Raw genomic sequence first — 55,555 nt, 5'->3', positions numbered from 1 at the left:
AAGGCCGGCTGCCTCTATCCCAACAATGGCCGCGCCATCCTCGAGGCCAAGATGCGCGGCTTCGACAATGCGCTTGTGCTCGACATGCTGGGCAATGTCGCGGAGACCGGAAGCTCGAACATCTTCCTTGTGAAGGACGGCCATGTGCTGACGCCGGCGCCCAACGGAACCTTCCTGTCCGGCATTACCCGCTCGCGCACGATGACGCTGCTCGGCGACTATGGGTTCAGGACGACCGAAAAGACGCTATCGGTGCGGGATTTCCTCGAAGCGGACGAAATCTTCTCGACAGGCAACCACTCCAAAGTGGTGCCGATCACCCGCATCGAGAGCCGCGACCTGCAACCCGGCCCGGTGGCCAAGAAGGCACGCGAACTCTATTGGGATTGGGCGCATTCGACCTCGGCTGGCTGAGATGCCTGTCCGGCCTTTTTGCCGCTGCGCGGTCGGTCGCAGGAAAAGCGTGTGACAGTTCTCGGGAACCCGCTTAGAAAAGGAACCGGCGCTTCACTTCCGGAGTTGCTCCAGCTCAATCCCGACCTATCTTACTTCGGTATCCACACCGGATTTTCCACGAGGGAGTACTACCCATGGCTTTCGAATTGCCCGCTCTGCCCTACGACTATGAGGCCCTGCAGCCCTATATGTCGAAAGAGACGCTGGAGTATCACCACGACAAGCATCACAAGGCCTATGTCGACAACGGCAACAAGCTGGCCGCGGAAGCCGGCCTTGGCGATCTTTCGGTCGAAGAGGTGGTCAAGCAGTCGTTCGGCAAGAATGCCGGTCTCTTCAACAATGCCGCCCAGCACTACAATCACATCCATTTCTGGAAATGGATGAAGAAGGGCGGCGGCGGCAACAAGCTGCCTGGCGCATTGCAGAAGGCTTTCGACAGCGATCTCGGCGGCTACGACAAGTTCAAGGCTGATTTCATCGCCGCCGGCACGACGCAGTTCGGTTCGGGCTGGGCCTGGGTTTCGGTCAAGGACGGCAAGCTGGCGATCTCGAAGACGCCGAACGGCGAAAACCCGCTGGTTCACGGCGCATCGCCGATCCTCGGCGTCGACGTCTGGGAGCACTCCTACTACATCGACTATCGCAACGCCCGGCCGAAATACCTCGAGGCCTTCGTCGACAGCCTGATCAACTGGGACCACGTTCTCGAACTCTACGAAAAAGCCTGACAGGCCTTCAGAAAAGCCCCGGCATGTGAACTGACCTCCGAAGGTTGTGTCCAACTTTACGGGGTCAGTTCAATGCCGGGGCTTTTCTTTTTCTGTACCGAGGTGCCGCGGAAAGGTCACACAAAATTCATGCGGGCAGAAGGGAATATTCCTTTCTCCACGTCCGTTAACGTCCTGTCCTGAAATGCCCTCATCACGGAGCCCAATAAATGAGAAAGCTTGTCGTCGCCATCTCTATGCTCGCACTCGCCGCGTCGGCGGCCTTTGCCGATCCGATCCTCGATCGGCAGGCTCTGATGAAGGAACGCGGAAAGATCGTCGGCGGCCTGTCGAAAGTGGCCAAGGGCGAGGAACCCTTTGATGCCGCCGCGGTGCTGACGCAGCTGCAGGCAGTGCAGGCAAATGCCGAGAAATTCGACGTAGAGGCCTTGTTCCCAAAGGGCAGCGATACCGGCGACACCACGGCGGCACCAAAGATCTGGGAAGACATGGCCGGCTTCAAGGCGGCCGAGGATAAGTATCTCGCCGACGTCAAGGCGGCCGTCGCGGCGGCTCCTGCCGATGTCGATGCGCTCAAAGCGCAAGTCGGCGTTCTTGGGTCGAATTGCGGCGCCTGCCATCAGAGCTACAGGGTCAAGAAGGGCTGATTGCCAGCCATGGCATGGCTGAAGAAGCTCGTCGGCGCGGCCCTCGTCCTGGGCGTCGCCGGCGCGGCCGCCGGGTGGCTGCTGTCGGCACCGGTCAGGCTCGATGCTGCAACCCTGGCGCAACTCGGGCCGGGTGACGCTGCCCGAGGCAAGCGCATTTTCTATGCCGGCGGCTGCACCTCCTGCCATGCGAAGCCTGGGTCGCAGGGCGATGCACGGCTTCAACTCGTGGGTGGCCTCGAACTCAAGACCCCGTTCGGCACTTTCGTGCCTCCCAACATTTCGCAAGATCCCAAGGACGGCATCGGCGCCTGGTCGATCGAGGATCTCGCCAATGCCATGCTGAAGGGTGTTTCGCCCACGGGCCAGCATTTCTATCCGGCATTCCCCTATGCCTCTTACGCGCGCATGAAACCTTCTGATGTCGCCGACCTCTACGCTTTCTTGAAGACGCTCCCCGCCGCCGCCGGCAAGCCGCCGGGCAATTCGCTGGCATTCCCATTCAACATCAGGCGTGGCATCGGCCTGTGGAAGCGCCTCTATCTCAGCGACCAGCCTGTCATTCCCCTGCCTGATGGCGCGCCGGAACCTGTTATGGCAGGCCGCTACCTTGTCGAAGGGCCGGGTCATTGCGGCGAATGCCATACGCCGCGCGACTTGGCTGGCGGCACCAAGAAAAGCGAATGGCTGGCCGGTGCCGTGGCCGCCGTGGGCCCGGGCGTCGTGCCGAACCTCACTTCGGGCGAGGGGGGCATCGGCGACTGGTCCGCGTCCGATATCGCAAACTACCTCGAAACCGGGTTCACACCGAATTTCGATTCCGTCGGCGGCGCCATGGTCGACGTGCAGCGCAACATGGCCGAGCTGACGGCGGATGACCGTGCGGCGATTGCCGCCTATCTCAAGGCGGTACCGCCGCATCCCAACGGCTATCCGGCGCGCAAGAAAAGCACGAACTAGTCCTCGGATTGCAGGTGGCGATCGCCGAGGAAATCGAAGCCCGTTTCGAAGAAATGGTTGTAGTTGCAGGTCATCTCCTCGCCCGGGGCGATGTCGCGCAGGGCGTAGGTTTCCTCAGGCGATGAGACATCGCAATTCGGCTCGTCGTCATGGTTCATGTAGCGGGCGTCGTCAGCCTCAAAGACGATATAGGCCGGATCGCGCCGGTCGGGGTAGGAATAGCGGTCGAGATAGTTCTTCACCGGCCCGGTCTCGCCCTCATAGGTCTCGACGTCGATGATCCGGTCGAACCGGGGGTCGAGCTTCCAGACGAGCGTGCCCTTGGCAATGTGGTTCTTGGCAAACACACCGATGCCCTGGATCGGCGATTTGTCGAGATAGACGTCGACGAGCAACATAATGGACCCTTGTGCGAGTGTGGGCTTCGTTGACCGGAAAAGTCGTGCTTTGGGTAGCGCGCGAGCGTCGCAATTGCGAGCGGAAATGAGCAGCGCGGAATTCAAAAAGTCATGATCATCATGCCTGCCGGCACGATGCTGAACAGCATCGCCGATGTGGCGATGACCGCCGAGATGCCGATCATCGCCATGACAGTATAAGACACATGGCCGGACGCGATCCCGTAAGCTATGCCTTGTCCGTCACCTTCAGCGTGAAGGCACAGGTATAGGCGATCTCCTCCAGGCGCGAAAACCGGCCGGAGGCACCGGCATGGCCGGAATCCATGTTGATTTTGAACAGCACCGGATTGTCGCCGCTCTTGCGGTCACGCAGCCGCGCCACCCACTTGGCCGGCTCCCAATAGGTGACGCGCGGATCGGTAAGACCGGCGAGCGCCAGGATCGGCGGGTAGTCGAGATCAGCGACATTGTCGTAGGGCGAATAGGCGGCGATCGTCCGGTAATCGTCGGCCGACGCAATCGGATTGCCCCATTCCGGCCATTCAGGCGGGGTCAGCGGCAGCGTCGCGTCGAGCATGGTGGTGAGCACATCGACGAACGGAACCTCGGCCACGATGCCGCCGAAGCAATCCGGCGCCATGTTGGCGACGGCGCCCATCAGCATGCCGCCGGCCGAGCCGCCCTGCGCGACGATGCGGTCATGCGCGGTATAGCGCTCGGCAACGAGGTGGCGGGCGCAGGCGATGAAATCGGTGAAGGTGTTCATCTTGCGCGCCCGCTTGCCGTCATCATACCAGCCGTAACCCTTGTCCTTGCCGCCGCGGACATGGGCAATGGCGAAGATCAGGCCGCGGTCGACCAGCGAGAACCAGTTGGTATTGAAGGCGGCCGGCACGGCGATGCCGTAGGAGCCGTAACCGTAGAGCAGGCAAGGCGCGGACCCGTCCAGCGGCGTGTCGCGGTGATGCAGAAGCGAGATCGGCACCAGTTCGCCATCGGCCGCGGGCGCCATCAGCCGCCTCGTGACGTAACGATGGGGGTCGTGGCCGGATGGAACTTCCTGGGTCTTGAGCAGCACGCGCTCACGGGTGCGCATGTTGTAGTCGAACACCTGCGACGGCGTCGTCATCGACGAGTAGGAAAAGCGCATTATTTCGGTGTCGTATTCCAGGGAACCTGAAAGGCCGAGCGAGAAGGCCTCCTCATCGAAGAAAATCAGGTGCTCCTCGCCATTGGTGCGATCGCGCACGACGATGCGCGGCAGGCCTTCCTTGCGCTCGAGCCGGACCATGTGGTCCTTGAAGCCGATCACCGACAGGATCAGCCGGCCAGGTTCATGCGGCACCAGTTCCTGCCAGTTGGCGCGAACCGGATCGCTCGCCGGCGCCGTCATGATCTTGAAGTCCTTGGCACCGTCCGCATTGGTCAGGACGAAGAAGATATCGCCGCCTTCCTCCAGCTCATATTGAAGGCCGGTCTCGCGCGCCGAAACCAGCTTCGGTTCGGCAAATGGATCGCTGGCGCTCAGCAGGCGATATTCCGAGGTCTCGTGATCGTTGATGCCGATCATGATCCATTCATTGTTGCGGGTTCCGTCGACGTTCATGAAGAAGCCGGGGTCGGTTTCCTCATAGATCAGGCGGTCGTTTTCGGGGTTCTCCCCCAGGGCGTGGAACAGCACCTTCGACGGCCGGTGGTTGGGGTCGAGGCGCGTATAGAAGAACCCGTCATTGCCCGCGTCCCACACGCCCGAACCGCCGGTGGCGGGAATCTGATCCGCCAGCTCCTTGCCATCGCCAAGGTCGCGCACGCGCAGCGTGTAGAATTCGGAACCCTTGTCGTCGAAGGCCCACAAGAGCTTGCGATGATCGGCCGAATGGTCGACACCGCCAAGCCGGAAATAGGCCTTGCCCTCGGCCTCGGCATCGCCGTCGAGCAGGATCTGCTCGGGGCCGCCATCGCGCGGCATGCGGAAATAGCGCGGCTGCTCGCCGCCAAGCCTGAAGGAAGAGCCGTAGGCATAAGGCCCATCCTTCATGGGGACGGAAGAATCATCTTCCTTGATGCGGCCCTTCATTTCCTTGAAAAGCTGCTTTTGCAGATCTGTTGTGTCGGCCATCAGCTTCGACTGGTAGGCATTCTCGGCTTCGAGTTCGGCGCGGATGCTCACATCGAGCAAGGAAGGATCCCTGAACATCTCCTGCCAGTTATCCGCCCGCAGCCAGGCATATTCGTCGGTTCGCGTAATGCCGTGATGCGTGTCGAAAACCGGCCGCTTCTCGGGTGCTGGTGGGCTGACGATTGGAAATCGGGAAGTCCTGGTCATTGCGTCTCGCTCTGGAAATTTCTTGGACGACGAATGAACACGCGATCGGGGCGGGTTCAAGAGCTGTGGCGTAGAGGTGGTATTGGCCTATGAGATGGCCGGAGGAGAGAAGATGACCATTCAGTCCCGTATTGCTGCGGCCTTCGCCGTTGTTTTGCTAACTCTGGTCTTTGCCGGCCAGTCTCATGCGACCGTATTCGTGGCTTGGCAAGTGGCCAGTGCGCAAGGGGTTGGCAACCTGTGGTTTTGTGGACAGATGTGAACAACCAAGCTTGTCGGCTTGGCCGCCAAGCAAACCGGAGCATCGAAACTTGCTTTGTGAGTTATCGCGAATGTAACGGCTAGCTGACCCGACGTCAGCCTTTGTCGGTTTGGCGACCGAAATATCGAAAAATTACATGGTGCACGAAAGATTGAAGCTGATCCCGCAATAGTTGATCAACATTCCTAAATATAATGCGCGGAGCGAATTGACTTACTTGACGCGTGGTCGCATTGATGTCCCCGTGACACGATTCGTCGCAGCTCTATCTGCGCAAAATTCGTGCAATGCCCTGCTTGTAAAAAGGGGCACAGACCGACGTAACTCTTGTTGGGGCCTGAAGACCATGGATATTGTCGAAACACCTTCTAGAAACAATGATGCGCTGATCGAGCTCACCGCCGATGTGGTGGCTGCCTATGTCAGCAACAATCCCGTGCCGGTCGGCGAACTGCCGAACCTGATATCCGATGTCCACGCCGCTCTCGGGCGTGTGGGCGGAACTGTCGAACAGCCGCCTGCCGACAAGCAGAAGCCGGCTGTCAACCCGAAGCGCTCGGTTCATGACGACTACATTGTCTGTCTCGAAGACGGCAAGAAGTTCAAGTCACTCAAGCGTCACCTGATGACCCACTATGATCTGACGCCCGATCAGTATCGCGAAAAGTGGAACCTTGACCCAAGCTATCCGATGGTTGCCCCGAACTACGCGGCGGCGCGCTCGCAGCTTGCCAAGAAGATGGGCCTTGGCCGCAAGCGTAAGGCGCGGTAGTCGCGGCTTGCCAGATTGGAACCGAATCAAACGGCGCCTTCGGGCGCCGTTTGATTTTGCGAGGGTGGAAAATCGAAAGCTGAAACCCGTCAGGCGGTCTGCGCGAGCGCCATCTCGGCGTCGCGTTTGATGCGCTTGACCATTGAGCGAAGGCCGTTGGCGCGCTGGGGTGACAGGTGCTCGTCGAGGCCGAGTGCCTTCAGCGTGGCTTCAGCGTCGGTTTTCTGGATTTCGCTTGCCGTCTTTCCGGAAAACAGCGCCAGCATGATCGCGACCAGTCCGCGCACGATATGAGCATCCGAATCGCCCGTGAAGGTGATGACGGGATCGGCGCCCGGACCCCGTTCGGTGGTCAGCCAGACCTGGCTGACGCAACCCGGCACCTTGTTGGCGGCGTTGCGCTCCGCATCGGGGAAGGGAGGCAAAGCTTCGCCAAGCTCGATCACATAACGATAGCGATCCTCCCATTCGTCGAGGAACGAGAAATCGTCGCGGATCGTCTGGATCGTGGTCGTCATGACCCGGATATAGTCACGCGGCGGCGCCGCGTCACGGAAAAAACAAGGACACCGCGGGCGTCGAGAGGGCAGACAGCCCGCGGTGCGCCGTCGAGACGGCCTAATTCTTTATCGGCAGGTTGACCGTTTCGGGCAGGACCACTTCTTGAACGCTGCCCGTCATTGTCGAGGTGTCGGGGCCGGCGGACTTGTCGTCCAGCATGGCGGCCGCGATCTTGGCGGTCTCCTTGGCGCGTGCGGTGATGGTGTGCATCGCCGATTTGCCCGTCTCACAGACATCGGGCTTGCGTTCGCAGATCCCGGCGATGTCACCGACGGCGTCGCGCGCCGCGAACAGGGCCTGGATCGGACCGACGCTTTCCTGGCCCGTTTCATCGGAACCGACACCCAGTGGCAGCGCCAGCAGTACCAGTGAAAACCAGAAAGCCATTCTTATCAGGAAGAACATGCCTTGCCTCTCGTCGTGACCGGATCATGCGTCATATGGCATGACCTCTTTTATGGGCAGGATGTTGGCACACAGGCACGAAAGACGGCTTGCATGATCACCGAGAATTTTCCTCAAATTTTAGGCAAATTCGAAACGAAGCATTTTGCTGTCGATTTGTTTCACATCGGGACGATTTTCGTTACCATCCGATGACCATCTATCTAGTTGTTTATACGATATTTTTTGCAAATGCAGGCAATCTCGTCCCTGTCTCTGGCCAGCTGACGGCGGGCGTTCGCGAATAACCCTCCGTTTACTATGGCTGCATTTGCCCGGGTTTTCGGCGGCCGTCATCCCGATATTTGCCGCAGGGGCGGCCTTGGTCGGCCCTGCCTTATCCATTCCTTAAACGCTGGATGCGAGTTTCAAAGCCAACCAAGACAATCTGCAAAAGCAGAGCTGTTCACGACGAGTGCGAGTGCGTTGAGTTGATGCCGATCGAGGCCAGATACGCTGAATTGCCTGGCGCAATGGCGGCCGGTTGTGAACGCATGGTTCATCCCAGCGTTCTCCAGCGGAGCGACCGCGAGCGCCAGCGCCGTTTCATCGGCGTGATGCTGGCCGCGCCGTTGTTTGCAGCGGGTGCTGCGGTCACGCTGGTTACATCGGGCATGGGGGCCGCCGTGACCATGGCCGCCATTTTCGCGGCCTTCGGCCTGTGCTGGTTCGTCGCCTTGCTGGTAGCAGCGACCGGCAAGATGGCCGCCGCGGGACCGATCGCCCTGGCGATGGCGGCGATTGCCCTTGGCGGTCTCATCGGTGCCGCCGGCGGATTGAGTTCACCTGTCGCCATGCTTGCCTTGGCGCTGCCATTCGAAGCCTGGTGGATCGGTGCGTCGCGGCGTGCGGCATTGTGGGGGGGCGCATCGGCCGTCGTCGCCATCGCTCTTCAGTCCCTGTCGGTCGCCTTCCTTCCATTCGCGGACGCGCACATCGCCGCCTGGCACTGGCTGGTGCCCTTGGCGTGGGCGTTGACCCTCATCCCACGCATATCGGCTTTTCGCGGCACCGCCGGCGCGGCCGATGCGGTCGATGCCGGTGACCGATTGGAAGACGTAATCGATGCGGTGGTCCTGCGGGTCGCCCGCCACGGCGAAGTCCTTGATGCATCCGCCAAGGCGCGCACGCTTCTGAAATTGCCGCCTGAATTGCTGTCCGGAACGGGTCTCTTCGACCGCGTCCACCTGTCGGACCGTGTCTCCTATCTCAGCGCCCTGGCCGACATGCGTGATGGCGCACTGTCGCGCCGTCTCGAATTGCGCATCAGGCTGCCCCAGAGCGGCAACGGCACCCAGAACGGAAATGGTTTGGTGGCCGACAATTATCAGCCATTCGCGCTCGAACTGGTGCGCGGCGAGGAACAAAGCGACGTCTTTACACTTGTCCTGCGCGAGAATGACGAGACTGCGCGGCTGCGCGAAGAACTGGCGCAAGCCAATGAGACGGCGGCCGCAGCCGAAGTGGCCAAAGGCCGCTTCCTGGCAGTGGTGAGCCATGAACTGCGCACGCCGTTGAACGCCATCATCGGCTTCTCCGACATGCTGCTGCACGAGATGTTCGGCGCCTTCAAGGACCCGCGCCAGAAGGAGTATGTCGGCCTCGTGCGGGATTCGGGCCAGCATTTGCTGGCAGTCGTGACATCCATACTCGACGTGTCGAGGATCGAATCGGGCGCCTACGCCACCGAGCCGGAGCCGTTCCGGTTCATCGAAGCTGTCGACATGTGCCAGTCGATGATGCGGCTGCAGGCGCAGGCCAAGAATATAGACCTGCAGGCGCAGATCGCCCCAGACGCAGGCGATATCAATGCCGATCGCCGCGCCGTACAGCAGATGCTCATCAACCTCGTTTCCAACGCAATCAAGTTCACGCCCGACGGCGGCGATGTCGTCGTCGGCGCCAAGCGGATCGGCTCACGTCTGCATTTCTGGGTCAGAGACACCGGCATCGGCATTGCCGAGGAGGATTTCGCCAATCTCGGCAAACCCTTCATGCAGATCCAGAACGACTATACCCGCCGTTTCGAGGGGACGGGTCTTGGCCTTTCCCTGGTGAAGGGGTTGGTGGCCTTGCACGAAGGGACCATGTCGATCGAGAGCATGCCGGGCGAGGGCACCACGGTGACCATCAGCCTGCCGGTCAGCGGGCCGAAGGGACGCCCCGCCAACGCGACCGGCGTGCTGACGATGCCGGTGACGAGGGCGAAAGGGGACGGAAATGGCTCGCTCCGCAAAACAGGCTAAGGCGGTCAAACGCCGCAGCAACGCCTTTCAGGACGGCGCCATCGCCGTTGGCGGCATGATTTCGCGCAATCCCGTCCTGGTGGGAGGATCGACCGCATTCCTGGTGACGCTGTTCTACGTCTCGGCCAACGCGCTGTGGTATCAGCCTTTCCCGCACACTGGGGCGTTTTTCGCCACGCGTCATTTCCAGGGCTTTCCGCACGCCGCCGATGAGCCGGAGACAACAATCAACATCGTGCGCCCCAATGCTGCGCCCGCCCCGATCAAGGGCGATCCGGTAGTCGAGCAGGTGCAAGGCATTTTGAAGGACCTCGATTTCTATTCCGGCACCGTCGACGGCATTTCCGGCCCCAACACGCGCAAGGCCATACAGGCCTATCAGCAGAAGGTCGGGCTGAACGCCTCGGGCGAGATCGACGCGCTACTGCTGGATCAGCTGGGTGCAACCCCGAAGACCGCCGCCGTGCCCAAGCCGCGGCCTCGTCCCGACGTGGCGCCGGCCGCCATGCCCGTGTCACTGCAGACGAGTGCCGCTTTGCAGGGGCCCGATCCCCGCATTGTCAAAATCCAAGCCGGACTCAAGGCCTTCGGCAATGACGACATGCAACTGGATGGCGTCGTCGGTGCGCGCACCAAGGCGGCGATCAAGGAATTCCAGTCGCTGTTCGGGTTGCCGCAGACCGGCGAGCCCGACGAGATCGTCTATGTCAAGATGCGCGAGATCGGCCTGACCAACTGACGGCCGAAACGACGGCTCGCTCTGCTTACGAAATTTCGGTAGAGAGCCCGCATGTCGTCGGGAGTCTTCCATGCGCGTAACCGCTGATCTGTGGGTGTCGGCCCTGTTGCGCCGGGTTTTCGGCGCTGGCGGATTTGCCGCAGTGGTCAAGCGCGGTGCGACCGAGGCCGGGGCTGTGTTCATCCTGGCGCGGGGCAGGATGGGTGAGACGGCTCTCTACGGGCCGGCACCGCAGACAAGCTACGATTCGGCCAAGCCCGAAGACCGTTTTTTCAGCCTTCTCGCCACCGGCGATGATGCCGCCGTGCTGGATGCGAGACTTGAGCGCGAGAAAAGATTCGATTCCGACATCTGGGTGGTCGAGATCGAGGCCGGGAGCGTTCCCGTCGAGGAGCTTATTTCCGTGAAGACACCCTGAGGCCGGGGGCGTCTTCGTCGCTGTTGGAGGCCTTGCGGCTGTCGCCGGTTGCCGGCGAAGCGTCGCGAGCCGCCTTGGACAGGATTTCGGCTTTCCATCCCCGCACTTTCTCCAGGGCCGTATCGCGATACAACAGGCGGTAGCGGTCGAGATAGGTGCGGATGGCCTGCGGATGCGGGAACAGGCCGGGATAGACGGCGACCGTGATCAGGAATGCCCGGTCCTCGCTGAAGTCGAGCGAACGCAGCGCCGCAAGCAGCGGCGCATAATTCTGGTTGGCGGTCAGCGATTGCGCGACCGAAAAATCAATGTCGAGGGCGTCCGCTAGCGCGGTCTGGAAGAACGCGGCGTTTCCCGTCAGTGCCGTCTCGCGCAGTTTGACATAGGTATCCGCACCTGGGAACGCATCGACCTTCGCCGCCAAGGCTTCGTTGCCGGTGTGCATCATGGAGCGCAGCCTGCGCCGTGCGTTCTCGGCGGCAAGGCCGGGCGTCTGCTGGCCGGGCATTTGCTGGCCAGGCATTTGCTGGTTTGTCTCGCTGTCCGCGGTCGCTTGCGTCTTCACGATAAGGCTTTGCGCCGGGGCTGCTTCCGGATCCCGCGTCCGTACCAAGGTCGGTCTTTCGAGCGCCCTGATCAGATCGGCGATGGTCGGGTTCAAATCCTTGCGACGCGCTATGGCGCGCGCATGCGGCAGCCCATGCCGGCCAATCAGCGCGATCAGGTCGATATCGCTGACGGCGCGCGAGCGGATGAGCAGCGGAGCGGCAATGTCGACCGGTTCCTCGCAGAGGCGCCGGACCAGGGCTGCGGGTGCATATTCGCATTCGGAAAGGGCGGCTGCCACATAGCGTCGCGATTCGACGGACACATTGTCGAACAGCGGCAGCGTCAGGTCTTCGAGCTGGCCGATCTCGCGGCGCGACGGGCGGGTCAGCGAGCAGAACGCCGACACGGCGGCGCGGAACAGCCTTTCGGCTTTTCCCGATTCCGTCCTTATCGCGATTTGCCTGAAATCCGAAGATGACACGAAGGATACGCCTGACAACAGATACACACTTGGCCTCGCGCCACCGGGACTGTGCCGGTTTCGCGATTGGCTCGGTCAGAAATTTCTGACCTGGGAACAAAGATCAAATTAGCGGCGATCCGTTAGCGCTCCGTTAACCCTCTGCCGGCCTTAATGATATTTGGAGGCGTTGCGTTGTGCTCCGGGGAAACCGAGAGGAATGCGCGAACCATGGGCATGGTACTGTCTTTCGTGCCGCGTGCGGCACCGACCAATCGAGCCAAGCAAACCACCGAAATACCGGCGGCCGTGATCATATTTCCCGGCATCCGCTATGAGCGGTCAAATACCGGCGAAGCGCGGCCGGCCGGACCAGACAAACCGGGATCGCCGCGGACGCCCGTGCCGCATCACTGAGCCTTGCTGAAGCCATGGCTTGGTCCGTCAGGCTTTCGGCTCTGGACCTATGGTCGGCCTAGAAATCCTGCAGCTCGCAGGAACTCTGATCGAGAAAGCGCGACACGATCGGTTTCCAGCTCTCGTCCGGCACGAAGCTGCGGATGACGAAGATGCCTTCGTCGATGGGCGCCTCGACGAAAATCGCTCCCTGCAGATTTTCGGGCAGGTCCTTGCGCACGTCGATCATCTGCGCCGGCGTCAGCACGACGGCATCCAGCTTACCGTCGGTCGCCGTATGGTCGTTGAAGGAATAGACATTGTGGCCGTTGCGGTCATAGACCGACACCGACCAGAAGGGCACGTTCCCCGGCGCCTTGATCCGGACCATTCCTTCCTCGAGGTCGAAGCGGCAGGCGGTGGCGTAGAACAGCGGGTCGACCGATTTCACCACCGGCGCGCCGCCGGCCTCGGCATCGAGCCGGTTCATCCTGTAGAGATCCGAAGCCATGGAGAGACGCGACCAGGCGTCACGTTCCGAAAATTCCGGCACCAGAAGCAGGACGATAATGTGGACGATGCCAGCGCCGACGAGGCCGAGCAGAACGGCATGCAGAAGCCTGCGCAGGGCGGCATGCAAACTACGCATCGCAGCCCGCCCTCACGATCCTGGGCAGCGAAACATCCGACAGGCCGGTGCTGCTGGCGATCGGCGTGTCGTAGAAGGTCAGGACGAAATACATCCTTCCAGAACCGTCGGTCAGGAGCCAGTTGCCCGGCATTGGGTGATGGCCGACGGAAATGATCACCGAATTGTCGGGTTGGCGCAGCACCTCGTAGGACTGAAGTGCCGCAAGCCGCGACTTGCCGGTCTCGACGACGCCGAGCGATTGATCGGCGGCATAAAGTGTCCAGAACCTAGCTGTCGGAAATCCACCCTCGATCCTGTAGGTGCATTCCCGCTTGAGCTGGTCGCCGGCGGCGTCATTTTCCGCCACGAAGGACAGACCTTCGGCGCGGCCGAGCGCCAGCACGCCCTCGCGCGCCACGCGCGCCTTGGAATAGGGGTCCGCGGCCGGTGTGCCGATGTCGGGGAAGGCTGTCCATTGGCCGATCCTGATCGCGCCGACGCCGTCCTGGATCTTCAGCGCATACCAGACGCTGGCGCCGCCGCCGCCAATGGCTATGGCAAGCGAAAGCAGCATCAGGAAGGCGTTCTTGAGCATGAAGGGGCCGGGCACGCGAAGGATTGCAGTTCGGGGATATCGCGGCGCAGGGCCTTGTGGCAAGCCGCGTGGTGGATTTGCCTGTCGGTCTTGTCTTACCGGGCGGATATCACAGGGCCGAAAGCGTCTCGGGTGGAGTGGGGGCGTCGAGTTTCGGCGCCATCTGGAACAGCTGGCTCATGTCCCGCAGCGTCTGCGTGGTTCGGCTGGACAACACCGGCGGCCGTTCGGCAGCGGCATCGGCCGCTGCCTGTTCCTCGCCCTTCTTCTGCGCCTCGGCGGCCTTGGCCGCGATCTCCTCGTCGACGAAGGGCTTGTCGATGCCGGGGATCGGCTTCAGGTCGATGTTCTGGTGCGCGTAGACCATCAACCGCTGCCACACCATTGCCGGCAGCGAGCCGCCGGTCATGTTCTTGGTCGGCGTGAAGTCGTCATTGCCTAGCCACACCGCCGCCGTGTAGTTGCCGGTAAAGCCGACGAACCAGGCATCGCGGTAGGATTGTGTCGTGCCGGTCTTGCCGGCGACGACGATGTTGGGAATTTGCGCCCGCCGCGCCGTGCCCATCACCGGCACGGCCGTCAGCATGGTGTTCATGGATTTCAGGGCCTGCTCGGACAGCACGCGGTGCGGTGGTGGCGCATCCTTGGTCCAGTCATAGACCACGTCGCCGGTGCGGGTGACGAGCTGGGTGATGCCGTGCCGGGAGCCGACGAAGCCGTTCTGGGCGAACACGCTGTAGCCCGTCGCCTGGTCCATCACAGTCATGCCAGAGGTGCCGAGCACCATCGTCTTGTGCCCCTCGAGCGGCGATTCCACTCCGAACGATTCCGCCAAAGCCTTGATCGGCGCGATGCCGAGATGGTCCTTGGCCAGCCGCACCGGCACGGTGTTGATCGACTTGGCCATCGCCATGATCAGCGTGATGTTGCCCGCCGACTCGCCGCCGTAATTGTGCGGGGACCAGTTGCCCCAACTGATCGGCCCGCCTGAAATGATCGAGTTCGGCGTGAAGCCATGTTCCATTGCCGTGGCGTAGACATACGGCTTGAACGACGAGCCGGTCTGCCGCAACGCCTTGGTGGCGCGGTTGAACTGGCTGGCGCCGTAGTCGCGGCCGCCAACGATCGCCCGCACCGCGCCGTTGGTCTCGATGACCACAACGGCACCTTCGGTGACGTTGTACTCCTTGCCGAACTGGCGCAGGTGGAACTCGACCGACTCCTCCGCTGCCTTCTGGATGTTGGCGTCGAAGGTGGTGTGGGCAACCAGCGAGTGCTGGCCGGGCTTGGCGATCTTCTTGACCTCGTCGAAGGCCCAGTCGAGGAAATAATCCGGGCTCTTCTGTTCGCCACGGTCGACGACGTCGGCCGGATGCAGTCTTGCCTGCAGCACCTGGCCTTCGGTCATGAAGCCGGAATCGACGAGGTTGGACAACACCACATTGGCGCGCGCACGCGCCGCCGGCAGGTTGATGTGCGGTGCGTATTTGGTCGGCGCCTTGAAAAGGCCGGCCAGCATCGCCGCCTCGGCAAGATTCAGGTCCTTGACGCTCTTGCCGAAATAGAAGTCCGCCGCCGCCTCGATGCCGAACGTGCCGCCGCCCATATAGGCGCGGTCGAGATAGAGCTGCAGGATTTCCTTCTTCGACAGATTGGCCTCCAGCCACAGCGACAGGAAGGCTTCCTTGATCTTGCGCTCGAACGTTCGCTCATTGGTCAGGAACAGGTTCTTGGCCAGTTGCTGGGTGATGCTCGAGCCACCCTGAACGACCGAGTTCGCCCGCACATTCTCGAAGATCGCGCGCGACAGGCCGAGCACGTCGATGCCGTAGTGCTCGAAGAAACGCCGGTCCTCGGTGGCAAGCACTGCCTTGATGACATGATCGGGCATCTCGTCGACCGGAACGGAATCGCGCTGGATGATGCCACGCTGGCCGATCTCGTTGCCATAGCGGTCGAGGAAGGTGACGGCGAAGTCGCCCTGGGCGCGCCAGTCGCCGGTGGTGTCCTGGAAAGCGGGTATCGCCAGCGCCAGCATCACCACCATGCCGCCGGCGCCGAGTGTAAAACCTTCGCTCAAAAGCTCGATGAGGCCACGGCGCCAGCCCTTGAGGCGAAAGCGCCGCGAGAAGATCGTCGCGGCTTCCCAGAACTGGCGCGCCTTGAACCCGATCTCGTAGAGCGAGGAATCGAGCCATGCGTCCAGCGCTAGAAGGCGGGAGGCGATCGGACCTCTTCTCTTGCGTGGTTCAGGGCTGACCATTCAAAAACCCGGCTCGGCTCTGGCGCGACCTGAAAACCGCAAACGGCAATTTCAGGGCGTCGCCCTGTCCGACTATTCATCCATTTTGCCGACGCTCACAAGAGCGGCGAGGACACAGCTGCGTGGTTTGTCGATGGAAAGGCGGGGTAAGCAGCTCGCCCGCTAGATTCTCGGTCCGGCGGGCGAGGATGGTTTGTCATTGCCGGGCTCAGGCCGCTTCGCGCTTCAGCGCCTGCGCCATGCAGTGGATGCCGCCGCCCGTCTTGGAGATTTCGCTCATGTCGACGGCCGCGACCTCGAAGCCGCGCGCCTTGAGTTTACCGATCAATGTCTGGCTGGAAGTCGGCGCAATCACCCTGTCCTTGCCCAGCGACATGAAGTTGCAGCCGAGCGCCATCGTGTCCTGGAAGGGGACGTCGATGATCTCGTGACCCTTGCCCTTCAGCCAGTCGACAATGCCAGGCTCGGTGCAGGCGAGGCAGACGGCGGTGAGTTTTTCGGCGATCGGCACCACCATCAGGTCGATATGGACGTAATATTCGTCGATGAAGGCGATGCGTGTCTCCCAGCCTTCCTTCTCGAACCAGGCCTGCACCTGGCGGGCGCCTTCCTCCTGCGTGCGGGCGCCGCCGCAGCCGATCAGCACCACGCCGTCCTCGATGACGTTGAAGTCGCCGCCCTCGAAGGTACCGGCCGTCACCATGTCATAGATCGGTATACCGAGCTTTTCATAGGTGCGGATGGCGGCGTAATTCTCGCCGCGCCGCCACCAATTGGCCATGGCGGTGATAATGGCGCCATAAGGCGTCATCACGCTGGAATCGCGGGAATAAACCTGCATCGGCAGTTCCGGCGTCGGCTCGTGCCAATGGATGTTGACGCCGAAATGCTCGTAAGCCGCGACCAGGTCCTTGTGCTGCGCCTGCGCGATCTGGACATTGCAAGGCGCCTCGCGCAGGTGCTTGCGCGACAGCGAACTGGTCGACAGATGGCGCAGGAAATTGGGCGATCCGAGCAACACGTCGGTCAACACGTCGGTTTCGTTGGCGAAGCCCCAGACGGTCAGTGGCTTGGTGCCCCCGGCCGGATTGCGGCGCTGCAGCGAAAACGGCTCGGCGACGATGCGATCATGAACGGTCATGCGGTTCTCCTCGTGGGCTAGTTCTCAAGGGTTGGTCGGGTCATGCGTTGCTTGGGATCCACCAGTCGCGCCCGCGCGCGGTGGTGACATATTCCGGCCAGCGGAAATTGATCGGCGGCTCGTAGTCGCAGAGCGGCGCGATCCAGTTGGAGCCGCCGATGCCGCCGCCGGTACGGGTGATGAACTCGTCCATCGCCGCATCGCGGGCGGTCTTGTCCTCGAGCAGGCGCAGCGCCGCGAGTGTGACCGTCTTCGCGGCGCAAATGACCATCGGGTCGATCGTTGCCGGAATGCCGCCCAGTGCGTTCATCACCCAGGAGGGATAGGCGCTATCATTCGCCGAACGGAGCGCTGGGCGAGCGACATAGAAGCGCGCGGTCGGCGCGTGCCAGCTCATGTCGGTGTAGTCGTCGGAGGTCGAGTTCACCTGGGACGGCGGCAGGTCGCGGCGCAGGATCGCCTCGGCCTCTTGTGGGGAAATCAGCCGCTCCAGTTCATCGATAAAGGGATTTTCGGTCGCGGTGCCGCCGGCATTGACCTGGATTTCGCGCGCGATCGTCTTGGAGGCTTCGTCCCAGCGAGGGGGTCCGACAGTCGAAAGGGCTTCGTAGGCAATCCCGGCCATGGCGTGGTTGGCCAGCCCCGGCCGCGACTTCGACACCCAGTGCCGCTCGTAGCGGCAGCCGCTGATCGCGGCCGCGGCCGCGGCGTTGCGGTCGAGCACCGCGGTCACCTGCTCGGCCATGCGAAGCGTCGGCACGCGGATCATGTACTGGATCTCGGCCAGGCTCGCCGGCAGATTGTCGGCCGTGGCCTGGCCAGCCGTCAGGATCGCCTCGCTGATCGACCAGCCGCCCTGGTGCGGCAGCATGGAATCGCGCAGCGCCTTGGAGGCCATGTACATGGTCATCAGCGCATCGTTGGCGCCAGGGGCGCGGACCGCCGAATGCGCCTGCGGGATCGGCGCGCCGTCACCTGCGCGAACCCAATTTTCGGGTTCGTCGCACACGAAGCGATAGATCATCGCGTAGGCCGCACCGCAATGCGTATCCCAGCGCGCCGTATTGCAGAGCGGCAGCATGTAGAAGGGATGAAAGGAGATCATGCCGGCAAGCCCGTCATAATAACCTTTGGCGGCATGGATCGGCTTCGAACCGCGCACCTTTTCGGCCGGCTCGCCGGTGAAGCGCAGCGTGCCTTGAATGTCGTGGCGCTGCATCGCGGCTTTGGTGGCGAGCAGGCCGCCGAGGCTTGCTATGCCGAGCCCCGAATGCGGATCGGTGTGGCCGCCGGCCTCGGCGCCAAGGCCGGGCCGCGGCTGCTTGACCGTCACCGCATCCTGGCAGTTGCCGGGTACCGCATCATATTCGGCATACATGCCCACGGTCGGTCCGGCGCCATTCGTCCAGTGAGCGCAAAAGGCGGTCGGCATGCCGCTCGAGCCTTCCTCGACGGAAAAGCCCTCGCGTTTCAGCCGATCGACGTACCAGGCGGCCGATTGGTACTCGCGCCACGCGGTCTCGCCGAAATCGAAGATGGTGCGTGTCCAGGCCGACAGCAGGGGCTGGATGCCGTCGAGGCAGGCAAGCGCAGTCTCTTGCGCCGATGTCGTCACCGGTTTGTCCATGCATCAAAGAAAGCAGTGAAGCGGCTCGCCAAAAAGTGATATGTTTTCCCGGTTCATGCAAATTCGGTTCACCTCTTGAGAATTCCATCCACGCAGGCGCTGCGCGCGCTCGACAGTTTCGCCCGTCACGGCAGCGTCTGGCGCGCCGCCGACGAACTGCACCTGACCCGCAGCGCGGTGAGCCATCAGCTTCGATTGCTGGAACGCGACCTTGGCTTCGATCTGCTGGAGCGTATCGGCAAGGGCGTGGCGCTCACCCCGCGTGGGCAGCGCTATGCCAGCGACGTGCGCAAGGCCCTCACCGTGCTGGGTGACGCGGTGACGCGCGACGCCGGCACCGGCGTCGGCGGCTCGTTCGCCGTCTCTTGTACGCCGGGCTTCGCCTCACTGTTCTTGTGCACCCATATCGGCGAGTTCCGGCAGATGTATCCTGATGTGGCGCTGCGCATCCTGACGCCCAGGCGGCTCGACGATGTCAGCAATGCCGAGGCCGACGCCTTCATCGCGTTTGGCGTCGGCAACTGGCCGAACCGCATGGCCGAGCTGTTGTGCGAAATCTCGTTCACGCCGCTCTGCAGTCCGACGCTGCTCAACAAGGTCGGCGGCTTTTCCCGGCCGGCGGACGTGCTGCGCGCCAATCTGCTCCATCTCGATGACACCGAGGATTGGGCACGCTGGCTGGCGCTGTCCAAGGTCGAAAACCCGGACACCGAAGGCGGCATCTTCTTTTCCGACATGAACCTCGTTTTCTCGGCGGCGATTGCCGGCCAGGGGATTGCCATGGGTGACGAACTGACCAGCCGCCGCGCGCTGAGCGAAGGCCGTCTGGTCAGGCCGTTCGACATCGCGATCAAGTCGCCGCGCTCCTATTTCCTGGTCTCTGAGCACGCCAAGGTCTCGCACCCGGTACTGGAAGCGTTCGCGGGATGGCTGAGGTCCACGCTCTCCGAGAACCGCGTTCAGCCTTATTGAGGGGCAGGTTGGCGTCGGCCGTCATAGATGAATGAAATTTGCCGATCAGGCGAAAACTATTCGGTTGCGGTGAGCTTCAGCCCTGCCTACGATTTGGCTTAACGGGAAGGATAAAGGCAGGATGCAGCAACCCGGCCGGGCCGCAGAGATCAAGGCAATCGGGATCGGCAAGAGCTTCGGCTCGTTCCGTGCGCTGGACAATCTGACGCTCGATATCGGCCGCGGCGAGTTCCTCACGCTGCTCGGCCCCTCCGGTTCGGGCAAGACAACCTTCCTGATGATCCTGGCTGGCTTCGTGCAGCCGACCGAGGGCAGGCTTTTCAGCGACGGCACCGACATCACCGACCGCCCGGCCGAACAGCGCGCCGCCGGCATGGTGTTCCAGGGCTATGCGCTGTTCCCGCATATGAGTGTCGAGGCTAACATCGCTTTCCCGCTCAAGGTCCGCAAGAAATCGGCCGCCGAGATCAAGAAGCGCGTCGGCGAGATGATCGAGCGCGTCGGTCTGGTCGGCCACGAAAAGAAACTGCCGTCGCAGCTTTCCGGCGGCCAGCAGCAGCGCGTCGCACTTGCCCGGGCCCTGGTGTTCGAACCGGGCGTGCTTTTGCTCGACGAACCGTTTTCGGCCTTGGACAAGAGCCTGCGCGGCCAGATGCAGGCAGAGATGAAGCGCCTGCACCAGGAGACCGGCACCACCTTCGTCTTCGTTACCCACGACCAGAGCGAGGCGCTGGCGCTGTCGTCGCGCGTCGCCATTTTCAACCATGGCAAACTGTTGCAGGTCGGGGCGCCGGACGAGGTCTACGACCGGCCGGACAATCGCTTCGTCGCCGAGTTCCTCGGCGAGATCAACATGCTGCCGCTGAAAGGGGTCAGGCCCGCCGATAATGGCTCGACCGGCCTCTGTGAGGACCGCGCGGTCAGCATGCACTGCAAGGCCGAGAAAGTCCGTGGCGACGCCATCCTGGCGATCCGGCCCGAACATATGTCGATCGCGCGCGAGGCCGCCGCCGGAGAGAACGGCATTGCCGCGACCGCAATCGCTTCGACCTACCTAGGGGCGGCGACCAAGCTCGACCTGACGACGCGCCAGGGTGCGAAAGTCACGGTTTCGGTGCCCAATGAGGTAGCCGCCGCCGCGCTCAGCAAAGGCAATTCCGTATGGCTGACCTGGCCGGCGGAAAAGGGTTTCCTCCTTCCGGACGGAGGGCAATGACCATCGGTGGACGAGACGTTCGCACACCACTTTCCGGTACTATCAACGACAATAAGGGGAACTGACATGACCAACGATACCAAGAAACAAGCCATCGAAACGCTGTCCGCAAGGACAAGAGGCGGCGAGATCTCGCGCCGGCAGTTCACGCAACTCGCGGCGCTCGTGCTGGCTGGCGCGCCGATGCTGCTGCGTTCGAGCGGCGCATTCGCCGCTGCGAAGGAACTGGTGCTGGTGAACTGGGGCGGCGACGCCATCACCGCCTATGACGCCGCCTATGGCCAGGCCTTCACCAAGGACACCGGCATCACCGTCAAGATGGACGGCTCGGGCCCGACCGAAGGCGCGATCGCCGCGCAGTTCAAGAGCGGTGCTCCGACCTGGGACCTCGTCGATGTCGATCCGTTTTCGGCGATCACGCTCGGCGCGCAAGGTATGCTCGAGCCGATCGACTACAACATCGTCGACAAGAAGAAGATGCGGCCGGGCTTCGGCTGGGACTATGCGGCCTCGACCTATTTCTTCTCCTACGTCATCGCCTACGATTCCGACAAGTACGGCAGCAATGCTCCGACCGGCATGGCCGACTTCTTCGATGTGAAGAAATTCCCGGGCAAGCGTTCTCTCTACAAATGGGGCGTGTCGAGCTGGGAAGCGGCCCTTTTGGCCGACGGTGTCGCGCCGGCTTCGCTCTACCCGCTCGATCTCAAGCGTGCGCATGACAAGATCGCAGCCTTCAAGGAAAACGTCGTCGCCTATTGGGGCGGCGGCGCCGAGAGCCAGAGCGTGCTGCTCAATGGCGAAGCCTCGATGGCGATCGTATGGTCGACGCGCGCCTCGCTGATCGAGCAGGATTCCGGCGGCAAGGTCAAGTTCATCTGGGACCAGGGCCTGATCTCGCCCGGCGCGCTGGCCGTGCTCAAGAACAACCCTGGCGGCAAGGACGCGGCGATGAAGTTCATCGCCAGTGCGCAGGATCCCCAAAAGCAGTTGGTGATGTTCGACAAGCTTGGCCAGGGCCCGGCCAATCCGGCCACCGACGCGCTGATCCCCGCCGACAAGAAGCGCATCAACCCCGTCGATCCCGAGAACATGAAGAAGCAGATCCCGCTCGACATGGATTGGTACGCCAAGAACTATGGGCCGGCGCTCGACGAATACACCAAGATCATCTCGGCCTGATCAGCCCGGGATATTGATCTGAAATGAGAGGGATCCTCTCCGACAGGATGGGCGCGGCGCTATTGATGGCGCCGCTGCTCCTGTTTCTGGGCCTTGCCTATGCCTGGCCGTTCCTTGGCGTGGTGAAGTGGAGCTTCACCTTGCCGACGCCCGGGCTTGGCCAGTACGGGGCATTGCTCACCGACGATCTGGTGCAGTCGGTGTTCATCCGCACGCTGCGCATCGCCGCCATCGTTACCGTTGTGTCAGTCGCCGCCGCCTATGCCATCACGGTCGTCTGGGTACGCGGCAGCCCGGCGCAGCGCCTCATCGCCGAATTCTGCATCCTAGTGCCGTTCTGGATCTCTGTGCTGACGCGAGCCTTCGGCTGGGTGGCGCTCCTGTCCAATCGCGGCCTGATCAACACCTGGCTGCAGTCGATCGGCTTCATCTCCGAACCGCTGGCGTTGGTGCGCAATGAATTCGGCGTCATTGTCGGCATGACGCATTTCCTCATTCCGTTCGCCGTTTTTCCGCTGGCCTCGGCCATGCGCAGCCTGGACGACCGTGTGCTGCTGGCAGCGCGCGGGCTCGGTTCCAGCCGCATGCGCACGTTCTGGACCGTGTTCGTGCCGATGACGCGCTCCGGTATCATCGGCTCCGCGATGATCGTGTTCGTCTTCTCGCTCGGCTTCTTCGTCACGCCGGCGATTCTCGGTGGCGGCCGCAGCGTCATGATCGCCGAGCTGATCTATCTCAGGATATTCCAGAGCCCGGACTGGGGGCTGGGGGCGGCGATCAGCGTGGTGCTGGTGCTGTTCGTCGGTGCGCTGATGGCGCTCTTGTTCCGTTATGTCAGACCGAAGCAGCTGATCTGATGCCGACTTATCGCCCCGGTCCTGTCTCGCTGGTTATCGCCGCCCTGGTGGCGCTGTTCCTGCTTATGCCGCTGCTGGCCGTCATTCCGGTGTCGCTGACGCCGAGCCGCATGCTGGCGATGCCGACCGGGGAATTGTCGCTGCGCCACTATCGATCGCTGATCGAGGACCCGCGCTGGCTCCAGTCGATCCTGCTTTCGATCCGCATCGGCATCGTCAGCAGCGCCATTTCCACCGTGCTGGCGCTCTGCTTCAGCCTCGGCGTCTGGATGTTCCAGCCGCGTTTCACCGCGACCCTTGTCGGCTTCGTGCTGTTGCCGATGGTGGTACCGCCGGTGGTCTCGGCGGTGACGCTCTATTTCCTGCTCACCTCGATCTCAGGCGTCAGTTCCTTCTTCGGCTACGACACCTGGCTCGGCGTTGCCATGGCGCATTCGGTGATGACGGTGCCGTTCGCGACCGTGCTGATCCTCGTTTCGCTCAGCCAGCTCGACCGGCGCATCGACCTCGCCGCGCGTGGTCTCGGCGCCAGTGTGTGGGAGCGCGCCACCCGCGTCATCATGCCCAACATCAAGTTCGGCATCATCACTGCCGCCCTGTTGTCCTTCGTGCTGTCCTGGGAAGAGATCGGCGTCACCCTGTTCATCACCTCGGTCAACGCCATCACGCTGCCGCGCCTGATGTGGATGGGCCTGCGCGACAACATCGACCCGGCGATCGCGGCGCTGTCGGTGATTTTGATCATCGTCACGGTGCTGGTGCTGGCTGTGCGCAGCTTCTTTGTCAAGCTGCGCGCAGGACGTTGACCAGGGTCCATCCTGTGCGCCTGCTCAGCCTCTCCGCTCGACATGCCGCGCGGCACGTCGATTAGACAAACCGCAGCGAGACGCTACCAAACCTGCGCCAAATCGCCGGTGACTTCGTCACCAGCCTCGACACTTACCGGCGTCACGCCGATGCCGAGCGGGGCCGATGGTTGCGGCGCGCAGCTTCCTGGTCCGGCTGTGCCGCGCCTGCTGCCGAGCATGCCAGTGAAGTCGTATTTTCGAGATCTTCGGCATTCATCATGCCGATGACGAATCGCCATCGTTTTCGCGTGGCGAACCGCTATATCTGAGAAGGATGCGGACCTCGACAGGCTTTGGGGAAGCATTGTCGATGGCGCAACGGCTTGAGGAAAAAGGACGATGACCGCGCCCGGTGATTTGCAGCAGGCCCTGTTCCTGAGGTTGAAAAGCGACGCGTCGCTGTCGGCGCTGCTGGGCGGCGCCGGACTGCTCGAGCGGGCAACCGACAATGTCGCCTTTCCCTATGTGACTTCAGGCCAGACCTCTGCCTTTGACTGGGACACCGGCGCCGAGAACAACGATGACCAGCTGATCACGCTGCATGTCTGGTCGAAGGCGCATGGCGAAGCCGAGACGCGGGCGATCATGGATGCCATCAAGGCGCGGCTTGCCGGGGCGGTCCTGGTCGTCGGTCCGCGTGGCCAGACGCGGCTGTCGCTGGAATTCACCGAGGCGCGTTATGATGAGGAACTGCTTGTCCATCATGGGCTGCTGCGATTCCGTGCGCTGACGCAGGAAAACGCCTGACGCGCTTTCAATATCATCGAAACGGAGTCTAAACTGGGCTTTCTCGGGTTTCACTGGTGGGCGGTGAAATCCAGATTGTCTGTCTCGCGTTGCAGGGGTGTGGCGAGCATGGTTTCAGGGCCGTTCACTGTTCATTTCACGTTCAGCACCGATGCGTTACAACGCCGGTCATGAAAACGCTTCGCTCCCATTTCCGAACCGCGACCCTGGCGCTTAGTGCCGCCGGGCTGTTTGCGTCGCAGGCAATGGCGATACCGGTCATCGCGCCCGACCAGCCCAGCCCGATCGTCCTGGTCGCATCCGACTGCTATGCGATCGGTCAGCAGGTGGCCCAGCAGAATGGCGGGACGCTCGCCAAGGCCTCGGCGTCGACGCGTGGCGGCCAGCCGGTCTGCGTCGTCGTCGTGCTCGTGCCCGGCAAGGACGGGCAGCGTCCGCGCCGCTCCGAAATCGTCGTTCCACAGAACTGACGCAGTCTTCCCTTCCTACAGGGCTCCGTTTCCCAGGCCGGCGGAATCGGCCTATATCTGCAACCGTCAGTCAACAGGCATTGGTCCCCGCATGCGCGTACTCGTCGTCGAGGATGACAAGGATCTCAACCGCCAAATTTCGGATGCGCTGGTCGATGCCGGCTATGTTGTCGACCGTGCCTTCGACGGTGAGGAAGGCCATTTCCTCGGCGACACCGAGCCTTATGATGCCGTCGTGCTCGACATCGGCCTGCCGCAGATGGACGGCATCAGCGTGGTGGAGCGCTGGCGTCGCGGCGGCCGCAAGATGCCGGTGCTGATCCTGACCGCGCGTGACCGCTGGAGCGACAAGGTCTCGGGCATCGACGCCGGCGCCGACGACTACGTCACCAAGCCGTTCCACATCGAGGAGGTACTGGCACGGGTGAGGGCCTTGATCCGCCGTGCCGCCGGCCATGCCTCGTCGGAACTGACCTGTGGGCCGCTGCGCCTCGACACCAAGGCTTCAAAGGCCGATGTCGACGGCGTGCCACTGAAATTGACCTCGCACGAATTCCGACTGCTTGCCTATCTGATGCACCACATGGGCGAGGTCGTTTCGCGTACCGAACTGGTCGAGCATCTCTACGACCAGGATTTCGATCGCGATTCCAATACGATCGAGGTCTTTGTCGGGCGGCTGCGCAAGAAGATGGGCATCGACATGATCGAAACCGTGCGCGGCATGGGCTACCGCATGCGTGAGCCGGAGGCGTAACGCGGAACCGCTCCCTACCAACCCAACCGTTGGCAGACGGCTTTCGCTGCGCGCGTGGCCGCGCTCGCTGACGTTCCGCGTCATCGCCTTTTCCACGGTGTGGGCGATCCTGACCCTGGTCGTCATCTTCACCCTGATCACCACGCTCTACCGCCAGGCCAGCGAGCGGGGCTTCGACAGCCTGCTGTCGGCGCATTTGTTCAACCTGATCGGCTCCGTCGGCATTTCCGACAGCGGCGCGCTGACCGGCTCGCCGGATCTTGGCGACCTCCGTTTCTCGGAACCGAATTCGGGCTGGTACTGGTCCGTCGAGCCCGCTTCGGAAGGGGTGCATGGCGATCTTCATTCTTCGTCCATGACCCGGACCGTCCCGTCGCCCGTCGTGGCGGATGTTCCCTTCAATGCCAATTTCCAGCGAAGCTACGCCACGCCGGGCATCAATGGCGAGGAACTGGTCGTGTTCGAGAGCGAATTCGTTCTCGATGCGAAGAACCGCGCCGCGCGCTTCCGCGTCATGGGCAACAAGACCGAACTGGAGCAGGAAATAGGGACCTTCCAGCGCCGCTTGTTGACCTATCTCAGCCTGTTCGGCATCGGCATGATCGCCATCAACGCCATAGCCATCCTGCTCGGGCTGCAGCCGCTGCGCAGGGTCCGGGATGCACTTGCCATGGTGCGCGAGGGCACCGCGCAGAGGCTCGACGGCCGCTTTCCGGCCGAGATCGAACCGTTAGCCAACGAAACCAACGCGTTGATCGAAAACAACAAACGTATTGTCGAACGCTCGCGGACCCAGGTCGGCAACCTCGCCCATTCGCTGAAGACACCGCTCGCCGTGCTGCTCAACGAGGGCCGGGCGCTTGGCGGCGCCAAGGGGCAGTTGATCGCGGAGCAGGCCGCCTCCATGCAAAAGCAGATCGACCACTATTTGCAGCGCGCCCGCGTTGCGGCGCAGCGCGACAGCGTCGTCTACCGCACGCCGGTGACACCGCTCGTGCGGCGCATGGTGCGCGTTTTGCAGAAGCTCAACCCGCAGACCAGCCTGTCGCTGTCGCTGCCGGCCACCGAGATCGTCTTTGCCGGCGAACGCGAGGACCTTGAGGAACTGCTCGGCAATCTTCTCGAGAATGCGATGAAATGGGCAAAAAGCGCGGTGTCGGTCTCGGTTATGCCCTTGGCCAGCAAGGACGATTACCTCTTCGAGATCAGCATTGAGGACGACGGTCCCGGCATTCCGGAGGACAAGGCGCGCGAAGCCATGAAGCGCGGACGGCGCCTGGACGAGACAAAACCAGGAACGGGTCTGGGCCTTTCCATTGTCGCCGACCTCGTCAACGAGTATGGAGGTGGCTTGGTGCTGGAACGGTCCGGCATGGGCGGATTGAAGGCAGTGGTGCGATTGCGGAGCCTTCAGTGACATTTCCCAGGCTAATCGACACCAATGGGCGCCGCGTGCTATGGCGGCACATCGACTGACCTCGTACCGGCCGGCGGCGGCCAAATTTCCGACAAATATCAACACTATGGCCACGCCTACTTCTCCGATGACGCGGCCCCTGGCGCATCCATGGCAGGCTCCAACTTAAGAAAACCGGTTGTTGGCATGAAGATTCGCGTCGCGCTTGTTTCCGCACTGTTGGCCGTGTCCGGCTGCACCACCTTGAGCGGCAAAGGCCCGACCGTTGCGGCGACACCGGCCTCGACGCCTCCGGCGGGCGGCAAGGTCGTCACCAAGTCGATCATTTCTGCCATGGGCGGTGGCCTCATTGGCGGGTCGATCGGCAATGGCCTGAGCGACACGGAGAAGCGTAGCGCGCTCGAGGCCGAATACAAGGCGCTCGAATACAACACCAGCGGCCAGAAAGTGGCGTGGAAGGGCGATCAGGCCTCGCGCCATGGCGAGGTCGTTCCAGCCCAGCCTTACCGCGTCGGTTCGCAGGACTGCCGCCAGTACACGCAGACGGTCTTCACCGGCGGCGCCAGTGTCACGGCGCACGGAACGGCCTGCCGCAATGCCGATGGCAGCTGGACGCCGCTGACCTGAGTTCCCGCAGGTTGGTGCCAGTGGCTGGTGGCTGGCGCCGGCCGGGGACATTCGGCTTCCTGCCGTCAAAGCGTCGCAGGATGCCTGTGTTGGCAGGGCCGGGCTCTGCCTTTATTGGAAGAACCATGCTGTTCTGGGTCATAGCCGCAATTCTCACGCTGGGCGCCAGCCTGGCGGTACTCTTGCCGCTGGCTGGGGCCTCCAAGGGCGCGTCCTCGAGCGGCGATCACGATCTGGAAGTCTATCGCGATCAACTGGCTGAACTCGACCGCGACGCCGCTCGCGGCTTGATCGGACCCGCTGAAGCGGCCGAGGCGCGCGCCGAGATCGCCCGTCGCATCCTTCGCCTGGGCAACGCGGATGTGGCGGACGAGACGTCCGGCAGGTCAGCATCGGTCACGGCACGGCTTGTCGCGACCGTGGCCGTGCTGGCGGTACCGTTGGTCAGTTGGGGGCTCTACAGCCAGATTGGCTCGCCTGACCTGCCGTCGCAGCCGCTCAGCGAGCGGCTGGCCAAGAACCCGGCCGACAGTTCGGTCGATGAGCTGGTGGCGCGCGCAGAAGCCCATCTTGCCGCCAATCCTTCCGATGGGCGGGGCTGGGACGTGCTGGCGCCAATCTATCTGCGCATGCAGCGCTTTGCCGACGCTGCGGCGGCCTACCGCAACGCCATACGCCTCGACGGCGACAGCGCTGTCCGCCAGGCCGGCCTCGGCGAGGCGATCGCCGGCGCGGCGGGCGGTATTGTTTCTGCCGATGCCCAGGATGCCTTCGAGGCGGCCTTGAAGCTTGACCCGGCCAATGCGAAAGCCAGCTTCTATTTGGCCATGGCGTTGGCACAGGAGGGCCGCGGCAAGGAAGCGGCCGCGGCCTGGCAGGCGATGCTTGGCAGGCTGCCACCGGATTCACCGTGGCGAGGCGCCGTCGAACAGGCATTGGCCAAATCCGGCGGTCCCGAAGTCGCTTCCGGCGCGGCCGCGAAAGGCCCGGATGCCGCCGATGTCGACGCGGCATCCTCCATGTCGCCGCAGGACAGGGAAGCCATGATCAACACCATGGTTGCCGGCCTCGACGACAAACTCCGTCAAAATCCGCGCGACCCGGAAGGATGGATGCGGCTGGTTCGTTCCTATGTCGTGCTGGGCAAGACCGATCAGGCACGCGATGCGCTGGGCCGCGCCATTGCGGTCTTTGGAGCCGACAGTGACGAAGCCAGGAAATTCACCGCCTTTGCCGCCTCACTCGGCTTGACGGCGACGGAGTAGAACTTGAGATGACGCGCAAGCAGAAACGATTGTCGGTGATTGTGGGCGGCTTGGCTTTCCTCGCCGCCGCCACCGGCCTGACCTTCTACGCGCTTGGCCAGAAAGCGTCCTACTTCTACATGCCGGCCGATCTGACCACGGCTAGTGTGCAGCCCGGGCAGCGCATCAGGCTCGGCGGTTTGGTTGAAAAAGGCACCGTCGAGCGCGGTCAGGGCGGGACGGTTGCCTTTTCGGTCACCGACACTCACAAATCGGTCAAGGTGACCTATACCGGCATCCTGCCCGATCTTTTCCGCGAAGGGCAGGGCGTCATCACCGAGGGTACCTTCGGCGCCGGCGGTGTCTTTGTCGCCGACAGCGTGCTGGCCAAGCACGATGAGCGCTACATGCCCAAGGAAGTTGCCGACGGGCTGAAGGCCAAGGGTGTCTGGCAGGAGAGCAAGAAGTGAGTAACCCAGGCGGGATATCTGGCGTGAGTTGCGGGAATGGTTGAAACAGGACATTTCGCCCTGGTCCTGGCGTTTGCGCTTTCGCTGGTGCAGACCATCGTGCCGCTGTTTGGCGCCCGGCTGAACAACCAGCGCCTGATGGCGGTCGGCGGTCCGGTCGCTGTGACCGGTTTTGCCTTGACGGCACTGTCCTTCGCCGCACTTGCGAGCGCCTATGCTAGCTCTGATTTTTCGCTGGCGAACGTCTGGGAGAACTCGCATTCGCTGCAGCCGATGATCTACAAGATCACCGGAACCTGGGGCAATCATGAAGGCTCGATGCTGCTCTGGGTGCTGATCCTCACCTTCTTCGGCGCGCTTGTCGCCGCTTTCGGCTCCAACCTGCCGGCGACGCTGCGCGCCAACGTGCTTGCCGTGCAGGGTTCCATCGGTGCTGCCTTCTTCCTGTTCATCCTGGCGACGTCCAATCCTTTCATCCGGCTCAATCCGGCGCCCATCGAAGGCCGCGATCTCAACCCGATCCTGCAGGATCTTGGCCTCGCCATTCATCCGCCGCTGCTCTATCTCGGCTATGTCGGCTTCTCGATCTGCTTTTCCTTCTCGGTCGCGGCCCTTATCGAGGGTCGCATCGATGCCTCCTGGGCGCGCTGGGTGCGGCCATGGACGCTGGTCGCCTGGATGTTCCTGACCGGCGGCATCGCCATGGGATCGTATTGGGCCTATTACGAGCTCGGCTGGGGCGGTTTCTGGTTCTGGGATCCGGTCGAGAACGCTTCCTTCATGCCATGGCTGGCGGGCACCGCGCTGCTGCATTCGGCCATCGTCATGGAAAAACGCTCGGCGTTGAAAATCTGGACGCTGCTGCTTGCCATTTTGACCTTCTCGCTGTCTCTGCTCGGCACTTTCCTGGTGCGTTCGGGCGTCCTGACTTCCGTCCACGCCTTTGCCACCGATCCGACGCGCGGCGTCTTCATCCTGTGCATCCTGACGCTGTTCATCGGTGGCTCGCTGGCGCTGTTTGCGCTGCGTGCCTCGAAGCTGACGGCAGGCGGCCTCTTCCACCCGATCTCGCGTGAAGGCGCACTCGTCCTCAACAATCTGTTCCTGACCACGGCGACCGCCACCGTGCTGGTCGGCACGCTCTATCCGCTGGCGGTCGAGGCTTTTTCGGCCGACAAGATTTCGGTCGGAGCGCCGTTCTTCAACCTCACCTTCGCACCGCTGATGGTGCCGCTGCTGGTGATGGTTCCCTTTGGCCCACTGCTGGCCTGGAAGCGCGGCGACGTCTTTGGCGTCGCGCAGCGTCTGATGGTCGCGTTCGCGGCCGCCCTTCTGGCGACGCTGGTCACTGCCTTGTTCATCGATGGCGCTTCGGTGCTTGCCGCGCTTGGCGTCGGCCTTGCCGTCTGGCTGATCCTCGGTGCGCTAACCGACCTAGCCGTCAAGGCGGGGTTAGGCAACGCCGCCGCGCCGGTCATGGTCAGGCGCCTGATTGGTTTGCCACGCTCGGTGTTTGGCACTGCTTTCGCGCATCTTGGTCTCGGCCTGACGGTGCTCGGCATTGTCGGCACGCTTTGCTTCGGCACGGAGAAGATCCTGTCCATGCATGCCGGTGAAACCGTCGAAATCTCCGGCCGCACGGTGCGTTTCGTCGGGCTCTATCCTGCCCAGGGACCGAACTACAGCGAGGATCGCGGCCGGTTCGAGCTGATCGGCGTCAGCGGCAGCCCTGTTGGCGAAATCAGCTCCGCCAAGCGTTTCTATCCGGTGCGGCAGACGACGACGACAGAGTCCGGCATCAAGACTATCGGCCTCTCACAGCTCTACATTTCGCTCGGCGACGAGGGCAAGGACGGCTCGGTCGTGGTGCGCCTGTGGTGGAAGCCGCTGGTGACGCTGATCTGGGGCGGCGGCCTGGTGATGATGGCGGGTGCGGCCATGTCGCTGATGGACAGGCGCCTGCGGGTCGGCGCGCCTTCGCGGCGTCGCAAGCAGGCGAGCGCGGTGGCGCCCGCGGGCCCGCCATGAGTGCAAGGTTTTCGCTGACATCGATTGTCCTGCTGCTGGCGTTGTTCTTCGCCGGCACGGCAATGGCGGTGAAGCCTGACGAGATGCTGGCCGACCCCGCCCTTGAGACACGGGCGCGGGCGTTGTCGGAAGGCTTGCGCTGCATGGTCTGCCAGAATCAGTCGATCGACGAATCCGACGCCGACCTTGCCCGCGACCTGCGTATTCTCGTGCGCCAGCGCCTCGTTGCGGGCGATACCGATCAGCAGGTGATGGACTATGTGGTTTCCCGCTACGGCGAGTTCGTGCTGCTGAAGCCACGTTTTGACCTCAGGAATGCCCTGCTTTGGGGCACGCCGGTGCTGTTGCTGCTGGTGGGAGGTGTGTTCATTGTGCTCAGCACCCGTTCGCGCCGCCTTCCGGCAACGGCAGCGCTTTCGGCCGAAGAGCAGGCAGCTCTGGACAAGATGCTGGGCGATTAACCCGGCCATTCCTCCGGTGGCCAGTCCCGCGACGCGTGAATTACACGCAAGATAACAACGCTCTCACGGCCGGAGATCGACCTCAACGCATAGGCAATGACGTAGGGCAGGCGACTGATTGGCTTCTCATAGGTGCCGGTTACCCGACCGGGACGGCCCGTCGCCATGTCAGCAAGGCCCCGACCGGTGTTGCGAATGCGATCTGCCAGGCGTCGTGCCGCAGCCGGATTGTCCTGCGCGATAAAAGCGATCTGCCGTTTGATATCGTCGAGTGCGTCCCGCGACCAGATGACGGATCGCTTCATGCGCTACCCGTGCGTTTGGCTTCCACTGCGTCAATGATGGCGTCGATTTCCGCCATGGCTTCCTCGTGGGCGACAACACGGCCAGCCACTGAGTCAGCCATACCGCGCTTGACACCTTCGATGATCTCAAGCTCGCGATCGACATAGGCCGAAACCGCCTCGGCGGCGAGGAAGGATTTGCTGCGCCGGGTATCGGCGGCGATCCTCTCGAGCTTCACCTTGGTTTCGGACGAAACGCGAATCGTCATGGTGGTGCTTGCCGTCATGGTGAAAGCCCTGTGCTGATTTGTACACAAGATAGCGCAATCACCGGCTGCGACCAAGGAATTCGTATGACCTCGCCGCGGCAAACATTACCAAAATTTCATGCGTCGGAAATGGCGCTGTAATGTCCGCCACTCTAATTCTCGTTCCCTGAGGATGCCGATCAAGGGTGTCCCTTTGAAAGAGGATAAGAGATCCATGAATATTGCCCCCAATTCATATGCCCGCACCCGCAAGCGTCTTCTGGCTGCCGTCGCCTCCGTCGCGGTCGCCGGCGCGATCGGCGTTGGCACGCTGACCAGTGGAACCAGCCCCGTCCTGGCTGACGCCGTGCGTGTCGAGGCTCCGCAGGTTCCGAGCTTCGCCGATGTCGTGGAGCGCGTTTCGCCAGCCGTGGTCAGCGTCAAGGTCAAGGCCAAGCTGCAACCGACCGCCGATGACGGTTCCGACGATCAGGGCGGTTTCGACAATCTTCCCAACAATCCGCAGCTGCGTCGCTTCTTCAAGGAATTCCGCGGCTTTGGCGACCAGGGCGGCCAGAACGACGAAGGTCACCGCCGCTTCGGCCACCGCGACCGCAACAACGATCAGCCGCGTCCAGTGGCGCAGGGCTCCGGCTTCTTCATCTCCGAGGACGGTTATCTCGTCACCAACAACCACGTCGTCGAAGAGGGCACCGCCTTCACAGTGGTAACCAATGACGGCAAGGAGCTCGACGCCAAGCTGGTCGGCACCGATCCGCGCACCGATCTCGCCGTGCTCAAGGTCGATGGTGGCGGCAAGTTCACCTATGTCGACTTCGCCGACGATTCCAAGGTTCGCGTCGGCGATTGGGTCGTGGCTGTCGGCAATCCGTTTGGTCTCGGCGGCACCGTCACCGCAGGCATCGTATCGGCGCGCGGCCGCGATATCGGTGCCGGCCCCTATGACGATTTCCTCCAGATCGACGCTTCGGTCAACCGCGGCAATTCGGGTGGCCCGACCTTCAACCTCAACGGCCAGGTGGTCGGCATCAATACCGCCATCTTCTCGCCCTCCGGCGGCAGCGTCGGCATCGCCTTCGACATTCCGGCCTCGACCGCCAAGCAGGTTGTCGGAGACCTGATGAAGAACGGCGCGGTGCAGCGCGGCTGGCTCGGCGTAGAAATCCAGCCGGTCACCTCCGACATCGCCGAATCGCTCGGCCTGAAATCGAACAACGGCGCCTTGGTTTCGAGCGCACAGGACAATGGCCCCGGCAAGAAGGCCGGCATCACCGCAGGTGACGTCATCACCCAGGTCGACGGCAAGGACGTTGCCTCGCCGAAGGAACTCGCCCGCCTGATCGGCGCCTATTCGCCGGGCAAGCCGGTTGACGTCACAGTCTGGCGTGACGGCAAGAGCCAGACGGTCAAGGTCGATCTCGGCAAGCTGCCGGCCAGTGACAAGCAGGCGTCGGGCGACCAGCAGCAGCAACCCGCCGCTCCGGCCAAGCCGGACTCGCTGGCCGATCTCGGCCTCACCGTCACCAAGTCCGAAAACGGCAAGGGTCTGGTGGTGACCGATGTCGACCCCGACAGCGCCGCCGCCGATCGCGGCATCCAGCCGGGCGACGTCATCACCGCGGTCAACTCGGCGGAGGTCAACGGCACCGAAGACATCACCAAGGCCATGGCCGATGCGGTCAAATCCGGGCGCAAGGCCGTGCTGATGCAGATCACCCGTGACGACAACAACCGCTTCGTCGCACTGCCGGTCGCCAAGGGCTGAGACGACTTTTCCAATGCGGCGATTTCAACACCCCCGAGTCGCCGCATGGGAAAGCAAGAAGGAGAGCCCGTTAGTCAGTCATCGCGCTCTTCTTCTGCGGCAGCGGGCTTCCCATCGCCCGCTGCCGCGCACCGCATCTGGCTGTCCAAATTACGTCCTCGTGCCCGACGCCAGTCAGTACGGTTGGTTGCAGGTAACGGCATGACCGGGAACTGGCATGTTCGGCGTAACGACGCTACAGATCAGAGATTTTATCGCGCACGCTCTCGATCATCCTGATCGCGACGCGCTTTGGCAAAGGCTAAAATGCAGATGCCGGCTACTCAACCTTCCAGCGAAATCGCGTATAACGGCCCGATGAAGATTCTCGTCATAGAAGACGATCGCGAGGCTGCGGATTATCTGCAGAAAGCCTTCACGGAAGCCGGCCATACCGCGCATGTCGCGGGTGACGGAGAAACCGGCTTCGCGCTTGCCGATGCGGGTGACTATGACGTGATGGTCATCGATCGGATGATGCCGCGCCGCGACGGCCTGTCGGTCATTGCCGCTCTCCGCTCCAGGGGCAACACGACACCGGTGCTCATCCTCTCGGCGCTGGGCGAGGTCGATGACCGGGTTACCGGCCTGCGCGCCGGCGGCGACGACTATCTGACCAAGCCCTATGCCTTTTCCGAACTTCTGGCGCGCGTCGAGGTGCTGAACCGACGCGCCAGCGCCAAGGAGGCCGAGACCGTCTACCGGGTTGGCGACCTTGAACTCGACAGGCTGTCGCATTCCGTCCGCCGGGCGGCGCGTGAGATCACGCTGCAGCCGCGCGAATTCCGTCTGCTCGAATATCTCATGCGCCACGCCGGCCAGGTTGTGACGCGCACCATGCTGCTCGAAAATGTCTGGGATTATCATTTCGATCCGCAGACCAATGTCATCGATGTCCACGTCTCGCGGCTGCGCGGCAAGATCGAAAAAGGCTTCGACAAGCCGATCCTGCATACGGTTCGCGGCGCCGGCTACATGCTGAAGGGCGGCTAGGCGGCGGTATGGCGCTTTCCGTGCCCGCCATCATGAAGACGACGGCCGCACGGCTTTCGGCGCTCTATCTCCTGCTTTTCGCACTCTGCGCCGTGCTGCTCGTCTTCTACATGACCTCGCTGTCGGCGCGCATGCTGACGGCGCAAACGCAGGAAACCATCAACGACGAGGTGCTCGGCCTTGCCCGAGCCTATCAGCGCGGTGGCCTGCCGGTATTGGTCCGCGTGGTCGAGGCCCGCTCGCGCCAACCCGGCGCCAACCTCTATCTGATCGCCGATGCCAACGGCCAGATCCTGACCGGCAACGTGCAGAGCCTGGAGCCGGGCGTTCTCGAAAACGAAGGCTGGACTACCAGCCCTTTTTCCTATCAGCGCTTCGGCGAGGGAGAACTCGAACGTCTGCGCAACTTGCCGGCCGACAAGGGGACCACACAGCCCGACCAGAGCGACACGCAGGCGCAGGGTGAAAAGGGCCACAACGCCATTGCCCTGGTGCTGCGGCTGCCGAACCAGATGATCATGCTGGTCGGCCGCGATCTCGGCGAACCGGAGCGGTTCCGTGCCGTCATCCGCCGTTCGTTGATGCTGGCGCTCGGCATGATGGGTCTGGGCGGCCTTTTGATCTGGTTCTTTGTCGGCCGCGCGGCGTTGAAGCGTATCGACGGCGTTTCGGAGGCAAGCCGGCGCATCATGGGCGGGGACCTCAGTGGCCGGTTGCCGGTAACCGGCGCCGGTGACGAGTTCGACCGGCTATCGGAAAACCTCAACGTCATGCTGGCCAGGATCGCCACGCTCAACGAAGGCCTGAAGCAGGTTTCCGACAACATCGCGCATGACCTGAAGACGCCGCTGACCCGGCTGCGCAACCGGGCCGAAGCGACGCTTTCCGGCAAGCAGAAAACAGTGGACTATCGGCAGGCGCTGGAAGGCACCATCGCCGAGTCCGACCAACTGATAAAGACCTTCAACGCCATCCTCATGATCTCCCGGCTCGAGGCTGGGTATTCTTCGGAGCACACCAACCGCGTCGATCTGACGGCGGCTGTGCGTGATGTCGTCGAACTCTACGAGCCGGTGGCCGAGGAGGCCGGCGTTTCGCTGGAGGCCGAGGTGAGTGGCGCTTTTGTCGTCGACGGCAACCGTGAGCTAATCGGCCAGGCGCTCTCCAACATCGTCGACAATGCGATCAAGTACTCGACCGATTCCACATCCAGGCCGGCGGTCCGCGTGGCGCTCGAACGCACGCATGGCGAGATCAGACTTTCCGTCGCCGACAACGGCCAGGGCATTCCCGACGATGCCGATCGCGCCCGGGCGACCGAGCGCTTTGTGCGGCTGGAGAAGAGCCGTTCGCAGCCTGGCTCGGGCCTGGGTCTCAGTCTTGCCAAGGCGGTCATGACATTCCATTACGGCCGGCTTGACCTGTTGCCTGGCAATCCGGGACTAACCGTGGTCATGAGTTTCCCCGCACGGGAGGACCACTGATGGCGGCCGTTGCCAAGCGGAGCAAGACAGACTGGCTGCTGAGCCTAGAAACCCAGCTTGCTCCGCTTGACGAGGGCCGGGCACGCCTGGAACTGGCCGAAATCGCGGATGCAGCGCGCGAAGAAAGGCTGACACGGGCGGCCAAATTCCTGGCCAGCAAGGGGACGGCGCAGGATTTCCTGGCCGCCGTCTTCGACCTCTCGCCGTTCCTGCGCGATATGGCGCGCCGCCGGCCGCAACTCCTGGACGGCCTGTTCGACCTGCCGATCGAGGCCCGCCTGAAGACGATCTCCGCCGCGATCGACCAGGCGCCGCTGGCCGAAACTGTCTCGGAATCCGGCCTGATGATGGAGTTGCGCCAGCATAAGGCCGAGGCGCATTTCCTGATCGCGCTCGCCGATCTCTCGGGCGAAGCCGAAACGTCGCTGACTGTAAGGCGCTTGAGCGATCTCGCCGACGCCTGCACCCGCGCGGCCGTCGACTTCCTGCTGCGTGACGCGCACGGCCAGGGCAAGCTCAAACTGCCCGACCTCGACAACCCGTCGCATCGATCGGGCTGGATCCTGCTCGGCATGGGCAAACTCGGCGCGCATGAGCTGAATTTCTCCTCCGACATCGACCTCGTCGTGTTCTTCGATCCGGAAGCGCCCGCCGTGGTCGATCCTCTCGACGCCACCGACCTGTTCTCACGCCTGACGCGCCGGCTGGTGCGCATCCTGCAGGATCGCACCGAGCACGGCTATGTCTTCCGCACCGATCTGAGGTTACGTCCCGACCCCGGCTCGACCCCGCTGGCGATTCCGGTTGAAGCCGCGCTGCGCTACTACGAAGCTCGCGGCCAGAACTGGGAGCGTGCCGCGATGATCAAGGCGCGCCCGGTGGCAGGCGATCTCGCCGCGGGCGACGCCTTTCTCAAGGAGCTCCAGCCCTATATCTGGCGCAAATACATGGACTACGCCGCGATTGCCGACGTCCACTCGATCAAGCGCCAGATTCATGCCCATAAGGGTCATGGCGAGATCGCCGTAAAGGGGCATAACGTTAAGCTTGGACGCGGCGGCATCCGCGAGATCGAGTTCTTCGTCCAGACCCAGCAACTCATCGCCGGCGGCCGTTTCCCGGAGCTGCGCGGCCGCGAGACCGTGCCGATGCTCGGGCAACTCGCCGCCCGAGGCTGGATCACATCGGATGCGCGTGACGCGCTCGCCCGCCAGTACTGGTTCCTGCGGCGGGTCGAACACGCCATCCAGATGGTGGCCGACGAGCAGACGCACATGCTGCCGGAAGACGATGAAGGGCTGGAGCGCATCGCCCGCATGCTCGGCTTTGCCGACGCGGCTGCGTTTGCCGGGGCGTTCCGTGCCTCGCTGCAGCAGGTCGAGCGCCACTATGCCGCGCTGTTCGAAACCGCGCCCGAGCTTTCGGCCGGCATTGGCAACCTGGTCTTCACCGGTGACGTCGACGACCCGGACACGCTGCAGACCTTGCACGGTCTCGGCTTTCAACGGCCAAGCGATATCTGCCGTGTCATCCGCGGCTGGCATTTCGGGCGCTATCGCGTCACCCAGTCGGCGGAGGCGCGCGAGCGGTTGACGGAATTGACGCCGGCACTGCTCAAGGCCTTTGGCCAGACGCGCCGGGCCGACGAGGCGCTGGTCCGTTTCGACGAGTTCCTCGCTGGCCTGCCGGCCGGCATCCAGCTGTTCTCGCTGTTGCAGTCGAACCCCGCACTGCTCAAGCTGATGGCGACGATCATGGGCGCGGCACCCCGGCTGGCGGCAATCATCACCCGCCGGCCGCATGTCTTCGACGGCTTGCTCGACCCGGCATTGCTGACCGAGCTTCCCGACCGCGCCTATCTCTCGGCGCGACTTTCCGCCTTCCTCGAAGGCGACAGGGCCTATGAGGACGTGCTCGACCGGCTACGCATATTTGCTTCCGAGCAGAAATTCCTGATCGGTGTGCGGCTGCTCGCGGGCTTGATAGATCCGGCCCGCGCCGGCCGCGCTTTCTCCGATCTGGCGGACCTGACCATCGCCGCGGCGTTGCAGGCGGTGACCACTGAATTCGCGGTGCGCCACGGCGCGATCGCTGGCGGGATGGTTTCGCTACTCGGCATGGGCAAGCTCGGCAGCCGTGAATTGACCGCCGGATCGGATGTCGACCTCATCCTGCTCTACGATCATGATCCGAATGCCGAGGAGTCCGATGGCGACAAACCGCTGGCGCCGTCGCACTATTATTCCCGCATGACGCAGCGGCTGATATCGGCCGTATCGGCGCCGACGGCGGAAGGAGTGCTCTACGAACTCGACCTCCGTTTGCGGCCGTCCGGCAACAAGGGACCGGTCGCCACCCATATCGATGCCTTCAAGAAATACCAACGCCAGGAAGCCTGGACCTGGGAACACATGGCGCTGTCGCGAGCGCGGCCGATTGCTGGTGACGCCAGCCTGTGCGGCGAGGTCGAGGCGGAAGTTGGCGCGGTGCTCGGCCAATCGCGCGATGCGGCAAAGGCGAGGGTCGAGGCCTCGGACATGCGTGCCATGATCGAGCAGGAAAAGCCGCCCCGCGACCTCTGGGACATCAAGCTGATCCCTGGCGGTCTGATCGATCTCGAATTCATAGCCCAGGTGGCTGTCATCACCGGCCAGGTCGAGGCCGGCCCGCGCGCCACCGGTACGGCCGAGATACTGTCTCGCCTGACGCCACGTTTCGCCAACGCCGGGGTCAGGCAAGAGCTCGGCGATGCCTACAGCCTCTATCTGGCGCTGACCCAGATGACGCGGCTGTGCCTCACTGGGCCCTTCGAACGGGACGACGTTCCACCAGGCCTTTCGGATCTGCTTCTGGCGGTCACCGACCTGCCGGATTTCGGTGTGCTGGAGGCACACCTCAAGGAGACGTCGCAAAAGGTCAGGAAGGATTTCGACCTTCTGCTTCGTGCCGGAGGGTCGTGGCCAACGATCGTTCGGTCGCATCGGGGGTGACGATGCAACAGGAGAAAACCATGAGAAAGACAACCAAGCTCGCACTTGCCTTCATAGCACTGGCCGGAGCCGTCGGCGGCGCCGCCTATGCCGAGAATGTCGACAGCGCAAGCATGCGTGAGCGCACCATGATGCGGCTCGACAAGGCAATGAAGGATAATGGCGGCACCATCACTTTCGACCAGTTCTCCAATGTCATGGACGCGCGGCTCAAGAAGCTCGTGGCCGACAATGGCGGCAAACTGACTGTCGCCCAACTCGCCGACGCACTGGAGAAGGCGCGCTTCGAACGCATGGCCAGGCGCATCATCGCCCGTTACGACAGCAAGGGCGACGGCACGCTGACATCAGACGACATCACGGGCCGCGAAAAGAAGCTTTTCGCGATACTCGACAAGAACAATGACGGAAAAATCGAGAACCGTGAACTGCCGAAGAGCGGGCGCTTTGGCCGTCCTCGTCAGGGAGGCGATGACGAAAACGGCATGCAGTGAGGCTGGCTGAGACAGGCTCCGGCGCCGTCGGCCGGAGCCTACCGCTCAGGCCGCGGCTTTGACCGCAGCCGGCGCCTTCTTTACCGGAATGCGCACCGACACGATCGTGCCGACGCCTTCGGTCGAACGGATCTTCAGCGCGCCACCCTGGAGCTCGGCCAGCGAGCGCGAGATGGCAAGGCCAAGCCCAGACCCCGCATGATTCTTGGAAAACTGGTTCTGCACCTGTTCGAAGGGGCGCCCGAGCTTGCCGAGCGCTTCCTTCGGGATACCGCAGCCATTGTCCTCGATCGTCAGCACCAGCGCGCCTGACGTGTTGCGGGCCCTGACCGATATGTGGCCGCCCTGGCCGGTGAACTTCACCGCGTTGGACAGGAGGTTGATGACGATCTGCTTGATCGCCCGGCGATCGGCGAACAGCGTTAGCGCGTCGGCAATGCGCGTTTCCACGGTGATCGCCTTCTGCGCCGCCTGCAGCGAGACGACACGCACCGTCTCGCTGATCAGCGGACCGAGGTCGATCTGCTCCTGGTCCAGCGAGAATTGGCCGGCTTCGATCTTGGACATATCAAGGATGTCGTTGATGACGCCGAGCAGGTATTTGCCGCTGCTGTTGATGTCGGTGGCGTACTCCTCGTAGCGCTCCGAGCCCAGCGGGCCGAACAGCCCCTGTTCCATCAACTCGGAGAAGCCGATGATTGCGTTCAGTGGTGTACGCAATTCATGCGACATGTTGGCCAGGAATTCGGATTTGGCCCGGTTCGCCGCTTCGGCGCGCTCGGTCTCTTTCATGTATTTGCGGTTGAGGTCGACCAGTTCGCGCGACCGCTCTTCCTCGGCCCGGCGGGCGAGGCTCAGATCATGGATCGTCGCCATCAGCCGGCGCTCGCTGTCGACCAGCTTCTCCTGGTGCAGCTTGATCTGGGTGATGTCGGACCCCACCGAGACGTTGCCGCCGTCCCTGGTCCTGAGCTCATTGACCTGCAGCCAGCGGCCATCGGACAGCTGTCGCTCGAATGTGGCGCCGCCTTGCGGACCATTGGTGTTGGCAAGCCGGCGCTCGGAAGCAAACGCCAGCATCCGTTCTTCCAGGGAAGCGCGCGTCACGCCTGGCATCACGTCGCGATCCGAGAGCCCATTGTCCTGCTGATATTTGGAATTGCACATGATCAGGCGCTGAGACGAATCCCACAGCACGAAGGATTCATTGATGTTCTCGATCGCGGTCCTGAGGCGAAGATCGGCGGCCTCCGACCGCAGCGCCAGGTGGCGCTGCTCGGTGACGTCGACGGCGATGCCGATGAGCTGGATTTCGGGCGCTTCGGGATCCATGACTTGTGCCCGGGCGCGCATCCACACCCATTGGCCGTCGGCATGCCGCATCCGGAACACTTGGTCGATATGGTCGATTTCCCGCGCGACGATTCTGTTGGCGAGTTCGAACAGGTCGCCGTCCTCGGGATGGATGATCTCGTCAACCTCGCCGAAGGACAGCATTGTCTCGCAGGGCTCGTAGCCGAGCATGTCGTACATCGAGCGCGACCAGTACATCTTGCCGCGCACCATGTCCCAGTCCCACAGGCCGCAGCGGCCGCGCACCAGCGCCATGTCGATACGCTGATGTGCTTCGAGATAGATGCGGTCGGCTGCCTGCGCGCGCGCCGCCTGTCCGAAATAGGCATAGAGGATGATGATCAGGACGCCGGCCGTCAGCACGAACAGGGTGACGTTTAGCGAGACGGTCTTGCGCCAGGTGTCGAAGACCGCCTCTTGCGGCACAAGCGCCGCAGCGGCTCCCTTCCTGTCTCTGGACAGGCTGACCGCCGCGTACCAGTCCTGACCGCCGATGTTGACCTCCATGACACCGGCGCGATCGCCGAACATGAACAAAGGCTGGCCGCCCTGGACGAGGCCGTCGAGCGAATGGCCTTGCCAGGGCACCGAACGTGGTGTCACCGCGGTGATCTTGAAGGCGCTGTCGGTGATGACAAGCACGTGGCTGCGGCCCATCGCGCCTTGGCGGCTGGTGGTCTCCAGCAGGTCCTGTGTGGCGCCGGGCAGCGTGTCCGACGTGGTGGCGAGCGAACTGGCGAGCTGCGCGGCGGCCAGCGTCAGGATCGCCTTGGCATCGCGCTCGACATCGTCGCGCTCGTTCATAAGCGAGAGCACACGCAACGCCGCGATGACCAGCAGAAAGATGACGATGAGGGCCGGTATCGACCGGCGCAGCAGCGGCTCCGCCGCCAGAAGCCGCTTGTAGGCTGGTTCGGCGATGAGTCGCGTATTCCCGGCAAGGCCGTCGCTGCGCGTCTCACGACGCGCAAAAGCCATCCCTCCGGGCGCGCCCCACGCGTCCGCCTTTGCCATAAATGGCACTCCCCGATTTCCAGTACGCCGCATTTCTATGTGCTGGTGATCCGGCAACACCGCACGTCCGAATCGCCATTAAAGAATCAAAGGTGATTCGCCTTGTCCAGTGGTCCGGCGAAAAAAGATTAAAAATCGAATAAAATAATGGGCTTTTTGGAGGTCCGGCGGCTCGGCCTTCTCCCACCGGGAGAAGGCAAGGGCGCTTACGCCAGCGTGCGCTCGACGATATCGCGCAGATCCGCCGACAGGTTTTCCGTATTGGCAATCGAAACCAGCGCTTCCCTGGCCTTGGCTTGTCGGCCCGGTTCGAGCGAACGCCAGGACCTGAGCGCCGTCGCCAGCCTCGCCGCAACTTGCGGGTTGCGCTTTTCCACCTCGAGCACGGTCTGCGTGAAGAAACGGTAGCCTTCGCCGTCGGCGCGGTGAAAACCGGTCTGGTTGGCGCTGGAGAATGTGCCGATCAGCGAACGCACTCGGTTCGGGTTGCCCATCGAGAAGCCCGGATGAGCAGTCAGGGAGCGGACGGTGTCCACCGCCTGAGGCCCCGGCACGCTGGCCTGGATCTGGAACCATTTGTCCATAACCAGCGGGTCGGACGCATATGTCTTTTCGAAAGCCGCCAGCGCCTTTTTCGCCTCCGGCGATCCGTGGTGACGATGCGCGAGCACGGCCAATGCGGCCGCGCGGTCGGTCATGTTGGTCGCGGACTGGAAATGCCCGGCCGCCAATGCCGCCCCGCCAGGCAGCAGCGAGAGATAATCCAGCAGAATGTTGCGCAAGGCGCGTCGTCCCGCGCTTGCCGCGTCTGGGCTGAAAGCGGTCTGGTCGGCAAGACTGTCGTAGAGGCCGGAAAATGCGTCGCCATTGGCGGTTCCGATCGCCAGCGCAAGCGCCTGTCGGGCCGAGTGGATGGCGTCCGGATCGATGTTCTTGCCGATGTCACGCGCGATGTCGGCGTCGCCAGACAGCGCCAGGGCCAGGGCCCGGTAGGCTGGCTCGAGCGTCTCATCACTGGCGATGCTGCCGGCAAGCTCGGTCAGCCTTGGGGCGAAGTTCGGCTGTTTGCCGCCAAGGATCTGGCGGAAGGCAGCGATCAGTGCATCGGTGAGCAGCGTGTTGAAGGCCTGCCAGCGCGAGAAGGCGTCGCTGTCATGGCGGGCGAGGAAGAACTGGTCGGCTGCCTTCTGCTCGACCGACAGTGTCACCGGCGCTGAAAAGCCGCGGTTGAGTGACACCGCCGGTCGTTCGGCAACGCCTGAAAAGCGCACCATGTGACGGCGCTTGCGAACATGGATGACGCCGTCCTCGACGCTGGCGCCCTCGACGCCGTCATACTCCACCGGCCTGCCGCCGAGGCCGATCAGGCCGAAGGCGAGCGGTATATGCATCAGCCGCTTGCGGCTTTCGGAGGGCGTCGGCGGCACCGACTGCTCGATCTCGAGCGTAAATTCCCGCGCGGCCGGATTGTGCGTTGAACTCACGGTCAGGTTGGGCGTGCCCGCCTGATGATACCAGAGCGAGAATTGCGAAAGGTCGCGGCCGGACGCGTCCTCGAACACTTTTATGAAGTCCTCGATGGTCGCGGCTTCGCCGTCGTGCCGTTCGAAATAAAGATCCATGCCGGCGCGGAAGACCTCAGCCCCGAGAATGGTGCGGATCATGCGCACCACTTCGGAGCCCTTTTCGTAGACCGTCGCCGTGTAGAAATTGTTGATCTCGCGGTAGCGGCGCGGCCGCACCGGGTGCGCCAGCGGGCCCTGGTCCTCGGGAAACTGGTGGGCGCGTAGTGTGCGCACTTCGGCGATGCGCTTGACCGCACGCGAGCGCTGGTCGGCGGAGAATTCATGGTCGCGGAAGACCGTCAGCCCTTCCTTCAGGCAAAGCTGGAACCAGTCGCGGCAAGTGATTCTGTTGCCTGTCCAATTGTGAAAATATTCATGCGCGATGATCGCCTCGATATTGGCGAAATCGGCGTCAGTCGCAGTCTCCCGGTCGGCCAGGACATATTTGTCGTTGAAGATGTTGAGGCCCTTGTTCTCCATCGCGCCCATGTTGAAGTCCGACACGGCGACGATGTTGAACACGTCGAGGTCGTACTCGCGGCCAAACGCCTCCTCGTCCCATTGTATCGACCGCTTCAGCGCATCCATGGCATAGCCGGCGAGCTTCTCCTTACCGGGCTCGACATAAATGCCGAGCTCGACCTTGCGGCCGGACATGGTGACGAAACTGTCGGCGACCTGGCCAAGATTCCCGGCCACCAGCGCGAACAGGTAGGATGGCTTGGGAAAGGGGTCGTGCCATCTGGCATAGTGCCAGCCATCGGCGAGCTCGCCGTTCTCGACCGGATTGCCGTTGGACAGGAGGAGCGGCGCCTCGTCGCGCCGCGCTTCGATGCGCACCGTGTAGACGGACAGGATATCAGGGCGATCAAGAAAATAGGTGATGCGGCGAAAGCCCTCCGCCTCGCACTGCGTGCAGTAAACGTTGTTCGAACGGTAAAGGCCCATCAGGGCCTCATTGCCAGCTGGCGCCAGTTCGGTTTCGATCAGCAGTTGGAAACGACGTGCGGCCGGCGGCTTGAGCAGCGTCAGTTGGTCAGGGCTCGCCAGCAGATCGGCCGGTCTCACCGTCTTGCCGTTGATCTCGACGCGCTTGAGCGTCAACCCATCGCCGTCGAGCACCAGCGGAGCCGACGTGGATATGCCCTCGCGGCGCTCGACGGTCAGTATCGCGGTGACGACCGTGGCCTGTGGCGAAAGACGAAAGTCAAGCTTGGTTTCCGGAATGAGGTAGTCGCTGGGGCGATAGTCCTCGAGTTTGAAGACCTGGCCTGTATCGGTGCGCATTCCCTGGCTTTTCCTGTCTTTTCCGGGGACCGGACGTGTTTTGACTGGTCCAAAAAATTCAAAGTCCGCGCTCTTTACACGAAAGAGCCCCTCGACAAAACTGCAGCAGAGCCTAATTCAGGCCTTCCTTTCACCGTCGCGAGGCAGTCATGACCGCCGACACACCGAAATTCGGGATGGGCGCTTTCGTTCGGCGCGCCGACAATTTCCCGTTCTGCCATTTCGAGACCCGCAACGTGCCCTCGACCGCGGGCACAGATGCATTGCCAAAGTGACATCAGGGGCAGAGACGCAACCAGAAACCACGGGCGGCCACGGTACGCTGAGAGGCATCGTGCTGAAGATCGTCTCCGTGGCGGTCTTTGTCGGCATGCAAACCTGCATCAAGGCGGCTGGCGACGTGCCTGCCGGCCAGATCGTCTTCTTCCGTTCCTTCTTCGCCATCTTCCCGATCATTGCCTTCCTGGCATTGAAGGGACAACTGGCCACGGCATTCGCCACGAGGCGACCCTTCAACCACGTCGCGCGCGGCGTCGTCGGCGTCGGCGCCATGGGGCTCGGCTTCTTCGCACTGACTAGGCTGCCGTTGCCGGAGGCGATCACCTTGAATTATGCACAGCCGCTGCTGGTCGTGGTGTTCTCCTCGGTCTTTCTCGGCGAGACGATCCGCGTCTATCGCTGGAGCGCGGTGGCGGTCGGCCTCATTGGCGTGCTCATCATTTCCTGGCCGGAACTGACGCTGCTCAATTCGGACGAAGGGCTCGACGACCAGGAGGTCCTGGGCGTCATGGCGGCGCTGGTGGCCGCGGCGATCTCGGCTGTCGCCATGCTGCTCGTGCGCAATCTCGTGCAGACGGAGAAGACGGCCACGATCGTGCTATGGTTCTCGTCTACGGCGAGCGTGCTCTCGCTGCTGACACTGCCTTTCGGCTGGCAATCGCTGGCGCCGGCGCAAGCCGCGCTGCTTATCCTGGCCGGCTTTTGTGGTGGGCTCGGCCAGATCCTGATGACCGCGGCCTATCGCCATGCCGAAGCCTCGGTCGTGGCGCCTTTCGAATACACCTCGATGATCCTCGGCGTCGTCGTTGGCTATCTCATCTTCGGTGACGTCACATCACCGAGCACGCTTGTCGGCGGTGTGATCGTGGTGGCCGCGGGCATCTTCATCATCTGGCGCGAACGGCAACTGGGTCTGGAACGCACGAGGACCCGAAAGGCGGCCTTGCCGCAGGGGTGATTGAGCACCGCCTGCAAGCACGTTCACAACTGGGTCTCTCGGTTGATGGAAGTTTGAAATGAATGACAAGAAGCGTCCTTACGCCCTGCACACCAACCGCGAGCTCGCCATGATGCTCGCAGGGACCAAGCCATTGGCTGTGTTTTCCCATGAGAGGGTGGACGGTTTTGAAAAATCCGACGCGCTAGCCGATCAGGACTTTGCCCCTCACATCGGAGACGGAATGCTCTCGGAACATGTAAGGACTTTTCAAATCCCCCTGAGCCAGGGTGCCACGCTGGATATCGATTATTGGTTTTACGCGCTCAAGGGGGAGGAGTGGAGGGTCGAGGCGTATTCGTTGCTTCTCGATCTCCTGCACCGAGGCGCTTGGTGCCCACAGTTGGAATGGCAGCAGGGAAAGTTGCTCGGTTACACCGACGAGGAGAACCTTTATCACCTTTCCCAGACCTACCCAGAGAACCCGTTTGTTGCTCAGATCGGCGGCCCGAAAGCTCCGGAATCAGGCTGAACCGGACTCGGTTTTGTGTTCGTCCGTTCTTTCGCCAACCGCACCAACACTGCTCTTGTCTGTTCGTCGGCCGGGAAGAATGACTCGATCGCCAGTTCCGACAGCGTGACATCCAGCGGCGTGCCAAACACGGTAATGGTGCTGATGAAGGAAAGCACCGTGTCGCCATGGGCAAGCCTAAGCGGGTGCACGATGGCATTCGGCTCGACCGGCGCCGGCCGGCTGCTCTTCAGGCCGGAGGGGTAGCCGCGAAGCTCATGCTCCAGCTCTACCAGAACCGGATCGCCGCTGGCGTCATTCTGGTGCTTGAGACGTTCGAGCAGGTGCGTCCGCCATTCCGCAAGGTTGACGATACGCGGCGCGATGCCACCCGGATGCAGGCTGAGGCGAAGCACGTTGACCGGCGGTGCCAGCAAGGAAGCCTCGCTGACATCGGCAAGGAAGGGAGCGATCGCGGCATTCGCCGAAACCAGGTTCCAATGCCGGTCCACCGCCAGTGCCGGGAAGGGTTCATGTCCCTTGAGCACGATCTCGACAGCCGCCATCGCCGGCGCCAGTGTTTGGTCGGTCAACCGCCGTTCGCTGAAGCTTGGCGCGAAGCTGGCGGCCAGCAGTAATTGGTTGCGTTGCCTGAGCGGGATCGAGAGCTGCTCGGCCAGGTGCAGCACCATCTCGCGCGAAGGAGCAGCCCGACCGCTCTCGACGAAGCTCAGATGCCGCTGCGAGATCTCGGCCTCCATGGCGAGGTCGAGCTGGCTCATGCGCCTGCGCGTGCGCCACTCGCGGATGAGACTGCCGGCAGAGATTTGAGGCGTTGTCATGGCGGATGACTAGGCCGACACGGGGAGCATTTCAATTACCTGCGAGGTCATCGCTGGACAGCGCCCGCAGCTTCGCCTTCACCTCCAGAAAATCGCGCCATGCCAGCTTCTTGTGCGCAGGTGTCCGCAAGAGATAGGCCGGATGCAATGTCGGCATGGCCGGAATGGCAATGCCGGACGCCGTGGTATGGACGCGCCAGTTGCCTCGCAGCCGCAGGATTCCTTCCGAGGTGTTGAGCAAGGTCTTCGCCGACGGGCCGCCGAGATTGATCAGCACCTTGGGATTGACCAACTCGATCTGACGCTCGATGAACGGCCGGCAGATTTCGGTCTCGTGCGGCGTCGGCGTGCGGTTGCCGGGTGGCCGCCAGGGAATAACATTGGCTATATAGACCGAGCCGCGGTCGAGGCCGATCGCAGCCAGCATCCGATCGAGCAGCCGGCCCGAGCGGCCGACGAAGGGCAGTCCTTCAATGTCCTCGTCACGGCCGGGAGCTTCACCGACCAGCATGACAGCGGCTTGCGGGTTGCCGTCGGCGAATACGAGGTTCTTCGCGGTGGCCTTGAGATTACAGCCCTCGAAAGCGGCCATGTGCTGGCGCAACTCGTCCAGGGACACTGCCGCGTTCGCCAGTTGGCGCGCCAGCGCCGCCTGCGCCTCATCGGGCACGGCCGAGGTCGACGGGCGCGGGGCCGGAGCATCCGGCAAGGCGCGCCTATCGAAGCCCGCCGGAGCCGCGGGCGGCTCCGGTGCGCTGCTTTCGCGTGGCGTCGTCGTCGGCATGCGCTCCGCCGGCTTCGGCGCGGCCTCCGCGAACCGGTTTACCGGCGCATCCTCCAAAGCCTCGTCAACACCCGCGCTGGCATAGAAGGCGAGCAGATCGGCGAAATCGACCGGATTGTTGGGAGAGGCGGCAGTCATGGCCGCACCATCGTCCGGGCGGCTTCAATTTGCAACCTCGGCGAAAGCCGTGGCGACAGCCACTCCCGCTTGCCGAGGCGAGGTCATCGTCTAGCCAGTGGGTATGCGTGGATCCTGCACGAGATAAAAGGTCCATCGCGGCGTGTAGTCGGTCATCAGGAACTCGAAGCTGGCGGTCCTCATAGGATCGACCTTGCCGTTCTTGAACAGCAGCCGGTCATAGGGTTCGAACTCGCGGTCGAAATCGGCGAAATTGCTCGACCAGATATTGTCAGGCGTCTTGTTGCGCTGGTCGAACGAAAACCCATCTCCAAACACGCTCGGCTGATTCAGTATTTCCTGAAGCTCGAATTGGAATTCGATCCAGGCCTGGCCGCTGTTGTTGAGCACGTCAAGGCGCATGTACATGATGCCATTGGCGAACTCACCCGCCTTGCCGAATGCCTGGATCGGCTTTGTGGTGCGGATGGTCAGCGTTACGGGTGTCGCCGAATTTAGCTCTTCGGTGATGACAAGCGGATCGTCCTTGGTTCCAATGCCGGAGGCTCCGGTGATGCGGAAACCGCCAAGCTCGTCGGAGAATGAGTACGCGCCTGTTGCCCAGACCTTCACTTCATCCGCGACGGCATGACCCGGCGCCAACGCCAGAAGGGCCAAAATAGCCGCCCGGCAGGCCCGGCCTGGCGTTGATGGAAAGCGCGTCGAAGAGAAGCCGCCTGGCCCGGGAATGCGCATGGCGGGAAGTATGGCCGATAAGCAAGCCGTCGAACAATGAAAAACGCAAGCTTGGGCGGGTCGCGCCGCGCGGAAACGGCTTGCCTGCCGCGGAATGCGCGACTTTTTGGCCAAATCCGCATTGTCACGTATGCGCCGGTTTCCTGTCGCCAATTGATGCGCTATGCAGCGCAGGAGCCAGCAAGATACGCCAACAGCGGCAAGCCAGTGCGGAGGGGTTGATGAGCGACATCGAACGCGAAAGCATGGAATTCGACGTGGTCATCGTCGGTGCCGGACCGGCCGGCCTTGCCGCGGCCATCCGCCTCAAGCAGGTCAATCCCGAGCTCTCCGTCGTCGTGCTGGAAAAGGGCGGCGAGGTCGGCGCTCATATCCTGTCGGGTGCCGTGGTCGATCCGATCGGCATCGACCGGCTGCTGCCTGGTTGGCGCGAGGAGGATGGTCATCCCTTCAAGACGCCGGTTACGGCCGACCATTTCCTGGTGCTCGGCCCCGCCGGCTCGTTTCGCCTGCCAAACATCTTGATGCCGCCGCTGATGAACAACCACGGCAACTACATCGTCTCGCTCGGCAATGTCTGCCGCTGGCTGGCTGGCAAGGCCGAGGCGCTTGGCGTCGAGATCTATCCAGGCTTTGCCGCGGCCGGCCTGCTCTACAATGAAGAAGGCGCCGTCACCGGCGTCGTCACCGGCGACATGGGCGTCGAGAAGGACGGCACGCACGGTCCGGGCTTCGCGCCGGGCATGGCGCTGATGGGCAAATACGTGCTGATCGGCGAGGGCGCGCGCGGTTCGCTCGCCAAGCAGTTGATCGCCAGATACAAGCTCTCCGATGGCCGCGAGCCGGGCAAATACGGCATCGGCCTCAAGGAACTCTGGCAGGTCAAGCCGGAGAACCATCGGCGGGGTCTGGTGCAGCATTCCTTCGGCTGGCCGCTCGACATGAAGACCGGCGGCGGTTCGTTCCTCTATCATCTGGAGGACAATCAGGTGGCAGTCGGCTTCGTCCTGCACCTCAATTACAAGAACCCCTATCTGTCGCCCTTCGAGGAATTCCAGCGCTTCAAGACCCATCCGGCGATCGCAGGCACGTTCGAAGGCGCCAAGCGCCTGGGTTATGGCGCGCGCGCCATAACCGAGGGTGGCTGGCAGTCGGTGCCGAAATTGTCGTTCCCGGGCGGCGCGCTGATGGGATGCGCGGCGGGTTTCGTCAACGTGCCGCGCATCAAGGGCTCCCACAATGCGGTGCTGTCGGGGATGCTGGCGGCCGATCATGTCGCAGAGGCGATCGGTGCCGGCCGTGCCAATGACGAGCTTTCCGCCTACGAGGAAGCCTGGCGCGCGACCGACATCGGCAAGGACCTGAAGAAGGTGCGCAACGTCAAGCCGCTGTGGTCGCGCTTCGGCACCATTGTCGGCGTCGGTCTCGGCGGCCTCGATATGTGGCTGAATACGCTGTTCGGTGTCTCGCCTTTCGGCACGCTGAAGCATGGCAAAGCCGACTATGCCACGCTCGAGCCTGCCGCCCAGCACAAGAAGATCGCTTATCCGAAGCCGGATGGCGTGCTCACCTTCGACCGCCTCTCCTCGGTGTTCCTGTCCAACACCAATCACGAGGAAAACGAGCCGGTGCACCTCATCGTCGGCGACATGGCGCTGCAGCAACGGTCCGAGCACGATGTCTTTGCCGGACCTTCCACGCGCTATTGCCCGGCGGGCGTCTATGAGTGGGTTGACAAGGATGGCAACGCCGCCGCCGATCCGCAGGCCAAGGACGTGCGCTTCGTCATCAACGCGCAGAACTGCGTCCACTGCAAGACCTGCGACATCAAGGACCCGAACCAGAACATCAACTGGGTGCCGCCGCAAGGCGGTGAAGGACCGGTCTACCAGAACATGTGAGCGGCGGCCGATCCACTGTCGCCATCACGAGACTGGCGGCTTCGCTCAAGCCCGTTGAAGCGCCGCGCCGAGTGTGGTCTGCTTGCCCACCGACAACGGAGGCGGACATGCGCCTGACCAGCCTGACGATGCTCGCCGCGGCCTGTGTGCTGTCCTGGGTGTCAGCCGCATCGGCGGGCACAAAGCTCGTCGTTCACGTCCGTAGCTATGATGTTGCCGGAAAGACCGGGGCCGACCTTATCGAGGCCATGGACCGGCAGGGACCCAAGCACGGCTATATGACGCGCGCTATCGCCGAAACTGGCTACACCGTACATTGGGATCTCGATATCAGCCATCAGGATGGGACCTGTCATTTGCGGCAGGCCAACGGTACGCTCGACCTGACCTACACCTTCCCGCGGCTTTCGCCGACAAGCCAAGGTCTGCGCAAGCGTTGGGACCGATTCATGGCTGGCGTCCGCAAGCACGAGCACACCCATGGCCGGATTGCGAAAGGGATGATGCGGGCCACCGAGACGGCGCTTGCCGGCCTGGAGCGCCCGGACAACTGGTTCTGCACGGGCACACACCTTGAGGCGAGGCGGCGCATCAACACCATCTATGCCGAATACGAAGCCAAGCAGAATGCTTTCGACGCGCGCGAGCATCGTCGCGGCGGCCATGTCGAGCACCTTGTCGACGCGCTGACCAAACCTTGACGGGGGCGCACTGTGAGCGTTGGCTCCGTTTCGGGATCAGCCGCGCGGCTTGTTTGGAACGTCGCTTGCCGCAAGCGCACTCTCATGCTCGTCATGAGGTTGTTTGTCGCGGGGCCGCAGCGTGAACTCGACCAGCACCGGCAGATGGTCGGAGCCCGTGTCCTCCAGCCGCATCGAAGACAGAATCGTCAGCCCGCCCTTGCTGAACACCTGGTCGATCGGCAGGCCCGCATAGCGGCGCAGGAAGTCGGGCAATGTCCGGTGGATCCAGGTCGGTCCCGCTGAAGGCATGAGTGTCAGCCCGCCAAGAGTCGCGACCCGCCGCACCGCAGCACTCCACGGCACGCCGTTGCAATCGCCGGCCATGATCGCGGTCTCGCCGAGCGCCGCCAGTGGCTGCGCCAGTTCGCCGATTTGCCAGTATTGCTCCTTCGGCCAGGGCCAGCTCAGATGGATCGCGGCGACATCGACATTGCTCCCGCCGAAGTCGATGGTGGCGGTCGCCATCGCGCCGCGCGGCTCGCAACGCGGCGCGGTGTCGGCGGCAAACGGCCGGCGCGACAGCAGCGCCACGCCGAACATGCCGTTCGGGTAGGGGCAGAGGATCCGGTAGGGGTAGGCGCTGGCGATATAGCCAAGCTCGGTCGACCACATCTCCGACACCTCGTCGAGGGTGATCACGTCAGGATTGGTGCGGCCGATCAGCGACAGCACTTTCTTCGGCGTTGGGTTGTTGAAGCGCAGGTTCATCTGCAGCAGGCTGTAGACGATCTGGTCGGCGGGCTTGGCAACCGCCGGCTGCGGCCACGGCCTGGGCAATGCGCTTGCCGTCGTGGCCAGGCAGGCGATGGCGAAGAGCAGTGCCGCAGCCGCCTGCAGCCGGTAGGAACTCGCAAGCAGCGGCAGCGCCAAAAGCGCCATCAGCACGCTGAGGTGAATGCGGAAATGCGAGAAGGAATCGAAAGCGGGGTGCAGCGCGCCGAAGAATCCGGCCAACAAAGCGGCCGACAATGCCGTCATCGCCAGGAATGCCAGCCCAGCCGTCATGTTCAAGCGCGCGCCTGTTGTCATTGAGGTCGTGTCTGCCGATTGCCGCCTGACGATCGTTCGATTTGCTTATCGGCCAAATTGCGGCCTGAGCAAGACGACGAATTGCCTCGCCGAGGCCTCGCGCGACCGCCTACTGGAATGCTGTCTCTGAAAAGCTCCGGAGCTTGCGCGAATGCAGCCGCTCCATCGGCATCTCGGCCAGCTTCTCCATCGCCCTGATGCCGATGGTCAGGTGCTGCGCCACCTGGCGTTTGTAGAACTCGGTCGCCATCCCGGGCAATTTCAGTTCACCATGCAGCGGCTTGTCGGAAACGCACAGCAGCGTGCCGTAGGGGACGCGGAAGCGGAAGCCATTGGCGGCGATCGTCGCCGATTCCATATCGAGCGCGATCGCGCGCGACTGCGACAGGCGCTGCACCGGTCCGCGCTGGTCGCGCAGTTCCCAGTTGCGGTTGTCGATGGTGGCGACGGTGCCGGTGCGCATGATGCGCTTCAAATCATAGCCCGACAGGCCGGTGACCTCGGCGACTGCTTCCTGCAGCGCAACCTGGATCTCGGCCAGCGGCGGAATCGGCACCCAGACCGGAAGATCGTCGTCCAGCACGTGGTCTTCGCGCACATAGGCATGCGCGAGCACATAGTCGCCCAACGCCTGGGTGTTGCGCAGGCCGGCGCAATGGCCGAGCATTACCCAGGCGTGCGGCCGAAGCACCGCGATATGGTCGGTGATGGTCTTGGCGTTGGAAGGACCCACGCCGATATTGACCATGGTGATGCCGCCATGGTTTGGCTTCTTCAGGTGGTAGGCGGGCATCTGCGGCAGGCGCTGTGGCGCTACGCCTTCGCTGGGCGCGCTCTGCCCGGACCGGGTGATAACGTTGCCAGGTTCGACGAATTCCGTGTAGCCGTCACCACCCTTTTCCATCTGGTCGCGGGCGCGCGCCACGAACTCGTCGATGTAGAACTGATAGTTGGTGAACAGCACGAAGTTCTGGAAATGCTGCGGGCTGGTTGCGGTGTAGTGCGTCATGCGGTGCAGGGAATAATCGATGCGCTGCGCGGTGAACGGCGCCAGTGGCCGGGGCTCGCCGAAGGCGACCTCGAACGTACCGTTGGCGATCTGATCGTCGGTGCCGTCGAGATCCGGCACGTCGAACAGGTCGCGGATCGGCCGCTTGATACGTTCGGCATCAGCGCCGTCGACATAGGTGCCTTCCAGGAAAGCGAAATGCAGGGGGATCGGCGTGGTCGATTCGGAAACGGTCACCGATACGCCGTGATTGCGCATGATCAGCCGAAGTTGCTCGATCAGGTAGCTCTCGAACAGGTTCGGCTGGGTGACCGTGGTGGCGAAATGACCGGGCGTCGGCATGTGGCCATAGGCCTGGCGCGAATCGACCTGGGTGAACGAACTCGTGGTGACGCCGATCTCGGGGTAGAAGGCCCGGTAGCGCTTGCTGCTGTCGCCGCCGGCGGCAAGTGCCGCAAAGGAGTCGCGCAGGAACTTGGTGTTGCGGTCGTAGAGCACCTGCAGTGCGGCAACGGCCTTTTCGGCGTTGTCGAAGCTTTGCCGGCCAAAAGGCTCGGGCATGACGACGGATTCGATGGCTTGGGGATAGATTCGCTTTTCCATGGCCCAATATAGAGACTTGGACGGGCGGTTGGGAGGGGGCTCGCCGCCGAAGGCGCTCAAAGCGCCATTTTTCTTTATCCGCGCTGCAGGCTGACCAGCAGCACGAAGCCGACGCCGGATTTTCTGAGCGCCGGCGCCTCGATCGTCGAGCCGGCATCGGTGCGCATCATCGGCACCGCCAGCACCGGAGCGGCCAGGAGCACCAGAATAAGCGCCGCGCGCGGCAGGAGCCGGAGGGTCTTGGAGAGATTGGCGGCGATGCGGTTCATGATGTCTGTGCTTTTCTTTTCGAGGTCCCGGGTTCTCTGTTTCAGTGGCGAAGGTTGGTCGGGCAGGCGAGGTGGCACATTCTGGTGGCTTCGTCCCAGGAGCGGGGGGAATGGCCCGCTTCGGCGACGAGGATGGCGAAGAACATCCCAAACAGGCTCATCAGCAGGCAGACGATGGTGAAGCGGCGAGCAAGCATTTGGGGTCCGTGTCTCCTTCAACACGCAGGAGAATGCCCTGACGCCTCTGAACCGGCTCTGATGCCGGCGTTCATCTGCGGTTCAAATTGATTGACGGGATTGTGACTGGGTTGCCGGCA

At 62.9% G+C, this 55,555-nt stretch carries 54 protein-coding genes (1 of these 54 only partly in view); 33 read left to right on the top strand and 21 right to left on the bottom strand.

Going from position 1 to position 55,555, the window contains the following annotated elements:
* The 4 genes from C7I87_RS09470 to C7I87_RS09455 form a co-directional block, all read left to right on the top strand.
* Positions 1-414 carry the final stretch of a branched-chain amino acid aminotransferase gene (locus C7I87_RS09470; protein WP_149903945.1) on the top strand. 465 nt of this gene lie to the left of the window's left edge, so only the last 414 of its 879 coding nucleotides appear in the window; the start codon falls outside the window, past its left edge; it ends in the stop codon at positions 412-414.
* A gap of 176 nt (positions 415-590) precedes the next feature.
* Entirely contained in the window at positions 591-1,187 is a 597-nt protein-coding gene (locus tag C7I87_RS09465; RefSeq protein ID WP_056563640.1) for a superoxide dismutase, read from the top strand.
* 209 nt (positions 1,188-1,396) lie between these two features.
* Positions 1,397-1,834: a c-type cytochrome gene (locus C7I87_RS09460; protein ID WP_149903944.1), complete on the top strand. Its 438-nt coding sequence runs from the start codon at positions 1,397-1,399 to the stop codon at positions 1,832-1,834.
* A gap of 9 nt (positions 1,835-1,843) precedes the next feature.
* Positions 1,844-2,794 carry a cytochrome c gene (locus tag C7I87_RS09455; protein WP_149903943.1) on the top strand — a complete coding sequence of 317 codons (951 nt, stop codon included), beginning with the start codon at positions 1,844-1,846 and terminating at the stop codon, positions 2,792-2,794.
* Here C7I87_RS09455 and C7I87_RS09450 read toward each other — a convergent pair.
* Both C7I87_RS09450 and C7I87_RS09440 read right to left on the bottom strand, forming a co-directional pair.
* Positions 2,791-3,192, bottom strand: a complete 402-nt coding sequence (locus C7I87_RS09450; RefSeq protein ID WP_140506104.1) for an SET domain-containing protein — start codon at positions 3,190-3,192, stop codon at positions 2,791-2,793. The genes C7I87_RS09455 and C7I87_RS09450 overlap by 4 nt on opposite strands.
* Before the next feature lie 229 nt (positions 3,193-3,421).
* The gene (locus C7I87_RS09440; RefSeq protein ID WP_149903942.1) at positions 3,422-5,521 is read right to left on the bottom strand and encodes a S9 family peptidase; all 2,100 of its coding nucleotides are present in this window, start codon (positions 5,519-5,521) and stop codon (positions 3,422-3,424) included.
* Between the two features lie 112 nt (positions 5,522-5,633).
* Between C7I87_RS09440 and C7I87_RS09435 the strand changes: the two genes are divergently transcribed.
* Together C7I87_RS09435 and C7I87_RS09430 are read left to right on the top strand one after the other, a co-directional pair.
* Positions 5,634-5,783 (top strand): hypothetical protein, encoded by a 150-nt coding sequence (locus C7I87_RS09435; RefSeq protein WP_246696237.1) that lies wholly within the window; start codon positions 5,634-5,636, stop codon positions 5,781-5,783.
* Positions 5,784-6,129: 346 nt separating this feature from the next.
* Positions 6,130-6,555 carry a Ros/MucR family transcriptional regulator gene (locus C7I87_RS09430; RefSeq protein WP_027143963.1) on the top strand — a complete coding sequence of 142 codons (426 nt, stop codon included), beginning with the start codon at positions 6,130-6,132 and terminating at the stop codon, positions 6,553-6,555.
* Positions 6,556-6,644: 89 nt separating this feature from the next.
* Here C7I87_RS09430 and C7I87_RS09425 read toward each other — a convergent pair whose 3' ends face one another.
* Both C7I87_RS09425 and C7I87_RS09420 read right to left on the bottom strand, forming a co-directional pair.
* Complete coding sequence (locus tag C7I87_RS09425) at positions 6,645-7,073, bottom strand: SufE family protein (protein ID WP_149903941.1); 429 nt, start codon at positions 7,071-7,073, stop codon at positions 6,645-6,647.
* 100 nt (positions 7,074-7,173) lie between these two features.
* Entirely contained in the window at positions 7,174-7,521 is a 348-nt protein-coding gene (locus C7I87_RS09420; protein ID WP_149903940.1) for a DUF5330 domain-containing protein, read from the bottom strand.
* Positions 7,522-8,054: 533 nt separating this feature from the next.
* On the opposite strand from C7I87_RS09420, the gene C7I87_RS09415 reads away from it, so the two are divergent.
* From C7I87_RS09415 to C7I87_RS09405, 3 genes are all read left to right on the top strand, one after another.
* Positions 8,055-9,806, top strand: coding sequence for a sensor histidine kinase (locus C7I87_RS09415; RefSeq protein ID WP_149903939.1), 1,752 nt, complete (start codon positions 8,055-8,057; stop codon positions 9,804-9,806).
* Positions 9,781-10,545, top strand: coding sequence for a peptidoglycan-binding domain-containing protein (locus tag C7I87_RS09410; RefSeq protein ID WP_149903938.1), 765 nt, complete (start codon positions 9,781-9,783; stop codon positions 10,543-10,545). Before C7I87_RS09415 ends, C7I87_RS09410 begins: the two co-directional genes overlap by 26 nt.
* Positions 10,546-10,615: 70 nt before the next feature.
* The gene (locus tag C7I87_RS09405; RefSeq protein ID WP_149903937.1) at positions 10,616-10,963 is read left to right on the top strand and encodes a DUF1491 family protein; all 348 of its coding nucleotides are present in this window, start codon (positions 10,616-10,618) and stop codon (positions 10,961-10,963) included.
* Here the strand turns inward: C7I87_RS09405 and C7I87_RS09400 are convergent.
* The 6 genes from C7I87_RS09400 to C7I87_RS09370 form a co-directional block, all read right to left on the bottom strand.
* Entirely contained in the window at positions 10,941-11,993 is a 1,053-nt protein-coding gene (locus tag C7I87_RS09400) for a DUF2336 domain-containing protein (protein ID WP_149903936.1), read from the bottom strand. The genes C7I87_RS09405 and C7I87_RS09400 overlap by 23 nt on opposite strands.
* 454 nt (positions 11,994-12,447) lie before the next feature.
* Positions 12,448-13,017, bottom strand: coding sequence for a DUF1254 domain-containing protein (locus C7I87_RS09390; protein WP_149903934.1), 570 nt, complete (start codon positions 13,015-13,017; stop codon positions 12,448-12,450).
* A complete protein-coding gene (locus C7I87_RS09385; RefSeq protein WP_149903933.1) occupies positions 13,010-13,594 on the bottom strand; it encodes a DUF1214 domain-containing protein in 585 nt (194 codons plus the stop codon). Before C7I87_RS09385 ends, C7I87_RS09390 begins: the two co-directional genes overlap by 8 nt.
* 109 nt (positions 13,595-13,703) lie before the next feature.
* Positions 13,704-15,857, bottom strand: coding sequence for a transglycosylase domain-containing protein (locus tag C7I87_RS09380; protein ID WP_149903932.1), 2,154 nt, complete (start codon positions 15,855-15,857; stop codon positions 13,704-13,706).
* Between the two features lie 208 nt (positions 15,858-16,065).
* A complete protein-coding gene (locus C7I87_RS09375) occupies positions 16,066-16,998 on the bottom strand; it encodes a dimethylarginine dimethylaminohydrolase family protein (protein WP_149903931.1) in 933 nt (310 codons plus the stop codon).
* A gap of 40 nt (positions 16,999-17,038) precedes the next feature.
* Positions 17,039-18,625 carry a zinc-binding metallopeptidase family protein gene (locus tag C7I87_RS09370; protein WP_188393787.1) on the bottom strand — a complete coding sequence of 529 codons (1,587 nt, stop codon included), beginning with the start codon at positions 18,623-18,625 and terminating at the stop codon, positions 17,039-17,041.
* A gap of 75 nt (positions 18,626-18,700) precedes the next feature.
* On the opposite strand from C7I87_RS09370, the gene C7I87_RS09365 reads away from it, so the two are divergent.
* The 14 genes from C7I87_RS09365 to C7I87_RS09300 all read left to right on the top strand — a co-directional run bounded on the left by C7I87_RS09365 (position 18,701) and on the right by C7I87_RS09300 (position 31,921).
* Entirely contained in the window at positions 18,701-19,597 is an 897-nt protein-coding gene (locus C7I87_RS09365; protein WP_149903929.1) for a LysR substrate-binding domain-containing protein, read from the top strand.
* 121 nt (positions 19,598-19,718) lie between these two features.
* Complete coding sequence (locus C7I87_RS09360; protein ID WP_149903928.1) at positions 19,719-20,813, top strand: ABC transporter ATP-binding protein; 1,095 nt, start codon at positions 19,719-19,721, stop codon at positions 20,811-20,813.
* A gap of 66 nt (positions 20,814-20,879) precedes the next feature.
* Entirely contained in the window at positions 20,880-21,995 is a 1,116-nt protein-coding gene (locus tag C7I87_RS09355) for an ABC transporter substrate-binding protein (RefSeq protein ID WP_149903927.1), read from the top strand.
* Positions 21,996-22,018: 23 nt separating this feature from the next.
* Positions 22,019-22,852, top strand: coding sequence for an ABC transporter permease (locus C7I87_RS09350; RefSeq protein WP_149903926.1), 834 nt, complete (start codon positions 22,019-22,021; stop codon positions 22,850-22,852).
* Positions 22,852-23,658 (top strand): ABC transporter permease, encoded by an 807-nt coding sequence (locus C7I87_RS09345; RefSeq protein ID WP_149903925.1) that lies wholly within the window; start codon positions 22,852-22,854, stop codon positions 23,656-23,658. Before C7I87_RS09350 ends, C7I87_RS09345 begins: the two co-directional genes overlap by 1 nt.
* Positions 23,659-24,039: 381 nt before the next feature.
* On the top strand, positions 24,040-24,447 hold the full coding sequence (locus C7I87_RS09340; protein WP_149903924.1) for a DUF3168 domain-containing protein: 408 nt from the start codon (positions 24,040-24,042) through the stop codon (positions 24,445-24,447).
* A gap of 170 nt (positions 24,448-24,617) precedes the next feature.
* Positions 24,618-24,917, top strand: coding sequence for a hypothetical protein (locus C7I87_RS09335; RefSeq protein ID WP_149903923.1), 300 nt, complete (start codon positions 24,618-24,620; stop codon positions 24,915-24,917).
* Positions 24,918-25,008: 91 nt separating this feature from the next.
* Positions 25,009-25,674, top strand: coding sequence for a response regulator transcription factor (locus C7I87_RS09330; protein WP_023800820.1), 666 nt, complete (start codon positions 25,009-25,011; stop codon positions 25,672-25,674).
* Positions 25,658-27,091 carry an ATP-binding protein gene (locus C7I87_RS09325; protein WP_149903922.1) on the top strand — a complete coding sequence of 478 codons (1,434 nt, stop codon included), beginning with the start codon at positions 25,658-25,660 and terminating at the stop codon, positions 27,089-27,091. The genes C7I87_RS09330 and C7I87_RS09325 overlap by 17 nt, the downstream gene beginning before the upstream one ends.
* A 186-nt stretch (positions 27,092-27,277) precedes the next feature.
* A complete protein-coding gene (locus C7I87_RS09320) occupies positions 27,278-27,718 on the top strand; it encodes a hypothetical protein (protein WP_149903921.1) in 441 nt (146 codons plus the stop codon).
* Between the two features lie 125 nt (positions 27,719-27,843).
* On the top strand, positions 27,844-28,983 hold the full coding sequence (gene ccmI, locus C7I87_RS09315; protein ID WP_149903920.1) for a c-type cytochrome biogenesis protein CcmI: 1,140 nt from the start codon (positions 27,844-27,846) through the stop codon (positions 28,981-28,983).
* A gap of 8 nt (positions 28,984-28,991) precedes the next feature.
* The gene (gene ccmE, locus C7I87_RS09310) at positions 28,992-29,432 is read left to right on the top strand and encodes a cytochrome c maturation protein CcmE (RefSeq protein WP_149903919.1); all 441 of its coding nucleotides are present in this window, start codon (positions 28,992-28,994) and stop codon (positions 29,430-29,432) included.
* A gap of 36 nt (positions 29,433-29,468) precedes the next feature.
* A complete protein-coding gene (locus C7I87_RS09305) occupies positions 29,469-31,460 on the top strand; it encodes a heme lyase CcmF/NrfE family subunit (RefSeq protein WP_149903918.1) in 1,992 nt (663 codons plus the stop codon).
* Complete coding sequence (locus tag C7I87_RS09300) at positions 31,457-31,921, top strand: cytochrome c-type biogenesis protein (protein ID WP_149903917.1); 465 nt, start codon at positions 31,457-31,459, stop codon at positions 31,919-31,921. The genes C7I87_RS09305 and C7I87_RS09300 overlap by 4 nt, the downstream gene beginning before the upstream one ends.
* Here the strand turns inward: C7I87_RS09300 and C7I87_RS09295 are convergent.
* Together C7I87_RS09295 and C7I87_RS09290 are read right to left on the bottom strand one after the other, a co-directional pair.
* Entirely contained in the window at positions 31,918-32,226 is a 309-nt protein-coding gene (locus tag C7I87_RS09295) for a type II toxin-antitoxin system RelE/ParE family toxin (protein ID WP_149903916.1), read from the bottom strand. The genes C7I87_RS09300 and C7I87_RS09295 overlap by 4 nt on opposite strands.
* Positions 32,223-32,492 carry a CopG family ribbon-helix-helix protein gene (locus C7I87_RS09290; protein WP_149903915.1) on the bottom strand — a complete coding sequence of 90 codons (270 nt, stop codon included), beginning with the start codon at positions 32,490-32,492 and terminating at the stop codon, positions 32,223-32,225. Before C7I87_RS09290 ends, C7I87_RS09295 begins: the two co-directional genes overlap by 4 nt.
* Before the next feature lie 196 nt (positions 32,493-32,688).
* Here C7I87_RS09290 and C7I87_RS09285 point away from each other — a divergent pair, with 196 nt between their 5' ends.
* The 5 genes from C7I87_RS09285 to C7I87_RS09265 all read left to right on the top strand — a co-directional run bounded on the left by C7I87_RS09285 (position 32,689) and on the right by C7I87_RS09265 (position 40,239).
* Positions 32,689-34,239 (top strand): Do family serine endopeptidase, encoded by a 1,551-nt coding sequence (locus tag C7I87_RS09285; RefSeq protein ID WP_149903914.1) that lies wholly within the window; start codon positions 32,689-32,691, stop codon positions 34,237-34,239.
* A gap of 357 nt (positions 34,240-34,596) precedes the next feature.
* Complete coding sequence (locus C7I87_RS09280) at positions 34,597-35,271, top strand: response regulator transcription factor (RefSeq protein ID WP_023771592.1); 675 nt, start codon at positions 34,597-34,599, stop codon at positions 35,269-35,271.
* A gap of 8 nt (positions 35,272-35,279) precedes the next feature.
* Positions 35,280-36,755: a sensor histidine kinase gene (locus tag C7I87_RS09275; protein WP_149903913.1), complete on the top strand. Its 1,476-nt coding sequence runs from the start codon at positions 35,280-35,282 to the stop codon at positions 36,753-36,755.
* Positions 36,755-39,745, top strand: a complete 2,991-nt coding sequence (locus C7I87_RS09270) for a bifunctional [glutamine synthetase] adenylyltransferase/[glutamine synthetase]-adenylyl-L-tyrosine phosphorylase (protein WP_149903912.1) — start codon at positions 36,755-36,757, stop codon at positions 39,743-39,745. Before C7I87_RS09275 ends, C7I87_RS09270 begins: the two co-directional genes overlap by 1 nt.
* 20 nt (positions 39,746-39,765) lie before the next feature.
* Complete coding sequence (locus tag C7I87_RS09265; protein WP_149903911.1) at positions 39,766-40,239, top strand: EF-hand domain-containing protein; 474 nt, start codon at positions 39,766-39,768, stop codon at positions 40,237-40,239.
* 45 nt (positions 40,240-40,284) lie between these two features.
* On the opposite strand, the gene C7I87_RS09260 is transcribed toward C7I87_RS09265, so the two are convergent.
* Together C7I87_RS09260 and pepN are read right to left on the bottom strand one after the other, a co-directional pair.
* The gene (locus C7I87_RS09260) at positions 40,285-42,606 is read right to left on the bottom strand and encodes a PAS domain-containing sensor histidine kinase (protein ID WP_149903910.1); all 2,322 of its coding nucleotides are present in this window, start codon (positions 42,604-42,606) and stop codon (positions 40,285-40,287) included.
* A gap of 206 nt (positions 42,607-42,812) precedes the next feature.
* Positions 42,813-45,458 carry an aminopeptidase N gene (gene pepN, locus C7I87_RS09255; protein WP_149903909.1) on the bottom strand — a complete coding sequence of 882 codons (2,646 nt, stop codon included), beginning with the start codon at positions 45,456-45,458 and terminating at the stop codon, positions 42,813-42,815.
* Between the two features lie 149 nt (positions 45,459-45,607).
* On the opposite strand from pepN, the gene C7I87_RS36435 reads away from it, so the two are divergent.
* From C7I87_RS36435 to C7I87_RS09245, 3 genes are read left to right on the top strand one after another with little or no spacing between them, the layout of a single operon-like run.
* Positions 45,608-45,733, top strand: a complete 126-nt coding sequence (locus C7I87_RS36435; protein ID WP_281409047.1) for a hypothetical protein — start codon at positions 45,608-45,610, stop codon at positions 45,731-45,733.
* Positions 45,730-46,695 (top strand): DMT family transporter, encoded by a 966-nt coding sequence (locus C7I87_RS09250; protein ID WP_149903908.1) that lies wholly within the window; start codon positions 45,730-45,732, stop codon positions 46,693-46,695. Before C7I87_RS36435 ends, C7I87_RS09250 begins: the two co-directional genes overlap by 4 nt.
* Before the next feature lie 58 nt (positions 46,696-46,753).
* Positions 46,754-47,206, top strand: a complete 453-nt coding sequence (locus C7I87_RS09245) for a hypothetical protein (protein WP_149903907.1) — start codon at positions 46,754-46,756, stop codon at positions 47,204-47,206.
* On the opposite strand, the gene C7I87_RS09240 is transcribed toward C7I87_RS09245, so the two are convergent.
* From C7I87_RS09240 to C7I87_RS09230, 3 genes are all read right to left on the bottom strand, one after another.
* Entirely contained in the window at positions 47,170-48,027 is an 858-nt protein-coding gene (locus C7I87_RS09240) for a helix-turn-helix domain-containing protein (protein ID WP_149903906.1), read from the bottom strand. The genes C7I87_RS09245 and C7I87_RS09240 overlap by 37 nt on opposite strands.
* A 31-nt stretch (positions 48,028-48,058) precedes the next feature.
* The gene (locus tag C7I87_RS09235; RefSeq protein WP_149903905.1) at positions 48,059-48,949 is read right to left on the bottom strand and encodes a uracil-DNA glycosylase; all 891 of its coding nucleotides are present in this window, start codon (positions 48,947-48,949) and stop codon (positions 48,059-48,061) included.
* Positions 48,950-49,039: 90 nt separating this feature from the next.
* The gene (locus C7I87_RS09230) at positions 49,040-49,684 is read right to left on the bottom strand and encodes a hypothetical protein (RefSeq protein WP_149903904.1); all 645 of its coding nucleotides are present in this window, start codon (positions 49,682-49,684) and stop codon (positions 49,040-49,042) included.
* A gap of 221 nt (positions 49,685-49,905) precedes the next feature.
* On the opposite strand from C7I87_RS09230, the gene C7I87_RS09225 reads away from it, so the two are divergent.
* Together C7I87_RS09225 and C7I87_RS09220 are read left to right on the top strand one after the other, a co-directional pair.
* A complete protein-coding gene (locus C7I87_RS09225) occupies positions 49,906-51,585 on the top strand; it encodes an electron transfer flavoprotein-ubiquinone oxidoreductase (protein WP_149903903.1) in 1,680 nt (559 codons plus the stop codon).
* A 107-nt stretch (positions 51,586-51,692) separates the two neighbouring features.
* Positions 51,693-52,286, top strand: a complete 594-nt coding sequence (locus C7I87_RS09220; protein WP_149903902.1) for a DUF922 domain-containing protein — start codon at positions 51,693-51,695, stop codon at positions 52,284-52,286.
* Between the two features lie 36 nt (positions 52,287-52,322).
* Here the strand turns inward: C7I87_RS09220 and C7I87_RS09215 are convergent, their stop codons facing one another.
* The 4 genes from C7I87_RS09215 to C7I87_RS35170 all read right to left on the bottom strand — a co-directional run bounded on the left by C7I87_RS09215 (position 52,323) and on the right by C7I87_RS35170 (position 55,435).
* A complete protein-coding gene (locus C7I87_RS09215) occupies positions 52,323-53,333 on the bottom strand; it encodes an endonuclease/exonuclease/phosphatase family protein (RefSeq protein WP_188393797.1) in 1,011 nt (336 codons plus the stop codon).
* A gap of 133 nt (positions 53,334-53,466) precedes the next feature.
* Positions 53,467-54,927 (bottom strand): AMP nucleosidase, encoded by a 1,461-nt coding sequence (locus C7I87_RS09210; RefSeq protein ID WP_246696236.1) that lies wholly within the window; start codon positions 54,925-54,927, stop codon positions 53,467-53,469.
* Positions 54,928-55,043: 116 nt separating this feature from the next.
* Positions 55,044-55,238: a hypothetical protein gene (locus C7I87_RS09205; RefSeq protein ID WP_149903899.1), complete on the bottom strand. Its 195-nt coding sequence runs from the start codon at positions 55,236-55,238 to the stop codon at positions 55,044-55,046.
* A gap of 41 nt (positions 55,239-55,279) precedes the next feature.
* Positions 55,280-55,435, bottom strand: a complete 156-nt coding sequence (locus tag C7I87_RS35170) for a hypothetical protein (protein WP_188393786.1) — start codon at positions 55,433-55,435, stop codon at positions 55,280-55,282.
* Positions 55,436-55,555: the final 120 nt, after the last annotated feature.

The sequence above is a fragment of the Mesorhizobium sp. SARCC-RB16n genome (assembly GCF_008520305.1).
In the GTDB taxonomy this organism is placed as follows: domain Bacteria; phylum Pseudomonadota; class Alphaproteobacteria; order Rhizobiales; family Rhizobiaceae; genus Mesorhizobium.
This window is presented reverse-complemented; position numbering and strand designations above follow the sequence as displayed.

Excerpts from the sequence above, each read along its gene's own strand:
- C7I87_RS09270 (WP_149903912.1), top strand. The coding sequence starts at position 36,755 with ATGGCGGCCGTTGCCAAGCGGAGCAAGACAGACTGGCTGCTGAGCCTA.
- C7I87_RS09205 (WP_149903899.1), bottom strand. The coding sequence starts at position 55,238 with ATGAACCGCATCGCCGCCAATCTCTCCAAGACCCTCCGGCTCCTGCCG.
- C7I87_RS09320 (WP_149903921.1), top strand. The coding sequence starts at position 27,278 with ATGAAGATTCGCGTCGCGCTTGTTTCCGCACTGTTGGCCGTGTCCGGC.
- C7I87_RS09385 (WP_149903933.1), bottom strand. The coding sequence starts at position 13,594 with ATGCTCAAGAACGCCTTCCTGATGCTGCTTTCGCTTGCCATAGCCATT.
- C7I87_RS09410 (WP_149903938.1), top strand. The coding sequence starts at position 9,781 with ATGGCTCGCTCCGCAAAACAGGCTAAGGCGGTCAAACGCCGCAGCAAC.
- ccmE (WP_149903919.1), top strand. The coding sequence starts at position 28,992 with ATGACGCGCAAGCAGAAACGATTGTCGGTGATTGTGGGCGGCTTGGCT.
- C7I87_RS09345 (WP_149903925.1), top strand. The coding sequence starts at position 22,852 with ATGCCGACTTATCGCCCCGGTCCTGTCTCGCTGGTTATCGCCGCCCTG.
- C7I87_RS09390 (WP_149903934.1), bottom strand. The coding sequence starts at position 13,017 with ATGCGTAGTTTGCATGCCGCCCTGCGCAGGCTTCTGCATGCCGTTCTG.
- C7I87_RS09235 (WP_149903905.1), bottom strand. The coding sequence starts at position 48,949 with ATGACTGCCGCCTCTCCCAACAATCCGGTCGATTTCGCCGATCTGCTC.
- C7I87_RS09355 (WP_149903927.1), top strand. The coding sequence starts at position 20,880 with ATGACCAACGATACCAAGAAACAAGCCATCGAAACGCTGTCCGCAAGG.
- C7I87_RS09420 (WP_149903940.1), bottom strand. The coding sequence starts at position 7,521 with ATGTTCTTCCTGATAAGAATGGCTTTCTGGTTTTCACTGGTACTGCTG.
- C7I87_RS09350 (WP_149903926.1), top strand. The coding sequence starts at position 22,019 with ATGAGAGGGATCCTCTCCGACAGGATGGGCGCGGCGCTATTGATGGCG.
- C7I87_RS09285 (WP_149903914.1), top strand. The coding sequence starts at position 32,689 with ATGAATATTGCCCCCAATTCATATGCCCGCACCCGCAAGCGTCTTCTG.
- C7I87_RS09415 (WP_149903939.1), top strand. The coding sequence starts at position 8,055 with ATGGTTCATCCCAGCGTTCTCCAGCGGAGCGACCGCGAGCGCCAGCGC.
- C7I87_RS09215 (WP_188393797.1), bottom strand. The coding sequence starts at position 53,333 with ATGACGGCTGGGCTGGCATTCCTGGCGATGACGGCATTGTCGGCCGCT.
- C7I87_RS09450 (WP_140506104.1), bottom strand. The coding sequence starts at position 3,192 with ATGTTGCTCGTCGACGTCTATCTCGACAAATCGCCGATCCAGGGCATC.
- C7I87_RS09260 (WP_149903910.1), bottom strand. The coding sequence starts at position 42,606 with ATGGCAAAGGCGGACGCGTGGGGCGCGCCCGGAGGGATGGCTTTTGCG.
- C7I87_RS35170 (WP_188393786.1), bottom strand. The coding sequence starts at position 55,435 with ATGCTTGCTCGCCGCTTCACCATCGTCTGCCTGCTGATGAGCCTGTTT.
- C7I87_RS09460 (WP_149903944.1), top strand. The coding sequence starts at position 1,397 with ATGAGAAAGCTTGTCGTCGCCATCTCTATGCTCGCACTCGCCGCGTCG.
- C7I87_RS09335 (WP_149903923.1), top strand. The coding sequence starts at position 24,618 with ATGAAAACGCTTCGCTCCCATTTCCGAACCGCGACCCTGGCGCTTAGT.
- C7I87_RS09265 (WP_149903911.1), top strand. The coding sequence starts at position 39,766 with ATGAGAAAGACAACCAAGCTCGCACTTGCCTTCATAGCACTGGCCGGA.
- C7I87_RS09280 (WP_023771592.1), top strand. The coding sequence starts at position 34,597 with ATGAAGATTCTCGTCATAGAAGACGATCGCGAGGCTGCGGATTATCTG.
- C7I87_RS09465 (WP_056563640.1), top strand. The coding sequence starts at position 591 with ATGGCTTTCGAATTGCCCGCTCTGCCCTACGACTATGAGGCCCTGCAG.
- C7I87_RS09295 (WP_149903916.1), bottom strand. The coding sequence starts at position 32,226 with ATGAAGCGATCCGTCATCTGGTCGCGGGACGCACTCGACGATATCAAA.
- C7I87_RS09305 (WP_149903918.1), top strand. The coding sequence starts at position 29,469 with ATGGTTGAAACAGGACATTTCGCCCTGGTCCTGGCGTTTGCGCTTTCG.
- C7I87_RS09210 (WP_246696236.1), bottom strand. The coding sequence starts at position 54,927 with ATGCCCGAGCCTTTTGGCCGGCAAAGCTTCGACAACGCCGAAAAGGCC.
- ccmI (WP_149903920.1), top strand. The coding sequence starts at position 27,844 with ATGCTGTTCTGGGTCATAGCCGCAATTCTCACGCTGGGCGCCAGCCTG.
- C7I87_RS09435 (WP_246696237.1), top strand. The coding sequence starts at position 5,634 with ATGACCATTCAGTCCCGTATTGCTGCGGCCTTCGCCGTTGTTTTGCTA.
- C7I87_RS09300 (WP_149903917.1), top strand. The coding sequence starts at position 31,457 with ATGAGTGCAAGGTTTTCGCTGACATCGATTGTCCTGCTGCTGGCGTTG.
- C7I87_RS09370 (WP_188393787.1), bottom strand. The coding sequence starts at position 18,625 with ATGGACAAACCGGTGACGACATCGGCGCAAGAGACTGCGCTTGCCTGC.
- C7I87_RS09240 (WP_149903906.1), bottom strand. The coding sequence starts at position 48,027 with ATGACAACGCCTCAAATCTCTGCCGGCAGTCTCATCCGCGAGTGGCGC.
- C7I87_RS09330 (WP_023800820.1), top strand. The coding sequence starts at position 25,009 with ATGCGCGTACTCGTCGTCGAGGATGACAAGGATCTCAACCGCCAAATT.
- C7I87_RS09360 (WP_149903928.1), top strand. The coding sequence starts at position 19,719 with ATGCAGCAACCCGGCCGGGCCGCAGAGATCAAGGCAATCGGGATCGGC.
- C7I87_RS09230 (WP_149903904.1), bottom strand. The coding sequence starts at position 49,684 with ATGCGCATTCCCGGGCCAGGCGGCTTCTCTTCGACGCGCTTTCCATCA.
- C7I87_RS09245 (WP_149903907.1), top strand. The coding sequence starts at position 46,754 with ATGAATGACAAGAAGCGTCCTTACGCCCTGCACACCAACCGCGAGCTC.
- C7I87_RS09405 (WP_149903937.1), top strand. The coding sequence starts at position 10,616 with ATGCGCGTAACCGCTGATCTGTGGGTGTCGGCCCTGTTGCGCCGGGTT.
- C7I87_RS09275 (WP_149903913.1), top strand. The coding sequence starts at position 35,280 with ATGGCGCTTTCCGTGCCCGCCATCATGAAGACGACGGCCGCACGGCTT.
- C7I87_RS09375 (WP_149903931.1), bottom strand. The coding sequence starts at position 16,998 with ATGACCGTTCATGATCGCATCGTCGCCGAGCCGTTTTCGCTGCAGCGC.
- C7I87_RS09225 (WP_149903903.1), top strand. The coding sequence starts at position 49,906 with ATGAGCGACATCGAACGCGAAAGCATGGAATTCGACGTGGTCATCGTC.
- C7I87_RS09220 (WP_149903902.1), top strand. The coding sequence starts at position 51,693 with ATGCGCCTGACCAGCCTGACGATGCTCGCCGCGGCCTGTGTGCTGTCC.
- C7I87_RS09290 (WP_149903915.1), bottom strand. The coding sequence starts at position 32,492 with ATGACGGCAAGCACCACCATGACGATTCGCGTTTCGTCCGAAACCAAG.
- C7I87_RS09430 (WP_027143963.1), top strand. The coding sequence starts at position 6,130 with ATGGATATTGTCGAAACACCTTCTAGAAACAATGATGCGCTGATCGAG.
- C7I87_RS09425 (WP_149903941.1), bottom strand. The coding sequence starts at position 7,073 with ATGACGACCACGATCCAGACGATCCGCGACGATTTCTCGTTCCTCGAC.
- C7I87_RS36435 (WP_281409047.1), top strand. The coding sequence starts at position 45,608 with ATGACCGCCGACACACCGAAATTCGGGATGGGCGCTTTCGTTCGGCGC.
- C7I87_RS09455 (WP_149903943.1), top strand. The coding sequence starts at position 1,844 with ATGGCATGGCTGAAGAAGCTCGTCGGCGCGGCCCTCGTCCTGGGCGTC.
- C7I87_RS09380 (WP_149903932.1), bottom strand. The coding sequence starts at position 15,857 with ATGGTCAGCCCTGAACCACGCAAGAGAAGAGGTCCGATCGCCTCCCGC.
- pepN (WP_149903909.1), bottom strand. The coding sequence starts at position 45,458 with ATGCGCACCGATACAGGCCAGGTCTTCAAACTCGAGGACTATCGCCCC.
- C7I87_RS09340 (WP_149903924.1), top strand. The coding sequence starts at position 24,040 with ATGACCGCGCCCGGTGATTTGCAGCAGGCCCTGTTCCTGAGGTTGAAA.
- C7I87_RS09440 (WP_149903942.1), bottom strand. The coding sequence starts at position 5,521 with ATGACCAGGACTTCCCGATTTCCAATCGTCAGCCCACCAGCACCCGAG.